This window comes from Marinomonas sp. PE14-40 (genome assembly GCF_051623805.1).
Taxonomy (GTDB): Bacteria; Pseudomonadota; Gammaproteobacteria; order Pseudomonadales; family Marinomonadaceae; genus Marinomonas.
This window is the reverse complement of record NZ_CP130700.1, coordinates 2965343-3023013: the sequence shown is the minus strand read 5'-3', so window position 1 is coordinate 3023013 and position 57671 is coordinate 2965343. Positions and strand designations below refer to the sequence as shown.

48 protein-coding genes (2 of these 48 running past the window's edge) are annotated in these 57671 nt (G+C 43.8%); 23 read left to right on the top strand and 25 right to left on the bottom strand.

The window, feature by feature from the left end; all coding sequences use genetic code 11:
• The 5 genes from iolD to Q0A08_RS14045 form a co-directional block, all read left to right on the top strand.
• Positions 1-1241 carry the 3' portion of a 3D-(3,5/4)-trihydroxycyclohexane-1,2-dione acylhydrolase (decyclizing) gene (gene iolD / locus Q0A08_RS14065; protein WP_438462151.1) on the top strand. Its footprint begins 616 nt before the window's first position, so the window shows 1241 of its 1857 coding nt (coding positions 617-1857); the start codon falls outside the window, past its left edge; it ends in the stop codon at positions 1239-1241.
• 12 nt (positions 1242-1253) lie between these two features.
• A complete protein-coding gene (locus Q0A08_RS14060) occupies positions 1254-2429 on the top strand; it encodes a Gfo/Idh/MocA family protein (RefSeq protein WP_438462150.1) in 1176 nt (391 codons plus the stop codon).
• Complete coding sequence (iolC, locus tag Q0A08_RS14055; protein WP_438462149.1) at positions 2426-3421, top strand: 5-dehydro-2-deoxygluconokinase; 996 nt, start codon at positions 2426-2428, stop codon at positions 3419-3421. The genes Q0A08_RS14060 and iolC overlap by 4 nt, the downstream gene beginning before the upstream one ends.
• Positions 3422-3498: 77 nt before the next feature.
• Positions 3499-4344, top strand: a complete 846-nt coding sequence (locus Q0A08_RS14050) for a 5-deoxy-glucuronate isomerase (protein ID WP_046015792.1) — start codon at positions 3499-3501, stop codon at positions 4342-4344.
• Positions 4345-4355: 11 nt separating this feature from the next.
• Positions 4356-5186 (top strand): class II fructose-bisphosphate aldolase, encoded by an 831-nt coding sequence (locus tag Q0A08_RS14045; RefSeq protein ID WP_438462148.1) that lies wholly within the window; start codon positions 4356-4358, stop codon positions 5184-5186.
• A gap of 150 nt (positions 5187-5336) precedes the next feature.
• Here the strand turns inward: Q0A08_RS14045 and Q0A08_RS14040 are convergent, their stop codons facing one another.
• On the bottom strand, positions 5337-5846 hold the full coding sequence (locus tag Q0A08_RS14040; protein ID WP_438462147.1) for an HPP family protein: 510 nt from the start codon (positions 5844-5846) through the stop codon (positions 5337-5339).
• Positions 5847-6011: 165 nt separating this feature from the next.
• Here Q0A08_RS14040 and Q0A08_RS14035 point away from each other — a divergent pair, with 165 nt between their 5' ends.
• Positions 6012-6602, top strand: coding sequence for a TetR/AcrR family transcriptional regulator (locus Q0A08_RS14035; RefSeq protein WP_438462146.1), 591 nt, complete (start codon positions 6012-6014; stop codon positions 6600-6602).
• Here Q0A08_RS14035 and Q0A08_RS14030 read toward each other — a convergent pair.
• Together Q0A08_RS14030 and Q0A08_RS14025 are read right to left on the bottom strand one after the other, a co-directional pair.
• A complete protein-coding gene (locus Q0A08_RS14030) occupies positions 6599-7507 on the bottom strand; it encodes an amidohydrolase family protein (RefSeq protein WP_438462145.1) in 909 nt (302 codons plus the stop codon). The genes Q0A08_RS14035 and Q0A08_RS14030 overlap by 4 nt on opposite strands.
• A gap of 145 nt (positions 7508-7652) precedes the next feature.
• Positions 7653-8543 (bottom strand): alpha/beta hydrolase, encoded by an 891-nt coding sequence (locus Q0A08_RS14025; RefSeq protein WP_009833984.1) that lies wholly within the window; start codon positions 8541-8543, stop codon positions 7653-7655.
• 221 nt (positions 8544-8764) lie between these two features.
• On the opposite strand from Q0A08_RS14025, the gene Q0A08_RS14020 reads away from it, so the two are divergent.
• The gene (locus tag Q0A08_RS14020) at positions 8765-9739 is read left to right on the top strand and encodes a GlxA family transcriptional regulator (RefSeq protein WP_438462144.1); all 975 of its coding nucleotides are present in this window, start codon (positions 8765-8767) and stop codon (positions 9737-9739) included.
• A gap of 158 nt (positions 9740-9897) precedes the next feature.
• Positions 9898-10734: an intradiol ring-cleavage dioxygenase gene (locus Q0A08_RS14015; RefSeq protein WP_438462143.1), complete on the top strand. Its 837-nt coding sequence runs from the start codon at positions 9898-9900 to the stop codon at positions 10732-10734.
• On the opposite strand, the gene ydiJ is transcribed toward Q0A08_RS14015, so the two are convergent.
• The 7 genes from ydiJ to Q0A08_RS13980 form a co-directional block, all read right to left on the bottom strand.
• Positions 10731-13907, bottom strand: coding sequence for a D-2-hydroxyglutarate dehydrogenase YdiJ (gene ydiJ / locus Q0A08_RS14010; protein ID WP_438462142.1), 3177 nt, complete (start codon positions 13905-13907; stop codon positions 10731-10733). The two genes, Q0A08_RS14015 and ydiJ, sit on opposite strands and share 4 nt — an antisense overlap.
• A 111-nt stretch (positions 13908-14018) precedes the next feature.
• Positions 14019-15386 carry an MmgE/PrpD family protein gene (locus Q0A08_RS14005; RefSeq protein ID WP_438462141.1) on the bottom strand — a complete coding sequence of 456 codons (1368 nt, stop codon included), beginning with the start codon at positions 15384-15386 and terminating at the stop codon, positions 14019-14021.
• A gap of 66 nt (positions 15387-15452) precedes the next feature.
• The gene (locus Q0A08_RS14000) at positions 15453-16256 is read right to left on the bottom strand and encodes a type 1 glutamine amidotransferase (RefSeq protein ID WP_438462140.1); all 804 of its coding nucleotides are present in this window, start codon (positions 16254-16256) and stop codon (positions 15453-15455) included.
• Positions 16257-16415: 159 nt separating this feature from the next.
• Entirely contained in the window at positions 16416-17303 is an 888-nt protein-coding gene (locus Q0A08_RS13995; protein WP_438462139.1) for a glycine betaine ABC transporter substrate-binding protein, read from the bottom strand.
• 127 nt (positions 17304-17430) lie between these two features.
• The gene (locus Q0A08_RS13990; protein WP_438462138.1) at positions 17431-18177 is read right to left on the bottom strand and encodes an ABC transporter permease; all 747 of its coding nucleotides are present in this window, start codon (positions 18175-18177) and stop codon (positions 17431-17433) included.
• Between the two features lie 12 nt (positions 18178-18189).
• Positions 18190-19371, bottom strand: a complete 1182-nt coding sequence (locus tag Q0A08_RS13985) for an ABC transporter ATP-binding protein (protein ID WP_438462137.1) — start codon at positions 19369-19371, stop codon at positions 18190-18192.
• Positions 19372-19405: 34 nt separating this feature from the next.
• Positions 19406-20059, bottom strand: coding sequence for an ABC transporter permease (locus Q0A08_RS13980; protein ID WP_438462136.1), 654 nt, complete (start codon positions 20057-20059; stop codon positions 19406-19408).
• A gap of 427 nt (positions 20060-20486) precedes the next feature.
• On the opposite strand from Q0A08_RS13980, the gene Q0A08_RS13975 reads away from it, so the two are divergent.
• The 3 genes from Q0A08_RS13975 to Q0A08_RS13965 all read left to right on the top strand — a co-directional run bounded on the left by Q0A08_RS13975 (position 20487) and on the right by Q0A08_RS13965 (position 22706).
• On the top strand, positions 20487-21242 hold the full coding sequence (locus tag Q0A08_RS13975) for a hypothetical protein (protein ID WP_438462135.1): 756 nt from the start codon (positions 20487-20489) through the stop codon (positions 21240-21242).
• A 301-nt stretch (positions 21243-21543) separates the two neighbouring features.
• Positions 21544-21999: a hypothetical protein gene (locus Q0A08_RS13970; protein ID WP_438462134.1), complete on the top strand. Its 456-nt coding sequence runs from the start codon at positions 21544-21546 to the stop codon at positions 21997-21999.
• A 281-nt stretch (positions 22000-22280) separates the two neighbouring features.
• Entirely contained in the window at positions 22281-22706 is a 426-nt protein-coding gene (locus Q0A08_RS13965) for a hypothetical protein (protein ID WP_438462133.1), read from the top strand.
• A 172-nt stretch (positions 22707-22878) separates the two neighbouring features.
• Here the strand turns inward: Q0A08_RS13965 and Q0A08_RS13960 are convergent, their stop codons facing one another.
• The 5 genes from Q0A08_RS13960 to Q0A08_RS13940 all read right to left on the bottom strand — a co-directional run bounded on the left by Q0A08_RS13960 (position 22879) and on the right by Q0A08_RS13940 (position 28025).
• A complete protein-coding gene (locus Q0A08_RS13960) occupies positions 22879-23634 on the bottom strand; it encodes a GntR family transcriptional regulator (RefSeq protein ID WP_009833970.1) in 756 nt (251 codons plus the stop codon).
• Between the two features lie 81 nt (positions 23635-23715).
• Positions 23716-24819: an ABC transporter ATP-binding protein gene (locus Q0A08_RS13955; RefSeq protein ID WP_438462132.1), complete on the bottom strand. Its 1104-nt coding sequence runs from the start codon at positions 24817-24819 to the stop codon at positions 23716-23718.
• 43 nt (positions 24820-24862) lie between these two features.
• Entirely contained in the window at positions 24863-25720 is an 858-nt protein-coding gene (locus Q0A08_RS13950; protein ID WP_438462131.1) for a carbohydrate ABC transporter permease, read from the bottom strand.
• Positions 25721-25730: 10 nt separating this feature from the next.
• Positions 25731-26684, bottom strand: a complete 954-nt coding sequence (locus Q0A08_RS13945; RefSeq protein ID WP_438462130.1) for a carbohydrate ABC transporter permease — start codon at positions 26682-26684, stop codon at positions 25731-25733.
• A gap of 69 nt (positions 26685-26753) precedes the next feature.
• Entirely contained in the window at positions 26754-28025 is a 1272-nt protein-coding gene (locus Q0A08_RS13940; protein WP_438462129.1) for an ABC transporter substrate-binding protein, read from the bottom strand.
• A gap of 192 nt (positions 28026-28217) precedes the next feature.
• Here Q0A08_RS13940 and nagB point away from each other — a divergent pair, with 192 nt between their 5' ends.
• From nagB to Q0A08_RS13920, 4 genes are all read left to right on the top strand, one after another.
• Positions 28218-29060, top strand: a complete 843-nt coding sequence (gene nagB, locus Q0A08_RS13935; protein WP_438462128.1) for a glucosamine-6-phosphate deaminase — start codon at positions 28218-28220, stop codon at positions 29058-29060.
• Entirely contained in the window at positions 29053-29937 is an 885-nt protein-coding gene (locus tag Q0A08_RS13930; RefSeq protein ID WP_438462127.1) for a BadF/BadG/BcrA/BcrD ATPase family protein, read from the top strand. The genes nagB and Q0A08_RS13930 overlap by 8 nt, the downstream gene beginning before the upstream one ends.
• Complete coding sequence (gene nagA / locus Q0A08_RS13925) at positions 29934-31082, top strand: N-acetylglucosamine-6-phosphate deacetylase (protein WP_438462126.1); 1149 nt, start codon at positions 29934-29936, stop codon at positions 31080-31082. Before Q0A08_RS13930 ends, nagA begins: the two co-directional genes overlap by 4 nt.
• Positions 31083-31241: 159 nt before the next feature.
• The gene (locus Q0A08_RS13920) at positions 31242-32459 is read left to right on the top strand and encodes an MFS transporter (protein WP_438462125.1); all 1218 of its coding nucleotides are present in this window, start codon (positions 31242-31244) and stop codon (positions 32457-32459) included.
• 82 nt (positions 32460-32541) lie between these two features.
• On the opposite strand, the gene Q0A08_RS13915 is transcribed toward Q0A08_RS13920, so the two are convergent.
• Positions 32542-33039 (bottom strand): Fur family transcriptional regulator, encoded by a 498-nt coding sequence (locus tag Q0A08_RS13915; protein WP_438462124.1) that lies wholly within the window; start codon positions 33037-33039, stop codon positions 32542-32544.
• Between the two features lie 124 nt (positions 33040-33163).
• Positions 33164-34114, bottom strand: a complete 951-nt coding sequence (gene folE2 / locus Q0A08_RS13910) for a GTP cyclohydrolase FolE2 (protein WP_438462123.1) — start codon at positions 34112-34114, stop codon at positions 33164-33166.
• Positions 34115-34456: 342 nt separating this feature from the next.
• Here folE2 and Q0A08_RS13905 point away from each other — a divergent pair, with 342 nt between their 5' ends.
• From Q0A08_RS13905 to Q0A08_RS13885, 5 genes are all read left to right on the top strand, one after another.
• Entirely contained in the window at positions 34457-35200 is a 744-nt protein-coding gene (locus Q0A08_RS13905) for a metal ABC transporter ATP-binding protein (RefSeq protein WP_438462122.1), read from the top strand.
• Positions 35193-36104 (top strand): metal ABC transporter permease, encoded by a 912-nt coding sequence (locus Q0A08_RS13900; protein ID WP_438462121.1) that lies wholly within the window; start codon positions 35193-35195, stop codon positions 36102-36104. The genes Q0A08_RS13905 and Q0A08_RS13900 overlap by 8 nt, the downstream gene beginning before the upstream one ends.
• A complete protein-coding gene (locus Q0A08_RS13895) occupies positions 36101-37237 on the top strand; it encodes a metal ABC transporter solute-binding protein, Zn/Mn family (protein WP_438462120.1) in 1137 nt (378 codons plus the stop codon). Before Q0A08_RS13900 ends, Q0A08_RS13895 begins: the two co-directional genes overlap by 4 nt.
• A 57-nt stretch (positions 37238-37294) precedes the next feature.
• A complete protein-coding gene (locus Q0A08_RS13890) occupies positions 37295-37930 on the top strand; it encodes a DUF1007 family protein (RefSeq protein ID WP_438462119.1) in 636 nt (211 codons plus the stop codon).
• A gap of 90 nt (positions 37931-38020) precedes the next feature.
• Positions 38021-38989 carry a nickel/cobalt transporter gene (locus tag Q0A08_RS13885; RefSeq protein WP_438462118.1) on the top strand — a complete coding sequence of 323 codons (969 nt, stop codon included), beginning with the start codon at positions 38021-38023 and terminating at the stop codon, positions 38987-38989.
• A gap of 178 nt (positions 38990-39167) precedes the next feature.
• Here Q0A08_RS13885 and hutG read toward each other — a convergent pair whose 3' ends face one another.
• The 5 genes from hutG to hutC form a co-directional block, all read right to left on the bottom strand.
• Positions 39168-39977: an N-formylglutamate deformylase gene (gene hutG / locus Q0A08_RS13880; RefSeq protein WP_438462117.1), complete on the bottom strand. Its 810-nt coding sequence runs from the start codon at positions 39975-39977 to the stop codon at positions 39168-39170.
• Entirely contained in the window at positions 39970-41193 is a 1224-nt protein-coding gene (gene hutI, locus Q0A08_RS13875; RefSeq protein ID WP_438462116.1) for an imidazolonepropionase, read from the bottom strand. Before hutI ends, hutG begins: the two co-directional genes overlap by 8 nt.
• Before the next feature lie 140 nt (positions 41194-41333).
• Positions 41334-42887 (bottom strand): histidine ammonia-lyase, encoded by a 1554-nt coding sequence (hutH, locus tag Q0A08_RS13870; protein ID WP_438462115.1) that lies wholly within the window; start codon positions 42885-42887, stop codon positions 41334-41336.
• Between the two features lie 24 nt (positions 42888-42911).
• Positions 42912-44606, bottom strand: a complete 1695-nt coding sequence (hutU, locus tag Q0A08_RS13865; protein ID WP_438462114.1) for a urocanate hydratase — start codon at positions 44604-44606, stop codon at positions 42912-42914.
• Between the two features lie 193 nt (positions 44607-44799).
• A complete protein-coding gene (gene hutC / locus Q0A08_RS13860) occupies positions 44800-45555 on the bottom strand; it encodes a histidine utilization repressor (RefSeq protein ID WP_438462113.1) in 756 nt (251 codons plus the stop codon).
• Positions 45556-45716: 161 nt separating this feature from the next.
• On the opposite strand from hutC, the gene Q0A08_RS13855 reads away from it, so the two are divergent.
• Together Q0A08_RS13855 and Q0A08_RS13850 are read left to right on the top strand one after the other, a co-directional pair.
• Positions 45717-47093 carry a formimidoylglutamate deiminase gene (locus Q0A08_RS13855; RefSeq protein ID WP_438462112.1) on the top strand — a complete coding sequence of 459 codons (1377 nt, stop codon included), beginning with the start codon at positions 45717-45719 and terminating at the stop codon, positions 47091-47093.
• A gap of 29 nt (positions 47094-47122) precedes the next feature.
• Positions 47123-47701, top strand: a complete 579-nt coding sequence (locus Q0A08_RS13850) for a HutD/Ves family protein (RefSeq protein ID WP_438462111.1) — start codon at positions 47123-47125, stop codon at positions 47699-47701.
• Positions 47702-47776: 75 nt separating this feature from the next.
• On the opposite strand, the gene Q0A08_RS13845 is transcribed toward Q0A08_RS13850, so the two are convergent.
• The 3 genes from Q0A08_RS13845 to Q0A08_RS13835 form a co-directional block, all read right to left on the bottom strand.
• A complete protein-coding gene (locus Q0A08_RS13845; protein WP_438462110.1) occupies positions 47777-50995 on the bottom strand; it encodes an EAL domain-containing protein in 3219 nt (1072 codons plus the stop codon).
• A gap of 436 nt (positions 50996-51431) precedes the next feature.
• Positions 51432-53387, bottom strand: a complete 1956-nt coding sequence (locus tag Q0A08_RS13840) for a methyl-accepting chemotaxis protein (RefSeq protein ID WP_438462109.1) — start codon at positions 53385-53387, stop codon at positions 51432-51434.
• Positions 53388-53752: 365 nt separating this feature from the next.
• Positions 53753-56266, bottom strand: coding sequence for a CoA transferase (locus tag Q0A08_RS13835; protein ID WP_438462108.1), 2514 nt, complete (start codon positions 56264-56266; stop codon positions 53753-53755).
• 559 nt (positions 56267-56825) lie between these two features.
• Here Q0A08_RS13835 and Q0A08_RS13830 point away from each other — a divergent pair.
• Positions 56826-57671, top strand: partial view of a BCCT family transporter gene (locus Q0A08_RS13830; protein ID WP_438462107.1) — the 5' portion only. It continues 738 nt past the right edge of the window; 846 of the gene's 1584 nt are visible here — the first part of the coding sequence; its start codon is at positions 56826-56828; its stop codon lies off the right edge, out of view.

Sequence of the window (57671 nt, the reverse complement as noted above, 5' to 3'; positions counted from 1 at the left end):
TGCATAGAATTCGTCGTCCTGAACCTGAAATGCGCGACCTAGAAGAGGCCGTTAAGTTAATTAGCCAAGCAGAGCGTCCTTTGATTATCAGTGGTGGCGGTGTGCATTACTCGCAAGCAACTGATGAGCTAGCGCAATTTGCTAAGAAACATAATGTGCCAGTCATAGAAACCATTGCTGGGCGCGCCACTATGTTGCAAGACAACCCATTAAACGGTGGTCCAATCGGGGTAACTGGCTCTAATTCTGCCAACTATCTAGCAGCTCATGCGGATGTGGTTGTGGCGATAGGAACTCGTTTACAGGACTTCACCACGGGTTCTTGGTCTGTGTTTAGAAACCCTGACCTTAAAATTATCAGCATCAATGTGGGTCGACATGATGCGATTAAACACTTATCCATGCCGATTATCGCCGATGCCAAGGTCACCATGACTAAAATCAGCCACTTGTTAGCGGATTGGCAAGGGTCGACTGATTGGTCTAGCCAAGCTACAAAGCAAGCGGATGATTGGAAAGCCCTTTGTAATGACAGAATGGCGGTAGCTGGGGATGAAATGGCCTCTTATGCACAGGTTATTGGTGCTGTGAACCGTTTATCTGAAGCAGGCGATACCGTATTGACTGCGGCAGGTGGATTACCCGCTGAGCTAAATATGAACTGGCAGAGCAAGCAGATTGGTAAGTTTGATATCGAGTTTGGCTTCTCTTGCATGGGGTATGAAATTGCAGGCGGCTGGGGCGCGAAAATCGCGAACCCAGACAATGATGTTGTGGTCATGGTGGGCGATGGTTCCTACATGATACTTAACTCAGACATCTACAGCTCGGTTTTATCAGGCCACAAGATGATCATTGTTGTCTGTGATAACGCGGGTTTTGCTGTGATCAACAAGCTGCAAAACAACACAGGTAATGAGTCCTTCAACAACCTATTAAAAGACTGTCGTCGTGAAAATCCAGAGACAGAATTTGCCCGAGTGGATTTTGCTAAACATGCAGAAGCCCAAGGCGCTATCAGTGAAAAAGTAGGCTCTATGCAAGACTTTGATGCGGCCTTTGCCCGTGCTAAAGCAGCCGATAGAACCTCTGTCATAGTGGTTGATATCGACTCCACCAAGTGGTCTAGCTGTGATTGCTGGTGGGAAGTGGGTTTACCAGAAGTGACTCGCGATGAAAGAACCGAAAAAGCCGTATCAGATTTTAGTGCAGGGCGTACACATCAACGTCCTGGCGTGTAAGAGGAAGTGACAATGTTTAGTGAAGAAATAAATAAAGCAGAAGCGTTACGTTGGGCCATGGTCGGTGGCGGTCGTGGATCACAAATCGGTTATGCCCACAGATCAGGTGCTAGCCGTGATGGTCACTTTAAATTGGTTGCGGGTGCTTTTGATATTGATGCGGATCGTTGCCGTGATTTCGGTATTAACTTGGGTCTGGATGCGGATCGTTGTTATGCAGATTATCAAGTCATGTTTGAGACAGAAGCCAAACGTGAAGATGGTATCCAAGCCGTGTCTATCGCAACGCCAAATGGCACTCACTACGCTATTTCTAAAGCGGCTTTATTAGCGGGCTTGCATGTGGTTTGTGAAAAACCCGTGACCTTTACCGTGGCAGAAGCGCAAGAACTTAAAGAGATTGCGAGCCAGCATAACCGCATCTTTGGCGTTATGTATGGCTACACGGGTTTCCAAATGATTCATCAGGCGAAAGAGATGATTCAACGTGGTGATCTAGGTGAGATTCGCGTTATCAACATGCAGTTCGCCCACGGTTTCCATGCTACCGAAGTGGAGAAAAATGACCCAGGTGCTAAATGGCGCATGAACCCAGAAGTTTCAGGCCCGACTTATGTTTTGGGTGATGTGGGTACACATGCTTTTTACCTAGCCCAATTAATGGCAGGTTTAACCGTCGATTCTTTGTGCTGTACTCGTCAGAGTTTTGTGAAATCCCGTGCGCCGTTAGAAGACAACGCCCATGTGATGATGCGCTTTACCAATGGTGCTGTCGGCACATTATGGGCAAGCGGTGTAAATGCGGGTTCTATGCACCAGCAGAAGATACGTGTGATAGGTGAAAAGGCCAGTATCGAATGGTGGGATGAAAGACCAAACCAACTCAGCTATGAAATTCAAGGTGAACCTGCACGCGTATTAGAGCGTGGTATGGGTTATCTACATAATGATGATCTAGGTGTGAGCAGCAACCGTATTGGTGGTGGCCATGCTGAAGGTTTCTTTGAATCTTGGGCCAATTTATATAGCCGTTTTGGTCTTGTGATGAAGGCCATGAATGCGGGCGATTTAGAAACAGTGAATAACACCTGGTACCCAGATATTGATGCGGGTATCGAAGGGGTTCAACTCTTAGAACGTTGTGTTGAATCAGCCGATGACAATGCTAAATGGGTTGATTTTGCATGATGGATTTTAACTTTCCAAAAGATAGGCCGATCGATGTGATCTGCCTTGGCCGTGCCGGCGTTGACCTTTACGCCAAGGAAGAGAATACCGACTTCCTTGATGTTTCTGGCTTCGACAAACATGTGGGTGGTTCTCCTGCCAATATCGCTGTGGCCTTGGCTCGCTTAGGGGCAAAACCCGGTTTGATTTCTTGTGTTTCTGACGATGGTTTAGGTCGATATGTATGCGATTACCTAAACCGCGAAGGGGTGGATACACGGGGTGTTGTGCTGGATGCCTCCGGCACACGTACCAGTTTGGCCATTACCGAAATGAAGGCAAAAGACTGTGAAGTGGTGATCTATCGTCATAATGCGGCGGACTTATCCCTCACGGCTGAGCAAGTAAACCAGTCTTATATTGCCAGTGCCAAAGTTTTGTTAGTCACAGGGACGGCTTTGTCATCTAGCCCTTCTCGGGAAGCCTGCTTAGTGGCAATTCAATACGCTAAAGCCGCTGGCACAAAAGTGGTTTTAGATGTGGATTACCGAGCTTACTCTTGGGCGTCGCCAGAAGATTCAGCGACCTACTATCAGCTAGTGGCATCCATGTCAGACATAGTCATAGGTAACCGTGAAGAATTTGATGTGATGGAGCACCTTGTCGACCAAGGCAATAAAGACGATGACAAGACAGCGAAACGCTTCCTTACAGGATCAACTCAAGTGGTCATTATTAAGGCCGGTGAATTTGGTTCCAAGGTATACACACGAGACGGCGAGTACTTCGCACAAGGCATCTTCCCGGTTGAAGTGAAAAAGCCTTTTGGTGCGGGTGATTCTTTTGCTGGAGCACTGCTGTATTCACTGCTTCAAGGGGACACCTTAGCCAATGGCGTGAAGCTGGGTTCGGCTGCCGCTGCTATCAATGTTTCTCGTAAAACCTGTACGGATGCCATGCCAACCAAACAAGAATTATTAGACTTTATCGAACAAAGAAATGTTGCAGCCTAGCTGGCTCTATTAACCACAGCTCGGCTTAAAAAAGACTATAAAAAATTATAAACGAATACTCTGGAAGGATAAGAATTATGGGAAAGCATATTGCTGCTTATAACAATGAGAACAAACCGATTATTGATGTGAATGACGACACCACACCACTGATTTATTTCAATCAGGTGTTCTTAGAACAAGGTGAAAGTCACACTTATCAGTTAGATGAATATGAGACAGCTGTCGTGCTTGCTGGCGGTACTTGTAGCATCAAGGTTAATGATGAGGTGTTTGATAACATCGGCAAACGTAAAAATGTCTGGGACGGTAACCCTGCGGCTGTTTATGCTCCTTTGGGTGCGACGGTTGTGATTACCTGTGTGTCTGAAAATGCTGACATCATGGTTGCTGGTGGTAAGTTTGAAGAAACCCTTGAGCCATTTGAAGTGAAACCAGAAGACAGCGACCAAGTGCAGTACGGCAGTGACGACACCAAAACACACCGTAAAATTAAGCACATCCTAGGGCAGAAAAATGCGGGTCAAAGAGGGCGTTTGCTAGTGAGCGAACTCTTTACCGTCGGCGCAGGGGGCTGGTCTGGTTTTCCTGCTCATAAACATGATACTGAGCGTCTACCAAAAGAAACTCGCTACGAAGAAGTGTATCAGTTCCGTTTTAATCCGGATCAAGGTTTTGGTGCCCAATTCTTATATGAGCACGAAGACGATATTGGCCCTGTTTACCATATTAAAAACCGCAGTGTGATTGCTATCGATAAGGGCTACCACCCTTGTGTTGCCGCGCCTGGTTATGAAATGTATTACTTCACTGTCATTGTGGGCGAACACTCTAAGTCTCTCATTCAACACTTTGATCCGCACCATGAATATCAGATACATACTATCCCTGGTATCAAGGACATGATCAGCAAATTCAAGTAATGGAGTAAAACATGCTAGTTAGCTTGAATGATATTTTGCCAGATGCTGCGAATGGGAGTTCTGCCATTCCTTGCTGCAATGTATTTGGATACGAAGAAGGCCGCGCCATTGTTGCTGCGGCCGAAACCTTAAAGCGCCCGGTTATTCTGGCGGCAAATAAGGACATGGTCGATTTTATGGGAGTGGAAGCACTGGCTAAAATGCTGCTTTCTCTTGCCCATAATAGCTCTGCCAAGGTGTGTGTGCATTTGGATCACACTTATGAAGAAGAGATAGTGTATCAGGCCATTCACCATGGTTTTTCTTCTGTCATGTTTGATGGCTCTCAGCTTCCGCTAGAAGAGAATATTCGCCGTACCAAGCAAGTTGTACAGGTTGCGCATGCCATGGGGGTGAGTGTCGAAGGTGAGATAGGGTCGGTTGCCTATAACGAAGGTCGTGACCATATTAAATCTATCAGCACAGTACCAGAAGAAGCAGCGGCCTATGCCAGTGAGAGTGGCTTAGATGCCATGGCGGTTGCTGTGGGTAATGTACACAGGCTAACTACGCCAGACTCAGTGATTGATTACCCTAGGCTTGAAGAAATTGCTGGTTTAGTGGGAGATATTCCACTGGTGATTCATGGCACCACAGGTATTAAAGAAGAAGACATCTTAAAGCTTAAGCAAACTAGGGTGTCTAAATTTAATATAGGGACATCACTTCGAATGGTGACGGGTGAGAACCTGAGACGCCTGATGAATGAAGAGCCTAACAAGTTCGACAAAATGTACTTTATGCAAAAGGTTATGCCTTTTATACAGGCCGAAGCTGAACGAATTATTCGTCTCTTAGCTTAGGACTCGTGATTGATTTCCTCTTTTCCGTTCCGCGTTAGTTTTCAATGATTGAAAACCTTATTCATCATACTGCTTATTTGGCACCAGATAGAAAGCAGATGAGACAGTATGATGAATAACTATTTTCGTTTTCAGTTTCCTAACCCTTAATTAGTCTTTACCTATCCAATAAAGCGGCCACTTGGCATCTGCTTTGACATTGTTGATCACAGCTGCCACACCTACCAAGATAATACTGCCTAATAAAACCGGTAATAATAGAAAATCAAAACCTGCACTGCCTGCCATTAAAATGACCAAAGGGTTTGCCCCAGCGGGTGGATGCACTGCTCGAAAAAATTGCATGGCCGCAATGGCGGTTGCCACCGCGAATGCCATCACAATAGGGCCTTGGCCAAAAAAGTAGAGAGCAACTAAGCCCACTAAAGCGCTGATAAAGTGACCCCCTATGACATTTCTGGGTTGTGCAAAAGGTGCTGCGGCTGCGGTAAATAGAATGACACAGGTCGCGCCAAAGGGTGCCATAAGCAGCGGGTAGCCAGACCAATTTGTAAGTAAGGCTAGGCTTAATATACCCACAAAACCACCGATAAAACCTGTCGCAATGACTTTCGCATCTGGCTTTGGAACTAGCTTGCCACCCCCTGAGAATCTACCCATCTTTGCACCTCACCGTGTGTGCTTTGAATAAGCACACTAACAATTATTTTTAAGACCTGTATGCTATGGTACAGATCTGTACTGTCTGTAACTGTACAGGTCTGTACCATTTTATCAAGACTTAAAAGAGTTAGCTGAAAACCTGAGCAAGCCCTAGGGAAAAACATGAGCACCAAACACGATATTTTAGATTGCGCCGAATCCTTATTTAATCAGCAGGGTTATACGGCGGTGGGTGTTGATCTGATTCGAGACACAGCGGGCGTTTCTAAAACTACGATTTACCGCCACTTTGGTGGTAAAGATGGCTTGATAGAAGCGGTACTAAAGAGGCGTCATCTACGCTTTGAAGAGGAATTATTTGCTAAAGTAAATGCGACTAATCAAGCCATGTTAGATAAAAAGTTAGATGCTAAAACGGCCAGCTTTCAACGCTTATCAGCCATTTTAGATTGGCATTATGCTTGGTTTATGTCGGATCATTTTCAGGGTTGTATGTTTATGCACGCCCTTTCTGAATTTAAACAAAATAACAGAAAAATCAGCCAGATAGCCTTAGATCATAAAGCTTGGTTAGGTCAGTTAATACAGGATGCTTTGGATAAAACACTGACAGACATAGAGGAAAAAGCAGAGATGCTACTCACCTTTATTGAAGGCCTGATTATACGAGCTGAATTCGCTCAAGATGAGATGACAAAACTAGTCGCAAAGCGCTCCCAACATGAGGCGCTTATCTTATCTCTATTGGCTTAATCAAACTGATAAAGGCGCTTTGGGTTATCCACTAAAATTTGATTGCGTAAGCTTTCATCAGGCACCCATTGAGTGAGTTCGTTTAACAAATCTGTGGTGTTTGGCATGGCTTTATCAAAGTGAGGATGAGGCCAATCTGAGCCCCAAACACATTGCTTGGCATTGGCATTAACCAGTGCTTGGGCAAAAGGAGTGACATCGCTAAAAGGGGTGCAGGCTTGGGTGCTGGTACGATAAGCCCCTGAGAGTTTTACCCAAACTCGGCCTTCTTCTAATAGGCTTAATAAGTCTTGAAAAGCAGGGTGATCTAACCCCAAACCTGTGTCCATATGCCCCATGTGATCTATCACCACAGGCACGGGGAGCTGGCGTATCTTGTCGGCGAAACCATCGAAATTCGCGATATCAATTAAGAATTGTAGATGCCAGTTGCGCTTGGCTAGGCGTTCGGCTAAATGGCACACATCGTCCCATTCTATTCCGCCTTTAAAGAGCAGGTTCATGCGCACACCCACATGGCCAGATAAGGCAAGTTCGTCTAACGCCTCACCACTGATATTGGCATCGACAACGGCAATGCCCTTGTAGTCTTTACCTAGCTTACGTAGGTAATTCAGTGTGTCGGTTTGCAGACTGTTATCTGTGCCATACACACTAGGTTGTACTAATACGCCATGGCTAATGGATAATTGCTTATGCATATGTAAGTAAGCACCTACTGGCGCATCAGGCGGTGTATAGCTTCTGCTTTCTGTGTAGTCGTATTTATCTAGAGGGCCAAAGACATGGGCATGACAATCAATAGAACCCAGAGGTAGGTCAAAATCTGGCTTGGTAATAAAAGGGTCAGGGGCATCACATAAAGGCGGTGTGAATGGAGTATTTTGATTGTCAGTCTCTTTCATTTTAACGATCACCTTGAAGGTTATGCTTAAGGCCATTTTAGGCTTAATGTGGCGGTAAGCATCTAATAAAAAAACAGGGCCTTTTTCTGAGAGCATTAAGCCAACAGAAAGAGACCCTTAAAAAGCAAGAGGATGTGATGAGCGTTTAGTGCTGCTCAGCAATCCAGTTAGCTATGTGAGTTGAGAACTCAATGAATCTTTCGTCTTCATCAAGCATCCACTCAGTGTGTCCGCCATTCGCTAGCAAGAACAAAGATTTAGGGCCTGGGTAAGCCGCATAAAGTGATTTTGCTTCTGTCACTGGATGCAGGTCGTTTTCAGCACCATGGGCGATCAATAATGGAATGTTTGAGAAACGCTCGTCTAGGTTAGCTTCTGGGTTAAAGCTAATCAGAGAGTCAGCGAAATCAAAATCAGATGTCACACCATAGCCAGGTGCTTTAACAAGTTCTGTGAACACGTATTCACGGCTTACTGGATCAAGCGGGTAAATTTCAAAAGGATCTATGCCTTTCTTCTCGCCGCCTTTCGCTAGGCGTAGACGTTCTTCGGCCATGAAGGCTTTGAATGCTTTCCAACCGTGCTCGCCACGTAGGGCTTTCTGTACACGTACTGAATTGAAAAAGCCGTTCATTGAAACTAGGCCGTCAATTTGACCTTCACAGATACGTAGTGCATCTAGAATTAGGCCGCCAGCCATGCCCCAACCTGCAACAAAAACCTTACGATTTTCAGCTTGGGCACGTTCAGAAACGATAGCAACGGCATTGGCAATATCACGAACTTGTTCTTCTAAAATAACGCGCTCACGTTCGCCTTGTGAATCGCCAAAACCACGATAATCAAAACCGAAAACAGTGAAGCCTTTTTTAGTCCAGGCACGGGCATAACGCTCTGGGTGGATATTTTTTTGGCCAGTAAAGCCAGAGCAAACGATAACAATTGGCAGTGCTGGATTGTTATTTGATTCGTCAGTAAAGAAGGCGCCATCTAGGACAAGACCATCGCTGTGAAAAGAAACTTTTTGTTCGATCATGAAGTAAAACTCCCAAGTTTTAAATAGTGTAAATAAGGACAGATAGAGCCTTCACTAACAGGTAAAAAGAAGCGAATGCAGCCAGACTGTGATTAGTATGATGGCGAAAAAAACTTGCAATAAATGAAAATAATGCGACATTATTGGTGATAAATACGACTTATTGTTTGTATTTTTACTTTGATTAAGTTTTTTTGAATTGATTATTCACGGGTGAATTTATGCTAGAGAAAAGCAGTAAAAGTATTGAGCATTTTGGCTTTTTTTTAGTGCCAGATTTTTCCATGATATCCCTCGCTGCTGTGGTCGATCCACTGCGTATGGCGAACCGAATTAGTGGACAAACACTCTATTCTTGGGACTTTTATTGCCATCAAAACGAAACGGTTTTTGCCAGTAATGGTTTACCCGTCGCACCCACACGACAGCAAGATGATGTGACAGACTTAGACACACTTTTTGTGGTCGCAGGCATAGGTGCACAAGAAGCAAATGATGCGGCTTTGTTTAGTTGGTTAAGAGGTTTAAAACGCCAAAAAGTGAATTTAGGCTCGACTTCAACAGGCAGTCTTTTGCTTGCTCAAGCAGGGATTCTTAAACAACAAAAATGCACCATACATTGGGAGAATAAAGAAAGCCTTTCTGAGCAGTTTCCTGACTTACAGGTAACAGGTGAACTTTATGAAATAGACCGAGATGTGATGACCTGTTCTGGCGGATTAGCTGGGCTAGATTTAATGCTACAGCTGATTGCTTTAAAGCATGGGGAAACACTGGCGAAAGATGTGGCAGAACAATGTATTCACCCAGCGATTCGACCCGCCTATGAAAAACAAAGGATGGATTTACAGTTACGCCACCATGCCCATCACCCAAGATTGTTAAAAGCCTTAGAGCTGATGCGCAGCAATATTGAAGAGGTGCTGACATGCCAAGAAATTGGCGATCTTGTAGGTTTGTCTGTGCGCCAGATGGAACGCTTATTTAAAACTTTTTTATCTAGTACGCCTGCCAATCATTATTTGCAATTACGTTTAGAGCGAGCACGTCATTTGGTGCTGCAATCCAATCTATCCATGTTACAAATCAGCACCGCCTGTGGTTTTAGCTCCACGTCTTACTTTTCACGCTGTTATCGCAAACAGTTCAATTGCACCCCAAGAGAAGAGCGGCTCAGTTTAAGCCAAGGAATGTAAGTCAGAGTATGTAGGCTAAGGCGTTAAGCCAAGGAACCTTCTAACAAGGCTTTTATCTTAAGGTTTGTCTCACTTTCAATGCTTGGCATGATTAATCCGCTCAGCGTTATTTATAATGTTTCTAATGAGACTATGATTAATAAAAGAGGGGAGATTAAATGCAAAACGATAAACGTCATACGATAAAGTTATTGGGTGCAGGTGTTTTTGTTTCAGCCTTTGGTGGCACTTTATCCGGCTGCTTATCCGGCAACTTAGGCGCCTCTCCTTCTCATTCTGCTCAATCCCTTAATGACCCCAAAATCATTAAAAGCAGAAATTGGCTATCGGGCAAAACGTCTTTAATCACGGCAAACTACCCTAGCGATAGTCTTTTCGAACAAGATGCTGCCTGTCAGATATCTTTGTTTCCACGTAATACCGAAGGGCCGTGCTATTTCTCTACCACCACAGGGGAAGATATCTCCACAGGTCTAAGCGGGTTACCTATGATGTTTTGCTTTCAAATCATAGACCAAGACTGCAATCCTTTATCTGGCTATGAGGTTGAAATATGGCATTGTGATAATCGAGGTGTTTATTCGGCTGATATTTCAAATAGCCTAGACAGCGGACGTTTCTCCGCTGGGTTTTGTAGCAACGGTGATGAGGCCGCGATGAAAAGCACCTGGTATCGAGGTGTGCTGACAACCAATGCTATGGGGCGAGTTAACTTTAAATCGACTTTCCCCGGTTGGTACCCAGGTCGCACGGCCCATGTTCATTTCAAGGTTAAAAAAGGGAATAAAACCTCTGTCACTTCACAGCTATGCTTTACGGATCAGCTATGCCAAGAGATATATAACCAAGAAGAGCACTATAAAAGCAGAGGTAGCCAAGATACGAGCATACGTACGGATGGCTTCTTTGCGGATGCAGAAACCTTCCGTTTTGGTATGAAACAAAATGCTGATGGCAGTTTATTAGCCTTTAAACAAATACAAATCTCTGCTTAATCCTGACGGCTATTTTTAAGGTGCTTGAGTACAGCTTGTAAAGGGTGAAGCAGGGCTTTTTGATCAAAGCGTTTCACCTGACTACGACAAGAATAGCCTGTTGCCACAATGCGATCTTGCAAGGTTTCATCATTTATCTTGTCTTTCCAAGACAGCTCATAAATATCTTTTGAGGTTTGCAGGTTTGCTGTTTCATGGCCATAGGTGCCTGCCATGCCACAACAGCCTACATTCTCAACTTTCAAGTCTAAACCCAACAAAGAGAAGACTTTAACCCAATCTTGAATAGAGGCTGCGGCATTGGTTTTTTCCGTACAGTGAGCCAACAAGTGATAGCTTTCATCTTCAAGCGCAAAAGATCCTTTTAGTTGAGAAGAGCTAAGATTAAGGGAAGAAAGGTGCTCACTTTGTTCTGCTAACCATTCTTGTAGCAAGTTCACGGTTGGAATTTCGCGTTTATCGCCAATGACTTTTGGATATTCTGAGCGAAAACTTAAGGTCATGGATGGATCAACCCCCACAAATGGAATCTTATAAGCCGCTAGCTCTTCTAACATGTCTAGGTTTTTATTCGCTGCTTTCTCAAACGCCTTGAAGAAACCGTGTACATGAAGAGGCTTACCGTTAGGTTTATAAGGTGCTAAGAAGGCCTGGAAGCCTAAACGTGTCAGTAGCTCCATGGTGTCCAATACCAGTAGGGTTTCAAAGTAACTTGTAAAAGCATCTTGCACTATGATGACGGCCTTTCCTTTCTCACCGGAGTGGCTTTTATCTAGGCCAATCGACTTGAGATTGTTAGGCGTTGCGAAGCGAATGCCACGCTTATTCATCTCTTTTTTGATATTGAGCTTAGAGAGTGTTGGACTATCTGTGATGCCTAAATAGTTAGCGCTCAAGCTGTTGATCCAAGCTTGTTCCATCATCCAGTTATAAGGGTGTGGGAACTTGGCTAAGGTCGGCATGATGTATTCCATCGAGCCCACCACATAATCTTTTACGGGGCGCAAATAGCGAGAGTAATAGATCTCTAGAAACTTGGCTCTAAACTCAGGCACGTCGACTTTAATTGGGCATTGGCCCACGCAAGATTTACAGGCAAGGCAGCCCATCATGGACTCATGAACTTCGTTGGAGAAATCATAGTCACCGCGACGCTTTTTCAAGGTGTTGTTCAGGCGTGGGAAGAAACTAGTGATGAAACTCACTAGATAACCAGAGTCTTTTAGCTTGTCACTGACAGCTTGAGTGTCGACTCCTTGTTCACTCATACCACGTAGCCATTCACGCATTAAAGACGCACGGCCTTTTGGTGAGTGAATACGTTCACGGGTGCCTTTGTAAGAAGGGCACATGGCATCGTTTGGATCAAAATTATAACAAGCGCCATTACCATTACAGTACATGCCGGCTTGGAATTGATCACGGTTTACCAGAGGGATCTGTCGATCAAACTGGCCCCTCATCGGCACTTGATCAATTTTAAGGAGCTCGGCTCCTTTTTCGGTGCCCTTTGCTTTAGCTAGCTCAAATGGAGTGGCGATTTTGCCTGGGTTTAACTGGTTATGTGGATCAAATGCGCCTTTTACCTGCTGAATCACAGGGTAAAGCTCACCAAAGAATTCGGTTGCGTATTCAGAGCGAACTCCTTTGCCGTGCTCACCCCATAAAAGACCGTCATATTTCTGGGTAAGAGCAACCACTTTATCTGTGATGTCACGAATCAAGCTTTCGTTCTTTTCATCTTTCATGTCGATAGCAGGGCGTACATGTAAAACCCCGGCATCCACATGGCCAAACATGCCATAGCTTAATTCATGGGCATCGAGTACGGCACGAAACTCCATAATGAAGTCCGCTAGGTTTTCGGGCGGTACTGCTGTATCTTCAACAAAGGGAATAGGGCGACCTTCACCTTTGGCATTACCTAAAAGACCAACCGACTTTTTACGCATGGCCCAGATTTTTTTCACATTCTCATGGCCTTGGGCCAAGGTGTAGCCCAGTATCTTGCTATTAGGTTTAGCAAGCGCCGCATCTAATAAATTCGTTAGCACCTTAATGCGGTTATCCACTTCTGATTGGTCGTTTCCTGTGTACTCAACCAGATTAACACCTTGTAATTCCTTGCCTTCATTGGAGCCTGTTTCATCAGGGAAGAAGTTAGCGACTGAGTGCCAAATGATGTCGTCTTTAGCAAGACCAAGTACGCGAGAGTCTACCGTTTCAATCGAAGTAGGTGCGGCGTTTAGCAGATCTTTAGCGTGACGTAACGAGCCCTCAAAACTGTCATAACGAATGTTGACTAAGGTGGCGAAGGTTGGGATTTTAAGTAGGTTAACTTTGGCTTCTACAATAAAACCTAAGGTGCCTTCTGAGCCACAAAGTACCGAGTTTAGGTTGAAGGCTTTATTCTCATCACGTATGTGAGCTAAATCATAACCCGTAAGGCAACGGTTTAATTCAGGGAAAATCTCATCGATTTTAGCTTGGTTGTGGTTAAAGGCATCATCAACCACACGGTGAATATGGCCCGCATAATCGTCACGCTGTTTTTCTTCAGCAAGCTTCTCATCAGAAATAGGACCAGAATTAAGACGCGTGCCATCAAGTAATACGGTATCAAGAGAAAGGACGTGATCACGGGTTTTACCGTACATGACAGAGCCTTGACCACTGGCATCGGTATTTATCATACCTCCTATGGTCGCACGGTTACTGGTGGAGAGTTCTGGTGCAAAGAAAAGCCCGTGTTCTTTTACCGCCGCATTTAACTGATCTTTTACGACACCGGTTTGGACTCTAGCCCAGCCTTCTTCAGCATTAATTTCGAGCACTTTATTCATGTGTTTAGAGAGATCGACAATCAAACCGTCCGTCAGAGACTGGCCGTTAGTGCCGGTACCACCGCCTCTTGGGCTTAGTACAATGGACTGAAACGCTTCAAGTTGGGCAAGGCGAGTCAGTAATTGAATGTCAGCTATAGACTTGGGGTAAATAACCCCTTGAGGGAGTACTTGATAAATAGAGTTGTCCGTAGATAGCACCACACGGTTGGCATAGTCAGGGTTAGTATCACCACGAAAGCCATCAGCCCTAAGGCGTTCTATAAACTTAAGGTAAAGAGACTGGGTAGGACTAAAAAATGATGATTGCTCTGACAACTTAGGAATCATGTTGGGCTCGACATTAAAGAGAAAAAATTATGGCGTGATCAAGCATCTCACTCTTCTGCGATGGTTAAAGCAAAAGAGTGAGGCCTTATGTAAATTGGCTTTATCTGACTTTTAGCCCGCTTTTAGCAAGTCCATAAACTGGCGTAGTTCTTGTGAGTCAAGGGCGGCCATATTGTCACACATGCTAAAGATAAGAGATTGTTGATCAGAACTAAGGCGAGTACTTGAAAGCCTGAAGAACTTCTCTTTTATCTCTTGCTCAGTAAGCGGATTTTCTGGATTACCTTTGGCAATTGAGCCCGGGGACGTTAGCCTTGTTCCATTTTTTAAAGTGATGATGGCATGGGCCCAACGCTCTGCGGGGAACACAGTGTTATAGTCATCACTCTCACTGATTTGTACCTTTTCACTCAAGGCAATACGTTCTGGGTTAAAGAGACCAAGGTAAGTTTCGCTAATGGATTCTGGGCTAACCTCGTTATCCATAATGGCTGAAGCAACCGAGAAGGGCAGGCTGTATTGTGCTTGCTCTGTGGTGCTTGGGTTAGTCACATGCAGGCGTTTGGCCTGATGAAAAGAGACTATCTCTATGCTTTCAACTTGGGTGTGATCTAAAGGGTTTTCTGCTTGTATCGCACGTATTGCTTCTACCGCAGGCTGTGCCCAACGACACACAGGATAAGCCTTGAAATATTGCTCTTCTATGTACCAGCGACGGCCAAGGTCTTGCCATATTTCGGTCACTGCGTGTGCTTGTTCTGGTGAGTTAGACAAGGTATCTGCATCTAAGGTGATTGCCGGTGCGCCAGTGAAGTTTGCCTTGGCTAAGAGGCTACTTGTTACCCCAGCTAATGCGCCCCAACCAGACCCATCTTTGACCATGGTTGGATAATCAATACAGCGCATCATTTGGCTTCTTGGCCCATGAAACTCCGCAATCCCTAAGGCTTCACGGGTTTGGTTATCATCCAGCTTTAGTAATCTGGCGCTGACTGCCGCGACCCCAATACTGTTCCAAGCTCCTGAGGTGTGATAATCCAGCGCAGTGGCATGCAGGGCGATACCCGCACGGGTTGCCACTTCATAGCCTATTACCAAACAGGTGATCAGCTCTTTGCCATCAAGGTGTTGGCCTTTTTCGATCGAGTCAGCAATGAGCGCCAGCAAAGGCGGCAAGATAGCCACACCCACATGACCCTTGGTTAAGACTTGGCCGTCATGGGCATCGATACTGTCAATTAAGCTTGCGCCAAATAGGCTAGCGCCACTGACGCTGGCACTTTTATCAGAAAACAGCAGGGGCACGGAGCCTGCCATTTGATCACTGACAAAGGCTTCCATGATTTTGGCAAGCTTGGTGTCATGGCCTGCTGCAGCAACTCCAAGTAAATCAATCAAACAATCACTGGCTTGTTTAATAAGAGGCTGACTTAGGTCTTCGAATCTTAAGGTATGGATGAACTGATTTATCTGTTCCATAGGAATACACTTTTAAATCTTTCAGTTTGATTGAGTTTTTGGACTAGGTCTTTTTGTCTATGCTTTTTAGCGACGGGGCTGGATCATCTTGAGCCAGTTATCTATTTCTCGCATACGCATCTTAGGCGCAAGATCTGAAGACTTGATTCCCAAAGCAGCGACTGATTCGCTTCCACTGTCTTGTGCCACCTTGTTTAGGTGCTCAGCAAGCTCTGGATCGGTATTAAACAAACCTTCTCCTGCGACGAGTTCAGCAATGCGCTCTGGGCTTAACTCTGGGTGATATTGCATGCCCCAAAATTGAATACCGTCATTTTCATAGACAAAGGCTTGCACGGGAGAGTGTTTATTTCCCGCTGTGAGTATGGCGCCAGGTGGCAATTTAGAGACTTCATCTCTATGGACACAGCTACAGGCATAGTCATCTTCGCGGCCTTGATGAATCGGGTGTTTGGCCCCCGCATCAGTCAGCTTAATATTTTTCGCCATGCCTAATTCTCTGCCGTTAGGAGAGCTCGCTACTTCGCCACCTAGTACCACAGCCGCAAGCTGCATGCCGTTGCAAGAACCTAAGGTAGGAATGCCATTGGCAAAGACTTTTTCCATGGTCTCTCTTAAGGGCGCGGCTTCGGGTTCATCTACAGACCAGTTAACGCTAGAGCCGGTAAAAACCACCCCATCATATTGAACAAGAGAAAGTTTGGTGAGATCTGAATCCCCATGATAAGGCTGGAAAAAATCTATGCTCAAGTCTGGTTGGCAAGCTTGTAACGCGGCTGAGTAAGATTGTGAATCACTCAGTTGGCCTGCTTGCGCCATTTTCTCTAATAACTCAGGGCTATTGCCTTCGATGATAAGAAGATGTGTCATAAAAAGAACTCCGTTTTCGCGCTTATCTTATTAAACGCGAGCTTTGGCAGAGTGTGGTTAAACCTCTGCATTAGCCTTTTAGAATGTGGCTAATGCAGAGCTCTTTTTCTTTCTTTTTTAGCGTTTCGCTTTAGCTTTCTTTAGCTCTGATAAAAGCGCTTATTGAATGCCAACACCTGCTAAGAACTCTTTCGCAGTTTGCTCGATTGGCATACGTAGCACATCAACACGCGCGTTTAGGTCACGCATAATGTTGTCGTCAATCATGCCAGAAAGCTGGTTCAAAAGGCCTTCTAGTGTTGGGTTAGCCGCTAGCGTATCCGCACGAATAACTGGTGTTAGGGCATAGTTAGGGAAGTAGTTTTTATCATCCGCTAAGGTGACAAAGTTAAAAGCTTGGATACGACCATCTGTAGCAAATACCAAGGCAATATCGACCTGCTCTTCTTTTAGCGCCGTGTAGGTAAGGCCAGAGTCCATGCGTTTGATATCTTTACGTTTCATCTTAAAACCATAGGCTTTTTGCAGAGGTTTAAAACCGTCATCACGGGCATAGAATTCAGCGTTTACCGCAATCTGTAAATCCGCATCACTGTTTACCGCATCAGCAAGGTCGCTCAAGCTTTGAATACCTGCTTTGTCAGCATCGGTTTTACGCATGGCTAGGGCATAAGTATTGTTAGCGGAAGAAGCGTTTAACCAAACCAGACCTTTTTTCGCGTCTAGTTCTTTTACCTTTTGATAAACCTCATTAGGGTTCAACTTGCCTTTGAACTTGTTGTAGTTCAACAAAGAGGTGCCAGTGTATTCCCAGTAAAGATCCACTTGACCATTTTCCTGTGCTTTACGCAGCACAGTACTGCCCATGCCGGCACGCTTTTCCACATCAAATCCTTTGATTTCTAGGTATTGGGTGGTGATCTCTGTGAGAAGTTGTTGCTCGGTAAAGTTTTTACCACCAATGACAATCTCAGATGCGTTAATCGAGCTTGCAGCCAAAACAGGCAGCGCTAGGGTTAGGGCAAGTTTTTTTACGATTTTCAACATGGACTCTATCCTCGTTTGTTTTATTGTTGTTTTACTTTTCTTAATTGATAAGTGTGAGGCGGCTATTTAATAGAGAAAGCTAATAGAAATGCTTGATAGCAATGCTCTAATGGCAGCCGCCTAGTGACTAACGTCTTAAGGGATTCACTCCTCTTGGTACGAGCAAAAAGGCGATGGCTGCAACCAGCACATCGACAAGTACTGCCAGCATGGCAACCGGAATGGCACCTGCTAACATCATGAAGGGTTCATCTAGGTCGATACCGGTAAAGATAAGCTCACCTAGGCCACCACCGCCGATCAAGAAAGCCAATGGCGCTGTACCCACATTGATTGCCAAGGCGGTACGAATACCGGCAAAGATGACAAACAAGGCATTGGGTATCTCAACCTTGATTAGCATTTGCCCAGCTGTCATACCTATGCCAGCAGCGGCTTCTTTGAGGTGTGCAGGGACTTCGTTTAAACCGATATAAGTGTTGCGCACTATGGGCAATAAAGAGGCGATACACAGACCAAAAATGGCTGGCAGTGTGCCTATGCCTAAAAAGCTCATGGCCAAGGCAAGAATCGCCAATGTTGGAATGGTGGTACCAATATTGAGCAATTGCATGGCAGATTCTGCCACCTTGGCAAACCTCGGGCGGCTTAAAATAATGCCGATTGGAATCGCCAAGGCAATCGCAATCACTCCAGAGATCAAGACCATTTCGATATGCTGACCGATAAGGTAAACCACATCTTCTTGATACTCCCAAAGCGCTTCGAAAATCGCATTGGCTTCAAATACCGAGCCAAGCCAAAAGGCGATCAAGATGCCAAAGAAGTAGCCATATCTTTTAATAGATAGCTGTTTCATAGCTGTCTGTTTCATCTGAGGCACCTCTTAGGCTTTGATCGCAGTGGCAAGGTCATCACCCAGAGGGGCTTGGTCTGCGCTGGCTTGGTAACCATCACGACGATAAGTCGCCCCTAGATAGTGAGTAATGCCTCTTTGGGTAATCTGCCCGACCATGCGGCCTTCTTTGTCGACACAAGGCATCCAAGTGATGTCATGGGTAAACATTTTTGATGCAACTTTTCTCAAGTCATCATCAACGCTGATAATGGATTTAAGGCCAAGGTAGTGCTCGCCACATTGTCCTTGCCTTGTTTGAGTTGCTTCTTTGCTGACAAAACCAATAGGTTGTTTCGCCTTATTCACCAGCGTGATGGCATGGTAATAACCACAGGCTTCCATCTTGTTAAAAGCATCACTCAAACTGTCTGCTTGTGACACATAAATAGGCGGCTCCATCACTTGCTCAACATTAACTAGACGTAAGCGTTTTAGAGCTCTGTCATCACCCACAAAGTTCTTCACAAAGTCGTCTTTCGGGTGAGCCAAAATATCATCAGGGGTATCGTATTGGATCAACTCACCGTCTTTGAAAATAGCGATACGGTTCGACATTTTCACCGCTTCATCTATGTCGTGGCTCACAAACATGATGGTTTTCTTCAAGACTTTTTGCATCTTCAAAAATTCGTCTTGAATCACTTCTCGGTTAATCGGGTCGATAGCGCCAAAGGGCTCATCCATTAGCATAACTGGCGGATCAGCGGCCAAAGCGCGGGCCACACCAATACGTTGTTGTTGGCCACCAGACAGCTCTTTTGGATAACGTTTTAGGAAAACGGACGGGTCCAGTGCCACCATGTCTAAAAGCTCAGCGGCACGCTTTTTATAGCGGCTGGCTTCCCAACCTAATAGCTTAGGGACGATTGCGATGTTCTCTTCGATCGTCATATTAGGGAAGAGACCAATTTGTTGGATGACATAACCTATGTTGCGACGCAGGCTCACAGTGTCTAGGCCAGTCGTGTCTTCACCATTGATGTAAACCTTGCCTGATGTGGGCGGCACGATACGGTTGATCATCTTAAGTGTGGTGGTTTTACCGCAGCCAGAAGGGCCAAGCAGGACACAAATTTCCCCTTCAGGGACTTCCATTTGAATGTTGTTCGCGGCGGTTACTGGGCCGTTGGGTGTGTCAAATATCTTGGTTAAATTATCTATTTTTATCATTTTATTTAATCTCAATAAGCGATGAAGTCAGGGATTAGGCTTGGGCACTCTCTCTTGGTGTCAGCTTCTTCTGTAAAAACATGAGGGAGTAATCAGCGATAATCGCCAACACACTAACGGCGATAGCACCGGCAATAAGCTGTCTTGGATCACTCTGTGATATGCCTCGGCTAATCAATACGCCCAGACCGCCAGCACCGATATAAGAGGCAATGGCCATAACGCCTATGTTCATCACCACAGCGATACGAATACCCGCCATAATGACAGGCGTCGCTAAGGGGATTTCGACCATTCTTAAACGCTGCATAGGGTTCATGCCGATACCGCGAGCGGCTTCTCTCAAGGCAGGATCAACATTGTTTATCGCCGTATAGGTATTGCGAATAATAGGTAGTTGCGAATAAAGCAGAACCGCAATCACAGCAGGCAGATAGCCTATCCCTTGGCCGATAACGGACAATATTGGGATCATCAAACCGAACAAGGCAATAGATGGAATCGTGATTATGATGGAAGCAATATAGAGGACTATATTGGCCATTTTTTCATTTTGAGTGATGGCTATACCGATAGGTACACCCGTGACAGTAGCCAGTCCCACTGCGACAGCGACCAATGAAATATGCTCAATCGTTAACTTAAGCAGCAGTTCATGGTTTTGAAATAGAAAATTAATAATTTCCATGCTCTTCCTCAGAATAACTAGCGATCGTTATATAAGACTGAAGCCCGTTCAGTCATAACCAGATTAGGGGAATTAACCGCCATTTTTTAAAACTAATGCGACATTTTTGATGAAAAAAGCGACATCAGTTTTACGAGGCGCACATAATACCTAAGTTAAGCTTAGTTGCTAGTTTTTCACTTGAGAGGGAAGAGTAAGAGCGGGTGGTTGGGGGGGGAGTGGCCCAAGAGATAACTAATAAAGCCGAAACTGTGAATTGTATTTGTATATGGATATTCTTCTAATTTATCAAAATACTAAGGTATGAAAAGACTGAAATACTCTGTTATTGTGCCAGCTTTAAAACTAAGTAGAATCAATTGGTTATCATTATTGTGCGAAAGTAACCGTGCAGTTAATCGTAAATAGGGATCGTAATAGGTAAGTTATGCAGCAAGGGTTTATCACTGATATTGGTTGGAAAAAACTGAAAACTGAGGATAAAAAGTCTCTTGAGTTAATCCGTCTACATTTTAAAAGTGCTAATTATTTATCTGAAGGTGTCAACTCACAGGAATTAGTTGATAAATCATTCGAAGCTATGGGGAAAAGATTTCGCACAAGAATAAATCGAGAAATCGCATCTTATGGAAGGTATAAAAATGATAAACACGATGGGGTCTTTTTAATTATTCAAGGCGCTATAAGAGATTATGATGCGGCAAATCAGTTCTTTCCACCCAAAGCATCAGATGCAAAAAGAATGTATCAACAATTTCAAAATGAAAGGGGGACGTTTGGTAGAAGTACCACTAAATCAATAAAAAACTTATCAGTTGCTATTGAATGGCTCAAAGAACGGACTCCATTGAAATTTGAAGAGGAGCAGCTAAATGAAGCAGAAGAGGCTTTGAATAAAATATCTGAAATCCTTGAGTTACAATTAAAAAGTAAAGGTTTAGTAAAATGTCCAAACTCTAGCGCGGAAAATTTTGTGAAAGATGTTTGTGGTTTTTTAATGTGGTACGCGAATATTAAACCGACTAAGGCAATCACAGATACAGGCGATAAAACACCTTTATTAAGGTTCTTAGAAGTTTATTACCCTTTTGAAGCAGAGGTTGCTTTATCTAGTTTATATGAGAAAGAAAAAAGAGCCGCTCCTCATGATAAAATTGGTAGTAGCTTTATGCCTGTAGTATAGGGTGCAAAGTAGACTAATTATCGGACTGATTTTACACCCTATTAGTTGAATTCGTAAAAGTTAAAATATATGTAATTCACAGGTATGAGGTACATATGAACGAATTTATAGAGCTATTGTTGGCTTCAGCTGCATTAATAACTGCAGTTGCAAGCTTAATTAAAGCAATCAAATAAGGTAGCAATATAATAATGTAATTACTTATTTAAGCACCCAATTACTATGGCTTAACTTTTTCAGAATGGCTGTTTTTAAAATCACTCTTAACTATTAGATAAAAATTTGGATTATGCGAGAATTATTGAAGACAGAAATTTTACTTTCGTTTTTATTGGGTTCAATGCCAATAGTTTTAGCTAGAAATCAACAAGATTTTTCTGCGGTTAAAATATTAGCAAGTTTGAATCCTGGAGATTTCATCGTTAAGTACTTTGTATATTTACTATGCATTCATTTGGTTGTTTGGTTTGTAAATCAGCGGGTTTTAAAAACTAATCAAACCCTGTCTCTTTTTTTTCAAAAACTGCATGAATTCACGTATAAGCTTGGTTTTGCTATTCATGGTATATACCGAGCACTAGCTGGAGCTGTTCCAGTAGCAATGGTATTTGAAATAGAAAAATATGGCTTCGCTCAAGGATGGAAGGTGATAACAGTATACAGCGTAGTTCTGTCTATCATTTGTTTATGTGCGAGTTTGGCTTTGTCTAGGGCTGCAGTTTATACGGCTCCGAGAAAGTCATTGTTTTATAGATGAGTTAGATAAGAAAAGCTTTAATTCGTTCCCACACAGAATATGGAAACGAGGATTGAAAATAAATAAAAATGTAGAAGGTACTATTAATTTAACGGATAAAATTTATTAGAACCTTACTTCTATTTTTTAGCTTAAGCAGGGTGGGACTTAAAATTGAGAAAACTAATAACTCTTTTAGTTAGCTGTTATTAAAATGCATAATAAATTCTTTAAGTATAAGAATAAAAGTCGACGAAAAATTTTAGTTCAGCCAACCTATATTGTCCGTTCAAGGAGGAATTGTGGAAGAAGCAAGCATAAATTATATAGCGTGGTGGGGGGCTGGGTTGTCTACCTTACTTGCGATAATAAAGCTTTGGGAGCTTTGGCAAAGTCGTTTTCGTATCGATATAGGATATGGGCTTACAAGTGATGAATATCGGGGTAACAATATTTACATCAGAAACTTATCTGGTAAGCCAATGATTCTTAGTTACTGGGAACTATTTTATAGGCATAACTTTTGGCCTTTTTTAAAAGACTCTTATATCTTGTCACCTGAAGAAGACGCTTTTGATTCAAAGATAGAATCATACTCAAGTAAAACATTGAATTTTAGAGGGCCTGATCATTTCAGTTGGGGTAGAGAGTCATTAAAGAGACGTAAGATCTATATTCGTTTATATGTTGCTGGACGTAAGCCAATAGTTAAAAAGATATATAAGTAATTGGTATAACCAGCAAGGTGATTTTACTCGTTCCCATGGCAAACATGGAAACGAGGATATTTAGAGGGTTTTCAGAGGGTTTTCAGAGGGTTTTCAGAGGTTTTTATAAGGGGTTAGACGCAAGTAGGCGTCTAAAAACCACCTACCTAAACCAATCTGGGTTTAATAAAAACTAAACCGTGGCGTGAATTTCTGCGACGAAGTCATAACAATCACCCGGGAACCAAGAGCGGGTAAATTCAACCGGTGTGCCTTCGGCGTTAACCCCGGTTCGTTCGATATAAAGGGCGGCATCATGTGGGTTGATTTCGAGTAGCTGAGCACGCTGTTCATCTATGCTGATGGCGCGTAAGCGTTGGAATGCGCGGGTTGGTCGGCAGTTTTGCTGTTGTAGCAAGTCGTATAAAGAGCCTTCCATCGCAAATGGGTTAAGTATGTAGCGGCTTGGAATGGTGGCTAGCTCTAATCCCATAGGTTTACCGTCGGCGATACGAAGGCGGTAAAAGCGCACCACTTCTTCATTATCATCGAGTTTTAGAGCTTGGCATTCTTCTGGCTGAGGCATACCAAGGGATCTATCAATCCATTTGGTCGAAATGCTTTTACCTCGATCTTTCATAATTTCGGTAAAGCTACGCAGATGATTTAACGGCTGTTCGACGCGATCGCTAACAAAGGTGCCTGCCCCTTGTCTTTGAGTGAGCACATCTTCTTTGACTAGCTCATCTATGGCGCGTCTTACCGTTACACGTGAAACATCTAGGTATTTTGCTAGGTCCCGTTCAGGAGGGAGCGCATCACCTGGGTGTACTCTGGCTTCTTGAATCGATGATTGAATCACCTTCTTCAATTGCATATACAGGGGGACACCTGTCTTTTTTAAGTCATCTCCAAGGCCGAAAAGTAAATTTACGCGATGTTGACTCATACTCTGACTTCCTAAACGGGTTACTAACAGTGGTTTGCCCTTAACACTTTGCTAAGGGATGACCATTTTTCTTTTTAACGCTTATGCTTTGTTAAGCCTTGGCAAGGCCATACCTGCTTTATCAAATAAGTAGGTATCTGCTGCGGCGACGGCAAAACGAATACTGTCTCCAGCTTGATATTGGCAATCGCCATCTAGCTTAATGACAATATCTGATTCAGCATTTTGGCCTGTATTCACATAGACATAAGCAAGCTCACCTAAGTTTTCGACCAGTGAGACTCTACCTTGGAATTGATTTTCTTCATCTGTGGCTAATACAAAATGTTCTGGTCGCACGCCTAATTCCACCTTGTCGGCGGGTTTCAGCGTTTGGCCGTCGATAGCGGCACGAATTGACGGGCCGGATTCTAACATAAGTTGTACAGAATCTGATTCAATTGATGTGACCTGAGCCGAGATAAAGTTCATCTTAGGGGAGCCAATAAAGCCTGCGACAAACTGAGTTTTAGGATGATGATAGAGCGAAAGTGGTGTGCCAGCTTGCTCTATACGTCCTTGATTCATCACGACTATTTTATCGCCCAAGGTCATGGCTTCGACCTGATCATGGGTGACATAGACGATAGTGGCGTTAAGTTCTTGATGCAGTTTACCCAGCTCAACTCGGGTTTTAACCCTTAATGAGGCATCGAGGTTAGACAGGGGTTCATCAAATAAAAACACCTTAGGATCACGCACTATGGCACGGCCAATGGCAACCCTTTGTCTTTGTCCGCCGGATAGCTCCCTTGGGAGGCGTTCTAGTAGGTGATCTATTTTTAGTTTCTTGGCGGCTTCTTCTACCTTTAGTTTTACGGCTTGTTTGTCTTGTCCGGCAATCTTGAGACCAAAGGCCATGTTTTTATACACACTCATATGCGGATAAAGCGCATAAGACTGGAATACCATGGCGATGCCACGCTGGGCTGGGGATTGATGATTCACCCTTTGCCCATCTATATGCAGGTCGCCTTCTGTGATTTCTTCCAAGCCAGAAAGTAGGCGTAATAGGGTGGATTTACCACAGCCTGATTCGCCTATGAGTACCACGAATTCGCCGTCTTTAATGTCTAGATCTATGCCGTGCAGTACTTGCACATCACCAAATCGTTTTTGAATATTATCGAGTTTTACACTTGCCATGAGTTAGTCTCCAACGGTCAAAGTTAAAATGAAAAAGCGTGCGTTATTTGACCGCTCCGCTGGTTAAGCCGCGGATTAGCTGTCGAGAAAAAATGGTATAGAGCACGAGCACAGGCACTATGGCCATGGTGAGTGCAGATAATACTGAGTTCCAATCTGTCACGTATTGGCCTACAAACTGCTGTACCCCTAGGGTTATGGTGCGTGTCTCTTCCCCTGGTGCCAGAATGAGTGGGAACCAAAGGTCGTTCCAAATGGGAATCATGGTAAACACGGCCACAGTTGCCATGGCAGGTTTTAGCAAAGGCAAGATGATGCAGAAGAAGATCTTGTATTCACTCACCGCATCGCAACGGGCGGCTTCTTTTAGCTCTTTGGGTATGGTGCGAATAAATTCAGACAGAATATAAACCGCTAAGGGCAAACCTTGGGCGATATAGACGAGCACCAGTGCGGTGAGCGTATTGACCAAATTCAAATCCACCATAAGGCGTAAAATACTCACGGTACCTAATCGAATCGGGATCATAATGCCCATGGCAAACAAGAAGGTAATCAAGAGGTTAGTGCGAAACTTATATTCGGTTAACGCCCAAGCTGCCATAGCGCCTAGTAAAAGCACTAGACCAACCGCAAGCAGGGTAACCACTAGGCTATTCCATGAATAAAGGCCAAAGTCTGAACGCAGTAATACTTGTTCAAAGCCCACTAAGGTGAAGCTGTCCATAGTCGGTAAAGCCAATGGATCACGGAAGATGGCACGACGTTCCTTAAAGGCGTTAATTATCACCACTAAGATAGGGAACAAGGCAATCACAGTGTAGGCCATTAAGACCCCATGAATGGCGACACTCTTAGGGACTGAACGCCCCAAATTAAAGTTTTTAAATGCTGAAATCATCATGGTCACCTTAAAATTGGAAGCGCTGAATGCGACGTTGAACAAAGAAAAGGAAGAGCATGATGCCAACCAAAATAATGAGGAACATCAAGGTCGCTACTGCGGCACCCATGGTGGCGCTGCCTTCTTGTAATTGGAAACCAAAGAAGGTGCGATAGAAGAAGGTCCCCATCAAATCTGTCGAGAAGTTAGGGCCTGCTAATGCGCCTTTTACTGCATAAATGAGCTCAAATGCGTTGAAGTTGGCGACAAATGTCAAAATGGACACCATAGCGATAGTCGGCAAAATCAATGGCAGTTTGATGTACCAGAAGGTCTGCATTGGGTTAGCCCCATCCACCACACTGGCATCCACTATGTCATCTGGAATGTTTAATAAAGTGGCATAAATAAGCATCATAGGTATGCCGACAAATTGCCAAACAGAGATGAAACTTAAGGTGATAAGGGCAGAGCTTTCTTTACCTAACCAAGCATCAAAATAATGGTCTAAGCCTAGGTGATAGAGGAAATTCTCAGAAATCCCCCAAATTGGGCTTAATAATAGCTGCCAAACAAAGCCGATGATGACCACAGATAACATGGTTGGCATAAAGATAAAGGTGCGATAACTGCCTGAAAACCTTAACTTAGGCGAGCTTAATAAAACCGCTAATAACAGACCAATCGGGTTCTGTACCAACATATGTATGATAAAGAACTTGAAGTTGTTAGCGAGGGCATTCCAAAACGCGGATGACCAATTATCGTCACTGATAAGCGTGATAAAGTTTTGCAATCCAACAAAACTACTTTGCCCTTTTTGTTCGTCATAAAGACTCAAAACAAGGGTGTCTAGTAGGGGATATACGCTAAAAGTTAGGTATATCAGTAGGGCAGGCCCTAGAAAAAAAACAATATGCCAAGGGATAGGTTTTTTTTCGATGGCCGACTCTGGGGTAGATTTTGATTTCGGTAAGGTCATACGCCTGTCTCATATTGACGGAAAACCTTAGCGGTTTTCCGTCATTGTTATTGTATTACTGAGTCGATCTTATTGCTGTGGTGCGTACCATGCTTGCAAGCCATCCTGAGCTTTTTTCGCTGCCGCTTCTGGGCTCATGGTGCCATTAAGTACCTGAGCGCTGACATTCCATAGGGCATTTTCAAGGTTTGGTGTACCACGAGATAGGATCTGGTAAGAGTTACGTATCGTCGAGTTACACTGGTCTCTCCAGCTGACAAACTCTTGGGCAACCGGATCATTAATCGTGACCTTGTGGTTAGATAACGGGAAGAAGCCAGGTACTGCATTAGCAAATAAGTTGGCAAACTCAGCTGACGCCATCCAGCTTAATAGCGCTTTTGCTGCTTCTTTATTATCTGAATTGGCATTGATACCAATACCAATATCCGTATGGTCACTGATGTAACAAGCATCGCCTGCTTTTGGAACAGGTGGTGGGAAAGCACCAAATTCGAATTCAGCCTGATCGTTAAAGGTTTGGATATCCCAAGAACCGGCTGGGTAGATAGCAGCACGCTCTAGGGTAAAGAGGTTTTGAGAGTCAGAATACTTTTGTGCCTGATAACCACGGCCTAGGTAATCTTTCCATTTCGCCAGTTCTTGCCAAGTTTCAAGATACGCCTTATCCGTTAACTTGCCTTTACCTGTGATTAGCGCTTTACGACCATCTTCCCCTTTCCAGAAGTTAGGGCCAACATTTTGAAAGCCCATGGTTGCTGCTTCCCATTGGTCTGCTGTTCCCATAGAAAGTGGGATATAGCGGCTTTCAGATTTAATGGTATCTAGCACCTTATAAAACTCATCTTGAGTCGCGGGCACTTTTAAGTCGAGCTCTTTAAAGATGGCTTTGTTATAGATAAAACCGTGAATAACAGAGGCAAGTGGTAAGCAGAATTGCTCTTTACCATCATCCGTTACCCAAGCACTTTTTGATACATCAGAGAACTCATTTAAACCATCCAGACCTGCTAGGTTTTCGAGATGACCATTTTGATAAAGGCTTAATGAGGTATCGAATGGACGACAGGTAATCAAGTCACCCGCTGTACCTGCTTGCAGTTTGGCTTGTAGTGCTGAGTTGTACTCTGCTGGTGGTGTTGGTGCAAAGTGAACCTTGATATCTGGGTGTGATTGGTTAAAAGCCGGAAGGATCACATCGCTCCAAATATTGGCATCATCACTACGCCAACTTTCAATCGACAAACTGCCGCTTGCCTGTACGCTCGTGATAGTGGCTGCAACCAAAGTTAGGCTTATGGCGCTCTGTTTTAGTAGGGTAACGGGTCTAGCTTTTAACATGGCTAACGCTCCAATTTTTAGGTTTAAACCTGAGTTTTTTGTTTTTATTGGTATATATTTGGTATCTAACTTCGGGTAAAAATTAGCACCAATTGTGCTTGTTGGCAAATAAATAACCGATAAAAATGAAAAAAATTTGGCCTTTTGTTCGAAATGGACTTATATTGGTATCTAAATTAATTGGAGATAGGTATGCGAATTATTATTTTGCCTAATGCCAAAAAAGTAGCCCAGTATGCTGCTGATCGTCTGGCTCAACAGATATCAATAAAGGCAAATAGTGTGTTGGGTTTGGCGACAGGGTCGACACCTTTGGCCTTATATAAAGAGTTAATAAGCCGTTACCAAAATGCTGAGTTAAGTTTTAAGCAGGTTAAAAGCTTTAATCTTGATGAGTACATAGGCATCAGTGCTGAGCATAATCAGAGCTATCGTTATTTTATGAACCACCATTTGTTTGAGCAACTTGATATACAGCCAGACAATACTCAGGTGCCAGCCGCTAATCTGACGACCAAGTCTGAGCTAGTGAAAAGTGCGGCTGACTATGAAGCACAGATTGCAGCAGCAGGGGGGATTGATCTGCAAATATTAGGGATTGGTATCAATGGTCATATTGGTTTTAATGAACCTAGCTCCAGCCTTGCCTCTCGTACTCGAGTAAAAACCTTGTCGCAATCAACAGTCGAGGCGAATAAACGCTTTTTCGATGAGGGTGAGTTTCAGCCTTATCTTGCTTTGACGATGGGAATCGGCACGATTCTAGAAGCGAAAGACATACTCTTATTAGCAACGGGTGAGAATAAGGCCAATGCGATAAAGGCAATGGTAGAAGGTCCTCTCTCTGCCATGGTGCCGGCGAGTGCTTTGCAGCAGCATACCAATGTGACTGTCATTATTGATGAGGCGGCAGCGGCTGAGTTAAGTCTGAAAGAATATTATCAATGGAGCGAGAAGCAGCAAGACCTGTTAGCAAAGAGTGCTTTAACGAAAGACAGGCTAGCACAATCTGAATTGGGAAAAACACATGAATAGCAGTTTGTATTTAGGCGTTGATGGGGGCGGCACCCATTGTCGCGCGCGCTTGGTAAATAGTGATGGCTGCTTTCTTGGGGAAGGGGTGTCGGGTTCTGCTAATCCAAGAATTGGGATTCAGGCTGCGTGGCAAAATATTATGGATGCTTGCCAACAAGCCTGTGACCAAGCGGATTTAAAAGAATCTGATTATTCAAGAGTGCATCTGGGCTTAGGCTTAGCGGGAGCGAATCAAGCATTAGAGCAGGATATTGTTTTGTCTCAGGTTCATCCTTTTGCCGCGGTTTACTTGTTAAGTGATGCCCATACTGCTTGTTTAGGCGCATTCTCAGGAAAGAATGGCGCCTTGTTGATTTTTGGCACGGGGAGCTGCGGGCTTAATTATCATGATGGTGAATTTGATGTCATAGGCGGCTGGGGCTTTCCTGTGTCTGATCAGGGCAGTGGCGCACGTATTGGTTTGTCGGCATTGGAAGCCTCGTTAGCGGCCTTGGATGGCATTGGTAGAGAGTCTTCATTGACGCAAGAAATTAACCAAATGTTTGCAGATGATGCCTCTCAATATGTTTTGTTCCTTAATCGCCAACCCTTACCCAGAGAGTACGGGGTGTATGCGCCATTAGTGTTTAAACATGCGGCCAATGGCGATGAGGTTGCCTTAGCCATAGTACAAGAGCATAGCCTTTGGGCCAGTCGTTATCTTGATTGTTTGTTGGCGAAAGGCGCTGAAAAAGTTGTGTTAACAGGCGGTGTGTCTGACGCTTTAAAAGCCTATTTACCTAAGACGTACCTGAATAATTTGGTTGAAGCGGAAGGTGATGCAATGGATGGCGCCATTTATATGGCTAGGCACAAAATAGGAAGGAGCGCAGTATGACACGATTCTTAGTAAATACGCTGTTTGATGGCGAGCGCTGGTTAAAGCATCAAGTGGTCGAAATTGAAGGGCAGAGAATTAAAAGCGTTTCTCCAAGAGCAGATCATGATAATGGCATTGAAGTTGATAAGCTGGTGCCGGGTTTTATTGATGTGCATGTTAACGGTGGTGGTGGTGCCTTGTTTAATCATGAGCCTAGTTTGGCTTCTTTAAATACTATGATTCAGGTGCATGCCCAATATGGCACAGTGGCCATGATGCCGACTTTAATTTCAGATGATTTTAGTATCATGTCTGCTGCTCATAAGGTGATTAATCGCGCAATAGAAGGCGATATGCCGGGTATTCTGGGCATACATTACGAAGGCCCTTATTTGAATCCTGTACGAAAAGGCGTGCATGACGAAGGTAAGCTGCGCTCGCCTACAGAAGACAAGGTTGCGTCATTATTGAGTTTGCCTGAATCGGGTAAGTTAATGGTGACCTTAGCGCCCGAGCAAGTGCCTGCTGATTTTGTGAGCTGGCTGGTGGCCCAAGATGCCATTGTTTGTATTGGTCATTCGGCGGCTACCTATGAAGAAGCTATGGCAGCGGTCAATAGCGGTGCCCGTGGCTTTACCCATTTATTCAATGCTATGAGTGGGCTGACTTCACGTGAGCCAGGTGTTGTAGGTGCTGCCTTGCAAACAGGGCATGATACCTGGTGTGGTTTAATTGCCGATGGCCACCATGTGCATCCTGCGGTGATGAAAGTCGCGCTTGCGGCTAAAGGGAGTGAGAGAGTCATGCTGGTCACGGATGCGATTCAAAGCGTGGGTTCTGATGCCAGTGAAATGGCGTTATTAGGTAAAAAGGTGATTCGACATCAGGGTAAAGTAACGACAGAAGACGGCACCTTAGCAGGGTCTGATCTCGATATGGCTAGTGCAGTACGTAATGCGGTAAAACTGATTGGTCTTGATGAAGCCAGTGCCTTGCAAATGGCATCCCTAAGGCCAGCTGAATTCTTAGGTTTAGATAAAGAATTTGGCCGCATTCAAGCGGGATATCGTGCTAGTCTTGTGGCGCTAGATGATGACCTTTTTGTACAGCAAACTTGGATTGATGGGGAGATAGCTTACCAAGCAGAAACCGTTCAAGTTTGACGACTTTTATCCTCAAGTTTATCTGTGCCTTTTAGCCATGCGATTAGAAAAAAGAAGCATTAGAAAGTAGAGTCATTAGAAACTGAACTCTAAAAGATAAGCCAGATATTTGCCCTTAAGCAATAACTGGCATAGGTATAGATAAACTCAGGATTAGTTATGTCGACCCCAGTAAAACTCATTAGCTTTGCCATTGCATTTGCTTGCATCTTATTAGCGCTTAACTTTGGTTTGCGTTCTTCCATGGGCTTTTTTATGGCCCCGATTTCTACCGAATTTCAATATGGCCGAGAAGTATTTGCCTTCTCTCTTGCCTTGCAAAACCTGTGTTGGGGGCTGTTTCAGCCAATTGCAGGCGCCTTTGCGGATAAATATGGCACGGTAAAAGCCGTGGTGATTGGAGCCCTTGTTTATGCTTTTGGTTTGTATGTTACCGCCAATGCCGATGGGGTATTCGGGCTTAATTTAGGTGCTGGTCTCTTGATGGGGATGGGTATCGCAGCCACAGGCTTTGGTGTGGTATTACCGGCTATGGCGCGAATGGTGAGCCCTGAAAAACGTGCTTTCGCCTTAGGTTTAGGGAGTGCGGCTGGATCTGCTGGACAATTGTTGGTGATTCCCGTGGCGCAAGGCTTTATCGAAGCTTACGGCTGGAGCACAGCGCTTTTGTTAATGGCAGCTTCGGCGCTGATGATGGTGCTTTTGGCTTTTACCTTTAAAGGCATTAAAACATCAGCGCAAAGTACGGATGATCAAGACAAGCAAACCATGTCTGAAGCGCTAAAAGAGGCGAGCCAACATGCCCATTATTGGTGGTTAGTGATTGGCTTTTTTGTCTGCGGCTTTCAGCTCGCTTTTATCACGGTACATATGCCTGCCTTTTTAACCGACCAAGGGTTTGACGAAAGCATTGCCGTGGCAAGTTTGGCCTTGATTGGCTTATTTAATATCTTTGGCTGTTTGTTATCGGGCTCTTGGTCGGGCAAATATTCTAAGAAAATGTTGCTGACCTATATTTATGCTTTGCGTGCTATCTCCATTGCCGCCTTCATGTTGCTGCCTATGACGGCTATGAATGTGTATGCCTTCTCTATTATCACTGGGCTTTTGTGGTTGGCGACGGTACCGCCGACTTCTGGCTTGGTGGCTCAGATGTTTGGTCTTAAGTACATGGGATTACTCTATGGTATTGTCTTCTTAAGCCATCAGTTAGGTTCATTCAGTGGTGTTTGGCTGGGTGGCTATCTTTATGATGCGACCGGCTCTTACGATGTGGTTTGGTGGATGGCAGCGGGCATCGCCTTATTAACGGCTGTGATTCATGTTCTGATTGATGAAAGGCCTGTGGCGCGAGTGCGGGCTATGCTGGCGAGCTAGTAGAGAGAACCTGATAGGGCTAAATAACTCAAGAGAAGTAAGAAAGTGTTGGGTGCTATTCGCTTTCAGCACTCTCTCTTTTTTATTCTTTTAGGTCTTCTTCCTTCAGCCTTTCTTCCTTCAGACAAGTACTACAAATACAGTCTAATTCAAGTTGAGGACTAAGAAGTTTGTAGTCGGCTTCTTTGACTTGCTCATTAAGTTCTTTCACGAGAGCTTGAGCAATATTGACTTCCTTAACGCTGTGACATTTACGGCAAATAAGGAATTGAGAAACTTGATGGTCGCAGTCTTGTCGAATATGAGAGCAGGCAATAAATTTATTTTGTGAGCCAAGTCTATGAATAAGCTGCTGTTGTTCTAGAAACTCAAGAATGCGATATACCGACATGGGGGGCATGGATTCTTGAGTTTGCTCTTTATAAAGGTCTAGTACTTCGTAAGCAGATAAAGGTATTTTGCTGGCAAGTAGGACTTTTAAAATCTCTTCCCTTTTAACGGTTAGGCGTCCGCCTGAATCTTTGCAGCGGTTGGCTGCACTTGCCACTATGTCCTTATAGTCTGAATGTGTCACGCTCACGTTAACTCTTCCTCTTTTAGACTGCTTTTTTTAAACGGTCTTTGTTAAATGACCTCTACTAAAAATTGGGCCCATTGTACCTGAGCCCTGACAGCTTTTTTAGGTATTGTTTAGAGATGCCCTCTTATTTTGGACCCTGTTTAAATTGCGGTCTCAAATCTGCTCGGCCAGTGTCAGGTAAAACCTGAGCAAAAGCATTGTGAGCATGCAGACTTTCTAAGTGTCTTACTTGAATCTCTACCGCTTCATGTTTTTCTCTTAGTGCCTTGCCAAGTTTACGACTGATATCTTCAACAAAGATTAGGTTACTACCATTGAGTTCGGCAAAAGCTAATTCATCCGCGCGTTTTACACTGGTTTGTACTGGTGTGGCGATGATGGTTTCAACTTCTTCGACCAAGGCAACGAGGTTGAAAGTGCTTGCACTTTCATTAAGCGGCAAGGTGATGAGCGCTAAGCTGCGTTGGCTGTGTGGCGTCGCTAAGGTGCCATTTTGCTTAAGCCATTGGGCCACTTCTTGGGTCGGGATAGATTCTTGATCCGCAAAGTTTTGACTAAACTGGTTGGACAAAGTTTCTCTAACAAGGGCCGCAGAACAAGGGCAAGTTGACGAGTATTGGAACTCAGCTTGCAGTGATAGACTGAAGCCAGAGTCTTTGCTCAGCTGCGCACTTAATACCATAGGGTAAGCACGCCATCCGGCAGGACTACCACTAACCAATGCTGGACGCTGCCATAAAAGATCAAAAGCAAGTTCAATCCTAACCACACTTGAATCTAAATCACTGTGGCTTGCCAATACTTGTTCTAGGCAATGTTTCAAGGTTTCAGGCTTGAGTGGTTGCTGGGCTAGTTCATTTAGTAAGAAATAGAGACGTGACATATGAATGCCTTTGGCTGCATTTTCTCCGCCCGGTAAGTCAACTGCTATGCTGGCACATGCTTGGCTGTGTATTTGCTTTCCAGCTTCTTCTAAGCCAATAGGCAGATAAATGTCGTCCATGCCAACCCAGTTTATTTTGGGCTGTTGACTCGTAATTTGGGTATGCGCAACATCAGGCAGTTGATCGATCAAGGTATCTCCTAATTATTCTATCTATTCACTTTGAGCCCTTTGCATGACTGCTGCGCTCGCTAATAGGGTGTTAAAAATAGACTCGAAACGCTCATTCATTATTCATAAGCTCTGCTTCTTCGCCTATTTTTGCCTCTTCATAGCTTTGCTCGCGACTTACTGCAAAGGCATCACTTTAATTGTTTACTTTATAAAACTTTAAATGATATGTTATATCATAACGCTAATTATTAGAATGATTAAATTATGCCTTTTTACTCTCTTAGCTTTATTGCGCGCTTTGTGCCGCTCGCTTTATTGAGCTTAATTCTCACCCTCTTAAATTATGGGTTGTTATAAATTATGTCTGCCATGATCACATTGGAGAGCTTGAGCATTGGTTATCAAGCTCAAAACCCGCTAGCCACAGATATTAATGTACAAGTACAGCAGTCAGATGTGCTGGCGTTGGTTGGCTTAAATGGTTCGGGTAAATCTACCCTGCTAAAAACCATTATGGGCTTAGTTAAACCTCTGAGTGGCAGTGTTAATTTAGGTGTGGTGCGCTCCCATGATGTTGCTTATTTACCGCAACAGGCACGTATCGAGAAAGGTTTCCCCATTGAGCTAAAAGAGTTTGTGAGCACTGGTCTTTGGTCTCAAACCGGCTGGTGGCGCTCTATGCGTAACTATGACAAAGAGGTGCAAGAGGCGATAGAAAGAGTGGGCTTAAACGATATGGCTAAAGTACATCTTAGCGAACTTTCGGGTGGCCAAATGCAAAGGGCTTTGTTTGCTCGTATGTTGTTACAACCCAGTAAATTGTTATTACTTGATGAGCCTTTTAATGGCGTGGATGAAGCCACAATTTCTGTCTTGCTAGAACAACTTAAATATTGCCAAGAACAAGGGGTAACCATAGTGGCTGCCATTCATGATCTTGAATTGGTGAAACAGCATTTTGATCAGTGTTTGTTATTCCATCCGAGTGGTCTATTGCAGGGTAATAGTAAGTCCCTGTTAGACGCATCGAATGACAATGCGATAGAGCAAGTACCATTAGAAGTGACGACAGATTCGAGGTTGGACCTTTTAGATCATGCTTGACCTGTTTCCATTCAACCTGAATACATTGTTAGTTGCACCTTTTACAGATTATCAATTTATGGCTAGAGCGTTATTAGGATGTGTGACCTTATCTATTGGGTCCGCGCCTATTGGCGTGTTTTTGATGTTACGTCGCTTGAGTTTGACCGGTGATGCCATGGCGCACGCCATATTGCCAGGCGCCGCAATAGCTTATTTGCTGTGTGGTTTGTCCGTGATCGCCATGACACTGGGTGGTCTTATGGCGGGACTTTTGGTGGCTATGTTATCCAGTGCAACAGCGCTTAAAACAAACTCAAGCGAAGACAGCACGTTAGCCGCCTTCTATCTAGGATCATTGGCATTGGGTGTGATTTTAATCTCGGCCAAGGGCAGTAATATTGACCTTTTACACGTGTTATTTGGCACCGCATTAGCGCTTGATAACGTGGCTTTGATTTTATTGCAAATTACCTGTGTGGTTAGCCTAGTGGTATTGGCGATTATTTATCGCCCTTTAGTGCTTGGCTCGTTAGACCCAGATTATCTGGCCAGTTTTGGTAAAAGCGGCAATGTTGCACATCTTGCTTTTATGTTTTTAGTGGTGGCCAATTTAGTCGCTGGCTTTCATGCCTTGGGCACCTTAATGGCAGTGGGGTTAATGATACTTCCCGCTTGTATCGCCCGTTTTTGGGCTCGCCGTTTGGAGCCGATTATCTTACTTTCCATCCTCATGAGTGCACTCTCATGTTGGGCGGGTTTATTGCTTTCGTTCCATTTTGGTTTACCAACCAGCCCAAGCATAGTGGTTGTTTTGGTGGTTTGTTACCTGTTTTCAATTCTATTTAGTCCATTAAATGGCTTGTTTCGCTCCGTGTTAGCAAGACAAGCCCAACCCTCTATTAATAAGGATCTGTACTCATGAAATCCAGATATCTGGTAAATGTTTTCGCGTCTGCTCTCTTGTCTATCCCGACATTAGGTTTGGCCGCTGAACTGAAAGTTGTGACCAGCTTTAGTGTCTTAAATGACCTAGTGCAAGAAGTCGGTGGTGAGCATATTAGTCTCACTAACTTGGTTGAAGCTAATGGTGATGCCCATGTTTATCAACCTTCGCCAATGGATGCTCAAGCTGTGGCTGAAGCGGATTTATTGGTTGTAAATGGCCTAGGATTTGAAGGCTGGATGGAACGACTAGAGCAATCAGCTGGTTTTAAAGGTGTCAAAATTGCTGCGACTGACGGAGTAAACCTGATTCACCTTGGTGAAGAAGATGAGCACCACGAAGAAGAAGGCCATCACGACGAAGACGAGCATCATGATGAAGAAGGTCATCACGATGAAGAAGGTCATCACGATGAAGACGAGCACCATGATGAAAAAGGTCATCATGACGAAGATGGTCACCATGATGAAAAAGGTCATCATGACGAAGATGGTCACCATGATGAAGATGGTCACCATGATGAAGAAGAACATCATGACGATGAAGAAGCGCACCACGCAGATGAGCACCATCATCACCATGGGGAATTCGATCCACATGCTTGGCACAGTGTGACTAACGTACTTGTGTATGTTGAGAATATTCGCGCAGCACTGGTTAAGCTGGCACCTGAGCATGCGGCTGAATTCAACCAAAATGCTAAGGACTATGTGAAGGAGCTTAAAGCCCTTGAGAAAGACCTAACTCAAAAAATGAGCCAAGTGCCTGAGAATAAGCGCAATGTGATTACCTCACACGATGCTTTTGGTTATCTGGCCCGTGAGTATGGTTTTAACTTTACTGCCCCTCAAGGTATGAGCACAGAAGCAGAAGCCTCAGCAGCTGACGTGGTGAAAATCATCAAGCAAATTCGCAAGGATGACATTCAAGCGGTATTTGTTGAGAAAGTTTCTAACTCTCGCCTAATTGAGCAGATTGCCCGTGAAACGGGTGCCAAGATTGGCGGTGAGCTTTATGCGGATGCTTTGTCTAGCCCTAACCAAGCTGCAGGAACTTATATTAAAATGATGGAACATAATATAAGTACCCTAGTTAAAGCGCTTAGCAATTAATGCTGAAGCTATAACAAGGGAAAGAAATAATTCAGCGTAAAACAAAAGGGTAGGCGTATGTCATCAGTAATTAAGTTAGTTTTTTTACCTCTGGTATTTGGCTTAATGTCCTTATATGCACACGCCCACCCTCACGCTTGGATAGATGTTCAAACCTATGTTGATGGCGAAGATAAAAAGGTCTACGGCATCAATATGGTTTGGCGCTTTGATCCCATGACATCGGTTTATCTTTTAGAAGGTAAAAACTTAGAAAAGCAGGAACAGGTCACCAGCCTTGAGCAGGTCGCCAAAGGGCTGATTGATAATTTAAAGCGTGATTCTTTCTTTACCCAAGTGAGTTGGAATAAAGAAGTTTTAGCTAATTTAGATGCCAGTTTAGAGCGAGTCACCCTAGATGGCATAGATGTCGTGTTTAGTTTTTATCTGGGTTTTGACGAACCTTTGTTGCTAGATCAAGGCGAATTGGGGATTCAGGTGTTTGATCCAAGTTATTTCATTGAGATGTCTTGGCCTAGCGCTAATGACCTACAGCTTAGTGATGCTCTAAGCAGTGTGTGTAAAAGGCAGGTAGTGGAATCTGAGCCCAGTATGGAGCAAATCAGTCAAGCTTGGTCTATGCCGGTAGATGCGAGCCCTGACTTGACGTTGGGGGCGGTATTTGCGCAGCAAAGCCAAATAGCATGCCAATAAACTCATGATGAAGATAAGCGTTAAAACGAGAAGGATGAATAAGATGTTTATCGACAAGGCCGTGTATAACCTGCCAAAAGGGATAGTGAGATGACTCGCCTTTATCCCTATGGTCTGGCTTGTATAGGTCTACTTTTAGCGAGTGGTTTTTATCTCTATGTTTGGCCTGTGTTGCCTTATGTTTTTATCGAGCTACAAGCTTTGCAAAGAGAGTTAACCCGAAGTATTAGTCAGCTGCTTAGTTTGGCTCATGAATACCCATTAAAAGCCTTGTTTTACGTGTCTGCTGCCAGTATCAGTTATGGCTTTTTACATGCTATAGGCCCTGGGCATGGCAAGGTCATCATGGTGAGTTATTTAAGTACTCATCCAACAAAAGTGAAAACCAGTTTAATATTGTCTATTAGTGCTGCCTTGTTACAAGCGCTAGTGGCGATCGTTTTAGTGAGCGCATTGTTGTTTGTGTTAGAGACAAGTATGCGAGAGGTAAATGCTAAGGCTAGTTATCTGATAGATGCCAGCTTTGTGGCCATGATTTTATTGGGTTTACATCTGGCTTGGAAAAGTATTCGAGATTTTCTCAAACAAAAAGCGGACGCCAAATCGCATAGCCACGATCACAGTCATGACCATAGTCACGATCACGGCCATAAAAATGTTCATGAGCATGCCTGTGGTTGCGGCCATAAGCATCATGCCAGTCCTGCTGATATTGAGCAGGCTAAAAACCTAAAAGACTATATAGGCATTGTCTTTAGCATAGGGGTTCGCCCTTGTAGTGGTGCTTTATTAGTGCTGATTTTTGCTAAGTCGTTGGGGCTTTATTGGTTAGGTATGGTAGGTGCCATTGCTATGGGCGTAGGGACGGGTGCGGCTATCTCTTTATTGGCTTTTGTGTCTATCAAAGGTGCTGCTTGGTTGCGTCGTTTTATCAAGCCATCGAGCCAAGGTTCTCAATGGCGAGAGCTTTTTCTAAGGCTTGGTGCGGCAAGTTTTATCTGTGTGATGGGAGTCATCATGATGCAGGGGACAAGTCTCTTATTCTCCCCAGTGTTGTAAGGCTTGGTTAGTTTTATAGGTTTAATCTCGCTTTGATGGAGGTTAAGCCTGTTTAAAAGTTTTAGCACGACCTGCTAATGAGAGCGTTCCCTTTTTATTGGGGTGGCCTTCAAGAAAAAGTTCAAAAGCCTGAGCTCTTTTGAATCCCTCTCTTGAAAGGTTTCCAATATTCTTTGCTCTAGGGTTGGCCCACAGCAATTAAGGCTTCTATGAGGCGTTTAAGTTGTGGGCTGACTTTCTTTTTTTTCTCTTCATCAAGTTGGTAAATCCCTTCTTTGAAAAGCCTGTCATCCAAGTATGTGGCTTGAGATAATTCCAATTGAATCGCGTGAATACCTTGTTCTGGCTGGCCAAAGGAGCGAGTAATATAACCCCCTTTAAAGCGACCATTAGCGACATGGCTGTAATCCGTTCCAGCGATAATCTCATCTAAACTCTTTACTAGTTTTGGATCACAGGCTGCGCCATCGTTATTGCCAAAATTAAAATCAGGTAAAGTGCCTTCAAATAACATAGGGACTTGTGCCGCAATACTGTGTGCATCAAATAAAATAGCATAACCAAACTTGGCTTTTATGCGTTCAAGCTCTTTAGCAATTTTACCGTGATAGGCTTGCCAAATATCTTCTTTGATTTGCGCCTTTAAACTATCTGAGTGGTGTTTACCTTGTAAAAAGACAGGCTCATCAGCAAACAAAATATCAGGAAAAAGGCCTGTTGTTTTAGTGCTGTATAAAGGTTTGTCATCCACTGGGCGATTTAGGTCTATCACATAGCGTGAGTAGTTTGCGCTGATCACTGTGACATCTAATTCTGCTAGAAAGTCGTACAGCTCAGGGATGTACCAATCAGTATCAGGTAAAGGTTTGGCCGCTTCGCTTAAGGTCGCTTGCATATGATCTAACAGGGCAAGACCAGAATGAGGCATGCTCACCAAGACAGGGCTTTCGCCTTGATGAAAGTTAAAAGGGTTAGCAATCTTAGACATTAGCAAGGGCTCCAGATTTAATGCGAGATTTCATCAGATTACCACCTAACCAATAACTTAGCTCCCCCGGACTTTCTACATCCCAGCAAACAAAGTCAGCCAATTTGCCGACAGCAAGTTCACCATGGCTTTCTGCCAAACCAAGGGCCTTAGCGGCATGGATGGTTGTGCCTGCTAAAGCTTCTTCTGGGGTGAGACCAAACAAGGTGCAGGCCATATTCATCATAAGGCGCAAAGATAGGGCTGGTGAGGTGCCCGGGTTTGCATCTGTGGCGATTGCCATAGGGACTTTGTAACGGCGTAGTAAATCGATAGGGGGCTTTTGTGTTTCTTTCAGGATGAAATAAGCGCCGGGTAAAATCACAGCGACTGTGCCTGACTCTGCCATGGCGGCCACATCATCTTCGGTAATAAATTCTAGGTGATCCGCAGACAAGGCCTGATAGCGCGCCGCCAATGTGGTGCCACCTAGGGAAGAGAGCTGCTCTGCATGGAGTTTTACTGGCAAGCCTAACGCTTGAGCAACTTTGAAGTACTTCTCAACCTGAGCTGGGCTAAAACCTATGCCTTCACAAAAAGCATCAACCGCATCGGCTATGCCTAATTTAGCGATTTTAGGCAGAACTTCTGAGCATAAATGCTCTATGTAGTCATCACTACGGCCTTTATATTCTGGTGGTAACGCATGGGCCGCTAGACAGGTGGTTTTGATATCAACTGGGAAGGCCTCTGCAAGTTCTTTAGCGACTTCCAGCATCTTCACTTCATGTTCTAGGGAAAGGCCATAACCTGATTTGATCTCTAGGCTAGTGACTCCATCTTTTAATAGCGAAATAAGGCGACGTTTGCCACTTTCAAATAATTCTTGATGGCTTTCTTCACGGGTCGACTTTACCGAAGAGGCGATACCGCCACCTTGGGCAGCGATTTCTTGGTAGCTGACACCGTTGAGTCTTTGCTCGAATTCATTGGCGCGATTACCACCAAAGACGAGATGAGTATGGCAATCTATTAAGCCGGGTGTGACCCAACCACCACCGAGATCATGACTCTCATCACTGCTGTAATCTGTGAGATCTGCATGCTTTCCTATCCAAGCTATGTGTTCACCGACGACGCCAATCGCAGCGTCTTCTATGTTGTGATACTGGCCTTGATGCATGGTGGTAAGGTGAAAACCATGCCAAAGAGAATCGAATTTGAATGCCTGAGTCATGACAACCCCTTGTTGTTATTGTTAGGCCTAATGTTGAGACCTGTTATAAAAAGATAGGCCAGTACTTTAAAAGTCTGGCCTATTTTTTTGCTAGCTGGGCTGGGTATTACTTCGCCCTAATGACACTTTCTATGCATAGTCTAGGCATTTGCAGGTGTCGGGCCACAGCTTGGTAGTAGACCTGCTGGCATCAAGCTATTGTGTACTGCTTCTGCTAGTAGGTCATTGGCTTTTTCAATGTCAGCCGCAAAGTATCTGTCCTTATCATAAAAAGGCACGCGGGCTCTTAGCTCGGCTTTCGCCTGCTCAAGTAATTCAGTGGACTTAAGCGGTGCACGGAAGTCTAGGCCTTGTGCTGCAGACAGGATTTCGACGGCCAAGATACCACGGGTATTTTCTGACATATCTTTTAGGCGACGTGCCGCAAAGGTTGCCATAGAGACATGGTCTTCTTGGTTAGCGGATGTTGGCAAGCTATCTACAGAACCAGGGTGTGCAAAGGTTTTGTTTTCACTGGCTAGGGCTGCTGCGGTTACTTGGGCAATCATAAAGCCAGAGTTAACACCGCCATTATCAACAAGGAAAGGGGGTAGCTTACTCAAGCTGCTGTCGATCAGAAGTGCCATACGGCGCTCTGACAAACTGCCGATTTCAGCAATCGCTAGGGCTAGATTATCCGCTGCAAATGCCACAGGTTCTGCGTGGAAGTTACCACCAGAAATGATGTCCCCTTCGGCTGCAAAGACTAATGGGTTATCGGATACCGAGTTAGCTTCAACCAAAAGTGTGTTCGCTGAATTACGGATCTGGTCTAGGCAGGCTCCCATCACTTGTGGCTGGCAACGAAGTGAATAAGGATCTTGGACTTTCTCACAGCCAACATGAGACTCGCCCAAATCACTGCGATCAGTTAATAGATGTCGATAAGCTGCAGCGGCATCAATTTGTGTCTGGTGGCCACGTACTTGATGGATTCTATCATCGAATGGACGACGGCTACCCAGAGCGGCTTCCACAGAAAGGGAACCACAAACAATGGCAGACGCGTATAGGTCTTCTGCATGGAACAAACCTTCTAATGCAAAGGCTGTTGATGCTTGAGTACCATTAAGCAATGCTAGACCTTCTTTTGGTGCTAAGGTAATTGGCTCTAGACCTGCAATCGCAAGGGCGGCTTGGCCTGACAACACTTCACCTTTATAGCGAGCTTGGCCTTCACCCAATAATACCGCGCTCATATGAGCCAAAGGCGCTAAGTCACCAGATGCGCCCACAGAACCTTTCTGTGGAATGCATGGGTAAACTTCTTTGTTGATGAGCGTGATGAGCGCTTCAATCACAGATAAACGAATACCTGAAAAACCACGCGCTAGGCTATTAACTTTAAGTGCCATAATCATTTTGACCGTCGCATCGTTCATTAGCTCGCCAATGCCAGCAGCATGAGATAGGACAATGCTGCGTTGTAGTTCTTCTAAGTCTTCTGCGGCAATACGGGTATTGGCCAATAGACCAAACCCAGTGTTGATACCATAAACGGTGCGGTCTTCAGCGATGACATCATTCACAACCTGGGTGCTGGCGTGAATGTCTGCAACAGCGCTTTGATCAAGGGTAATCTTGACGTGGCGACGGCTGATCTGGCGTAGGTCTGCCAGGGTGGTCTTTCCTGGAATTAGGGTAAATTCAAACATGAATTTGCTTCTCCGCAAGGTTTATTATTTTGTTTTATTTGTTTGTGTTGCTTCAACCATAGGTAGGTTCAAGCCTTGTTCTTTGGCGCAGTTGATAGCGATATCGTAGCCTGCATCTGCGTGGCGCATAACACCAGTACCCGGATCATTGGTGAGTACACGAGCAATACGTTCTGCTGCATCATCACTACCATCAGCCACGATTACCATGCCAGAGTGTTGCGAGAAGCCCATGCCAACGCCACCGCCATGGTGTAAAGAAACCCAAGTTGCGCCTGATGCTGTGTTTAATAGGGCATTCAATAGTGGCCAATCAGATACGGCATCTGAACCATCTTGCATGGCTTCGGTTTCACGGTTAGGGCTGGCAACTGAACCAGAATCTAGGTGGTCACGACCGATAACAACCGGTGCTGATAATTCACCAGAGCGTACCATTTCATTAAAGGCTAGCCCGAGTTTTGCTCTTTGACCAAGACCTACCCAACAAATACGTGCTGGCAAACCTTGGAACTGAATCCGTTCGCGGGCCATGTCTAACCAGTTGTGAAGATGAGCATCATCAGCAATTAATTCTTTCACCTTAGCATCTGTCTTATAAATGTCTTCTGGGTTACCAGAGAGTGCAGCCCAACGGAAAGGGCCAACACCACGACAGAAAAGAGGGCGAATATAAGCCGGTACGAAACCTGGGAAATCAAAGGCATTATCTACCCCTTCTTCCAAAGCCATTTGACGAATGTTGTTACCATAGTCAAAAGTAGGGATGCCCATTTCTTGGAAAGCAAGCATGGCTTTAACGTGTTCTGCCATAGATACTTTCGCTGCTTTTACCGTTGCTTCTGGTGCATTTACAGCTTGTTCGCGGTAAGTTTCCCAGCTCATGTTTTGTGGTAGGTAACCATTTAATGGGTCATGGGCTGAGGTTTGGTCTGTCACCATATCAGGGCGAACACCTCGGCGAACAAGTTCAGGCAATACATCAGCCGCATTGGCACATAAACCAATAGAGCGGGCTTCTCCTAAATCTGTGTATTTCTTGATGCGAGCTAGCGCGTCGTCTAGGTCGGTTGCTTGCTCGTCTAGGTAACGAGTGTTTAAACGAAAGTCGATACGGCTTTGTTGGCATTCAATGTTAAGAGAGCTAGCGCCTGCTAGAGTTGCTGCTAATGGCTGAGCGCCACCCATGCCGCCAAGACCTGCGGTTAGAACCCAACGGCCTGCAAGTTCGCCATTGTAGTGTTGGCGACCCGCTTCTACGAAGGTTTCGTATGTGCCTTGCACTATGCCTTGGCTACCAATGTAGATCCAAGAGCCTGCTGTCATTTGGCCATACATAGCCAAGCCTTTGGCATCTAGTTCGTTGAAATGTTCCCAGTTAGCCCAGTGTGGTACTAGGTTTGAGTTTGCAATTAGCACTCTAGGAGCATTTTTGTGTGTTTGGAAAACACCGACAGGCTTACCTGACTGTACAAGTAAGGTTTGATCTTCTTCTAGATCGGTGAGTGACTCAACAATCTTGTCATAGCACTCCCAGTTACGAGCTGCACGGCCAATACCGCCATAAACGACCAGTTCTTCTGGGTTTTCAGCGACCTCAGGATCTAGGTTATTCATTAGCATGCGCATAGGCGCTTCAGTTAGCCAAGATTTAGCGGTTAAGTCTGTTCCTGTTGCTGCTTTAACAGTGCCAGCACGAAAGCGATTTTGTTCAGTCATTGTTATCTCACCTACATACATGTCTATACAAGTTGTTATAAACAATAAGAGCAAAGCCTAAAGAGCGCAATACCCTCTCTTAAAAAAAGCGAAAAAAAAAGTAAAGCCAAGCAGCTATACTCTTCTTTTTCGCTTTAATTTAAAGGTTTTAACTATCTGATTAGTAAGTGAAATTTAACTGTTGAAAGTAAGTTTAGCGGCCAAAATGCCCGAATAATTGAAAACGAGAACCAGGGGATAACAGTCTGGCAGTGGTGACAAGTTTGTCTTTTGACCAGGTGCGGCGCTTGATTTGCAAGCAAGGCTCACTGGCATTGATACCTAATAATTCACATTCGTAAGGGCTTGCAATAACAGCTTCAACTAGGTGCTCACCTTCTGTCATTGGCGCCACTTTCATCAAGTAGTCGTAGGCTGTATTCAGTTGAAAGTCTTGTTTATCATAGTCTGGCGCCAAACTGGCATTAACGACTCTTTCTTCTATCTGAATAGGGAGCTCATTTTCAAAGTGCAAAATAGTGGCGCGAAAAATACTGTGATTAGTACGCACCCCTAGGTTCATTGCCTCTTCCATATTGGCTTTAGCGCGTGTTATTTCAATGAGTTGCGCTTTATGGGTATGACCGCGGGCGGCGATTTCATCGGCAATGTTATGTACTTCGAACAGGGCCGAATGAGCCTTTTTCTGGGCTACAAAGGTACCGACACCTTGCTGTCTTACCAGTATGCCTTCGTCTGTTAATTCACGCAGAGCACGGTTAACTGTCATGCGGCTAACACTCAGTGCTTTTACCATTTCTGATTCAGAGGGAACCCTTTGGTCAGCCTGCCATTCTCCGCTATTAATTTTTTGGCAGATAGCCTGCTTAACTCTGGCATAAATAGGCGCGGGCGAATCTTCGATTGACTTAGATAAGCTGTCCATCATGCTGGTGGCGGTATCGACCATGTTTAAACCTTAGTAATTGCGTAAAAGCTGTGCGAATGAATATGTTAGCTTGAATTATACCCAGATATTTAAAAACTGGTATAGGATAAAATTATACTTGTATAGACAAGTTTGTTTCCGCTACACTGAAAACGACTCATAAATTAATGCCGGAGACCCTGATGACACGCCAAGTCTACTTTGCCGAACAGGCTTTATTTCCCCAAGGTTGGAAGACAAATGTCCGAATTGAAGTGGAACATGGCCTTATTCAGAGCCTGAGTAGCGATGCGAGCTCAGAAGGCGCGACACGCTTGTCTGGCCCTACTTTACCTAGCCTAGCCAACCTTCATTCACATGCTTTTCAACGTGCTATGGCTGGCATGGCGGAAGTGAGCTTGAATCCCAATGATAGTTTTTGGAGTTGGCGTGATCTTATGTATAAGATGGTACATAAGTTAACCCCGGATGATGTACGTATTATTGCGACTCAGCTTTATATAGATATGTTGAAGGCGGGTTACACCCAAGTGGCAGAGTTTAATTATCTTCACCATGACCCAAAAGGGCAGACCTATAGCCAATTAAATGAAATGGGGTTGCAGCTTGCTCAGGCAGCCGATCAAGCAGGGCTTGGTATAACGCTGTTCCCCGTACTATATAGCCATTCTGGTTTTGGTGGCCAAGCTCCGAATGAAGGCCAAGCCCGTTTTATTAATAGTACAGAGCAGTATTTGGCTTTGCACCAAGCAAGCCAAGCCTCTTTGGCAGGTCATAAGCTGCATAAGGTGGGTGTTTGCTTTCACTCTCTTCGAGCCGTGACTCAAGGGCAAATTCAAGATGTCATGGGGGCATTAGATAAGACACCTAATAAGGTAATGCCTATTCATATCCATATTGCTGAGCAGCAAAAAGAAGTGCGAGACAGTGTTGCTTTTAGTGGTCAGCGACCTGTGCAGTGGCTTGCTAATGAGATAGGTTTGGATGAGCGTTGGTGTTTAGTACATGCCACTCATCTTGATCAAAATGAAGTCACAGCCATTGCAAAGTCGGGTGCTGTGGCAGGTTTATGCCCAACAACAGAAGCGAATCTAGGTGATGGTATTTTCCCTGGGGTGGATTTTATTGCTGAAGGTGGACGTTGGGGCATAGGTTCAGATAGTCATGTTAGCCTCTCTTTAGTGGAAGAGTTGAGAACATTGGAATATAGCCAGCGCTTTAGGGACGAGCAACGTAATCGCCTTTATACAGAAGGCGAGCATCATGTGGGTGATTATCTATTTCAGGCGGCTAGACAAGGTGGCAACCAAGCTTGTCAGGTGAGTTTAGGGCTAGAAGTGGGTAATAGAGCGGACTTTATAGTGTTGGATAATCGCCATCCTTTTATCGCAGCAAGTAAGAATGAAGATTTACTTAACCGTTGGTTATTCGCTACCAATGAGAACCTGATTAGCCATGTGTATGTGGCAGGTAATCAGGTTATCAACGACTTTAAACATCAGACTGAAGCTCAATTTAATCTTGAATTTACCGCCTTGTTAAAACGACTTTTTAACTAAATGAATAGGAGTTAAATAGGAACTCGCTTATGTCACAAGAAACATTGATTACTCAGGCGCAATTTCGTCGTATGCCTTGGAAAAATGGGAAGGGTGAAACCTTAGAGCTGCTTAAGCTTGAGGATGAGAAAGGCGTTAAATTTCGTATCAGTCAGGCGGCAGTCTCTGAGTCAGGTGTATTTTCGGACTTCTCAGGGTTAGAGCGTCATCTAGTCTTGATAGCGGGTAAAGGAATGCGTTTAGAGCATCAATCAGAGCAAGGGCATGTGACCCATGATGACTTATTGCATGAGTTGGATATAGCGACTTTTTATGGTGGTGATATGACTACCTCAGAGCTGCTCAATGGGCCTATTGAAGACTTAAACATCATGGTGCGACGAGCTGATACCAAAGCGTTAGTGCAAGCACTTTATGCACCCTGTGATGCTTTGAGTAAACCTGGTCAGCAAGCCTACTTTTATGCGAATCAAGTATCGAATATCTCAGTCGATCAAGGGGCTAAAGACCTTATTATGCCTAAGGATAGCTTTTTGATTATGGATAAAGAAAGTCGCTATCACTTGCGTAAAGGAACGGGTGTATTGATTGAAATTAGTGAGCATTAATGCTCATTGAGATTGAGGGAAATACCACTAGAAAGCCTTGTTAAGTGCTTTCTAGTTAGAGAGAAAATTTCAGTATTAGTAAGAATAATCTAGGTTTTCAGAAACTGCTTGAATGGCTTTTTCTTGCAACCAGCTTGGGTGGTTAATAAAGGCGGCTAATGCTTCTTCGGTAAGTGGCTTACTAAATAAGTAGCCTTGGCACAGGTCACAGCCCATATTTTTAAGTACTTGCGCTTGTTCTGCCGTTTCTACCCCTTCGGCCACAGATCTTACATTGAGTACTTTGGACATTTGTAGAATCAGGCGAGCAATTTCCACATCATTGTTATTCTCTGGCATATCTTGCACAAAGGATTTATCAATTTTTAAGGTACTGACAGGTAAGGTTTTCAGGGATGAAAGCGACGATTGGCCAGTACCGAAGTCATCGATAGAAATAGACACACCGAACTCTTTTAATTGAGTCAGTTGCTTCAGCCCATCTTTTGATAGGTTCATAATGGCGCTCTCAGTTACCTCAATTTCTATCCATTGGGGTTTGCACTGAGTTTGCTGCAAGATGTCTTTAACTGTTTCGAACATGTTTTGTCTAGCAATCTGAATGCGTGACACATTGACCGCAATTCTTTGAATCTGACAACTTCTTTGTTGCCATTGCACCATGGTGCGACAGGCCGTTTCTAATACCCAGTTACCTATGTTAAGAATGCCACCTGTTTCTTCGGCAATAGGAATAAACTTGTCTGGTGGTACCTGACCCAGTTTAGGGGTATGCCAACGAAGCAAGGCTTCTACTTTTACAAACTTCTGTTGTTTAAAGTCATAAATTGGCTGGTAAGCCAAGGTCATTTCTTTATATTCAAGGGCTTTAGCTAGGTGGCTCTCAATTGTTAGCCTTTCTTGTGCTTGTATCGTCAGGGCACTGGCATAAAACTTATGCATGGCTCGGCCCGCTTCCTTGGCACTGTAAAGGGCGGTATCTGCATGTTGGAATAACAGCTCTGAACTGGTGCCATCTTGAGGGTAAAGACTGACGCCAATACTGGCACAGGTCATAATCTCTTTGCCATCTAGGTAAACCATCTCTTGGATCTTTTGATTGAGAAGGTCCAAACGTGTCGCAAGTGCTTCTAAACCATCACTTGGGTCTAGGATGAGGATAAATTCATCGCCACCAATTCGGGCAACTACTTCATTTTCATTAAGCTGGTTATACATGCGTCTGGCAATGACCCTAAGTAGTTTGTCGCCAAACATATGGCCTAAGGTGTCGTTGATATTCTTGAATCTATCTAGATCTAAAAAGGCGACAGCAAGCTGCTTATCGTTCTTTCTCGCTTGGCTGATCATGCCGGAAAGTTTTTGGGTTAAGAAAGTTCTATTCGGTAGGCCAGTTAAAGAGTCGTGGTGAGCCAAATGTTGTAGCTTATTCTGCGAACGTTTCAGTTTGCTGATATCAGAGAAAGAGGCAACAAAATGACTGATCTGACCCATTTCATCCAATACACTGGTTGCTATCACCCAGCCAGGTTGAGGCTGTTGGGTTAAGGTGATGTATTCCATTTCTCCCTGCCACTTGCCGACACTTTTCAGATCGATACTCATGTTGCGATAGGCTTTATAGGAGGAGTTGGCGAGTACTTTGCGAAAGCTGCTACCAATGAGCTGCTCTGCACTAAAGCCCGTCATGCTAATTAGAGCAGGGTTGACCGTTAAAATACGACCACGTTTGCTGACAATTACCATGCCTTCTGAAGACTGTTTAAAGAAGGTGGCTAGTAGCCTGTTTTCTTCTTGCTGCTTATAGGATTGGGAGATATCACGAGCAATACTGATAATGCCTGATAAAACCCCTTTATTATTATAAAAAGGGGTTTTGATAATATCTAAAATCGCACTGTCACCTTGCTCTAAAGCAATGTACTCGGTACAGCGCACTTCTTTACCTGTCTGTACTACCTTGCTGTCCATTGGGTGGAACAAGGAGATGATTTTGTTTTCAAACAGGTCGTGATCTGTATGACCTATAAGTTTGCTTTTTGATAGTTGGACGAAGTTTTCAAAAGCGGAGTTTGAAACCTGATAGCAGTAGTCTTTATCTTTATAAACAATATGATCCGGAATGGTATTAATAATACCGGCTAGTAGGGCTTTTTCTTGTAGTAAGTCGGCTTCAGCTTGGGTCCGTCGACGCACCTGTAAGGTAAGGTAGGTAACAGCAACAATGAGACAAATCACAATAATGCTGATGAGTAAAATAATGACCCAAAGATTATTAAGTAAAGACTTGGTTGGGTTAATAAAACTGGTGTCGGCAGGTAATTGAGACAAATCAATTTGATGCTTCTCTAGCTGATTTAAATCAAACTCGTTGCTATTCGGGCTAGTATAAATAATAGGAAGCAAGGATAAACTGTTGCCTTTTAAAATGGCTTTAGCATAGTCGGCAGCGGCTTGGGCATGTTTGGCTGGGTTTATCATATGACCGCCTAAAATTCCTTTACCTAGTCCATGTGACCAAAAGGTGATTATGGGAGAATCACTGTTATCAATAATGCTATTTAGCCCCTGGAAATAGCTTTTTCTTTCGCCATTTTTATCAACAAATACTGAGACTAAAACTATGGGTTCATTTTTAGGTAATAAGGCGAGGCTTTGCTCGAACTGTTTCCAGTTTAAATCTTCAAGAGAGATTAGGTTTAAATGCTTATTAAGGTTAAGAGAGCTAGCAGCCCTGATTAGCTGTTTAGTATTGGCTCGGCTACTGGTTGAAGCATCATTAATAAGGTGGATTGTGTTGCTATCGGGGAAGAGGCCCTGAGCATAAAGTAGATTTTCTTTAAAAGAGGGGGCTTCGTAAAAACCAGTGAAATATTTCTGGCCTTTGGCCCAATTCAGTTTATTAACATCATTTACTCCCATAAAAACAACGGGAATATTTTGATACATATTCGTGTGATTCTTCCTGACAAAATCCAGTGCATTGTCATCGACACTAATGATTAGGTCTATTTTCTCATTAGAGAGTGCTTGTTTTTTAGACAAGAAGTCCTGCATCAAATTTTGATAATCATTCGACCAATTATTTTTACTATTTAAATAAACATAACTGAGATTGTGTTGGCTTAATGATTGGCTAAAAGCTTTGGTAATACTGGGGTATGAAGGGAAGTCTGTAGAGTAAGATAAAACAATGAGAATGTTTTTAGCTTGAGTATTGGCATTAGTTGGAAAGCTGAGGAGTAATATTAGGCAAACCGTAAAATATTTAAAATATCTACTTATTAGATGCAAAATGAAACTCTCTTAATTAGTGTGTGCTAAGTACTAGGAGGAGTGAATTATTTACCTACCTAAACATAAGTTGAAATGCTTTGAATTAGTGGCCTTGAGCCTTCGTATAACCATCAACAATACTGTATTTTGTGTATTTAGGCAAAATACATATACATTCATTTACTGTAAATTAACTTAAAGTTACATAGTGTGTGACTTATGTCGGATTTCTCTAAAAAGTGATGAAAGTTAGTGAGAAACTGTTCACGTTACGTTACAAATGTGTGAAGCCTTATGAGGGCTAGAATTGAGCGCTATTTAGTAGATTTAAAGAGGGGCTTAAACGAATTGATTATTAGATTTACTGAGCTTTATTCAACTTTATTTAAAAAAAAGCCCACTAGAAAAGGTTTCTAATGGGCTCAAGTTTGATATTAACTGTTTTAGTTAACTTTTAGTGATTTGATTTAAATTCACTGACAAGTTTTTCTAAATCAGTTGCCAACCCAGTTAGTTGTTCTGCTGTTTCTTCAACATTTTCAGATAGGCCTTTGGCATTGGTTGCACCGTCGTGGATATCAATGATATTACGGTTAATTTCTTCACCCACTAGGTGTTGCTCTTCTGCAGATGCTGCAATCTGAGTTGTCATATCGCGTATGGTCACAACAGACTCCATGATGGCTTCAAATACAGTGTTAGTTTTTTGAGTCGACTCAACAGTTTGTGATGCATGATTAATGCTGGCAGAAAGTTTGCCTGCTACATTTTCTGTCTGGCCTCGAAGACGACTTAATAAGCGATCAATCTCTTCGGTTGATTCTGCTGTACGACCCGCTAAGGTTCTTACTTCATCGGCTACTACCGCAAAACCACGACCTTGTTCTCCGGCACGTGCTGCCTCAATGGCTGCGTTAAGTGCTAGTAGATTGGTTTGTTCGGCAATACCACGAATGGTATCTAATATAGTGGTGATGTTTTGCGACTCTTCCGAAAGCACCGTCATAGCCGAATTAGATTCATTCAAAGCCGTTTCTAAGTGGCCAACTGAATCAACGGTTTTTTGAATAAGTTGATTACCTTCTTGCACATGCTTTTGGCTGGTATCGGCTGCCGATGCCGCTTGAGTACAGTTGGTTGCGACTTCGTTTGCTGTTGCTACCATCTCGTTAAAGGCGGTAGAAACCATGTCTGTCGCACTCACTTGGTGAGTTACCACGTCATGTAATTGGGTTGAAAGGTCTCGTGACTGTTGAGCAATATCCTTAACCCCTTGGCTTGAGTTCTTGATCTTGCCTACCAAGATACTGATCGACTCAACAAAGCGGTTGAAGGCATTCGCCATATGGCCTGATTCATCCTGGGACTCAATATCAAGACGGCGGGTAAGATCCCCTTCACCAGAAGCAATGTCTTCTAAACCACTGGTAATGATGGCCATAGGTTTAGCAACAACGGCAACAATGGCATAACCAATTAAGGTAAAGATAATCGCCATCACAATGGCAATCATAACAATATACTGAGTTAAGCTATTGGCACTTGCATACACTTCGCTTGCTGGTACTAAACCAATAAACTTCCAACCTAAAGCTGGTGATTCATATTTATTAGCAAACCAAGTCTCACCTTCAAACTCAACACGAGAAAGGCCATAAGCATTGTCAGCAAGGGCTTTATGAGAGGTGCTAACTTCTGTCAGTTCTTTAAAGTTGTTTTCTGGATTAGAAGGGTCAGCAAGTACTTTGCCTGTATCTTCAATCAGCATCACATAGCCTTCTTGGCCAAATTTAACTGATTTAACCATATCGGTTAGTTTGCCAAGCGTTACGTCTACACCTATGGCACCAAACGCGCCATTCTTACCTTCAAATCTAACTAGATAGTCTTGTAGTGGTGTGTTTGTTTGAAGATCTGCATAGGCAGGTACACGAACGGGAGTGGTGGAATTAACAGAAACTTGATACCAAGGGCGTACTCTTGGGTCATAGTCTTCACCGCTAGTGCCAATTGGCCATTGAATATAACCACCATGGCCCATGCCTAGATAAACATAAGCAAGGTCAGGGTGAGCCTCACCAAACTCTTTCATCATTTGATAAGCCGCTTGCTCAACGTCAGAGTTTTGATCTGGGGTCATCATGCCAGAAGGTTTACCCATATAGGTCGCCACACTGGTATCAAGATTACGTATGGTTTCGCTTTGAGCTAGGTAGCTGGCGTCTTCCGCTAGGCCATTAAGATAGAGGCTAAATGCTTTATCTATATGAGCGATTTCTGCTTGGCTATTGTTTTGAAAGCTTTCGAGTGCATTATCTCTAACATTATTAATTACAAGCGCAGAAATAATGGTAACAGGTAATAAAACACTGGCAATGAGGGCAATTAAAAATCGCGTTTTAATAGTCATTGAATCTCCAGGGACTGATAAAAATGTAATTGTTTTTTAATAAATAATTTCAAAGTGACTATATTAGTTAACCATTCCAAAACAAATCTTAATTAGGTAACTAATTGTTTTTTAGTTGCACGTTTTAGTAACTAAAAAACAGGTCTTTAGCTTTGTTATTGATTGATTTCATTAGCTTAGTGCAGGATTCAGTTTCTTGCCTAAAAAGCGCACCAAAATGTAACAATATTCTCCCTGATATGTAGAATAATAGTCTAATACGGCTTATGTTATTCTTCAGCTTGTAAGCTAATGTATTTTTTAGAATACAAAAAAAAGGCTAGGTCTAATTAAAGAACCTAACCTTTTATACTCACCAAATTAGTTTAGCTTGGTAAAAACTCTTTACCCCAGCCTAATCCCGCAATTTTTCGCTCCAATAACGATTCAACTTGATCTGTGTTATAGCCTAAATCCGCTAGCACTTCTCTGGTTGAATGCCCAAAGGCTTCTGTCGGTGTTGCAGCCATGATTTTTGACTCAGTTGGACGAATTGAGTATTGATCAATTTGTGTAATACAGTGGCCACTTGGATGATCTGGGTAGATAGAGAAAGCAAAACTTCCCTTATCAGTACCTACTTTGTTGTCTGCTACACGGCTGTTATCTTCTCTCAGATTCTCGATCGCCATAGGTTCAGCAGCGGCAATGTCAGCTTTCACAAAGACGTCTACCCAGTATGAGGTGGGTGCTTTTAATAGACTTTGTTTGATGAAGTCAGCTTTATCTTGGCTTTGGATAATGCCTTCTAAACCTTCAATTTGATTTAGCTGTTCGATTTCACCTTGGTTTGAATCAAGGAAAATCCAACCATCACTGGTTTGATAGAAGTGGGATAGGGCGTTGTTACCTAATACTTCACGACCTGATGGCTCATTAAATTCATCACGACCTTCATAATCAAAGGCGAACGGGATTTGTGCTAGGTTAGTCACAGCGGAAAGTGAGGTTCTAGAACGACTCACTTTACCCGTCTTTTGTTTATGATAAAGGGACACCGCCATGCCTAAGGCTGCAGCAAAACCACAGTTAACATCTAGTGTGCCTAGGTGAGCATGTTCCTCTGGTGTTTCTGGGCGACCGAAACGGCTCATAATGCCACTGTTCGCCTGAATAATGTCATCATAACCAATGTAGTTCTTTTTGCTGCCATTACGTGGTGCGCCAAAGCAATCCAAACGACAGAAAAGTACTTCAGGATTGATTGATAATAGTGTTTCTCCATCTAATCCAAGCGGTATCATTTGACGTTCTGGGGCGTTAATTACCACCATATCAACATTTTTTACTAGTTGCTCAAAGATGTTTCTACCTTCATCTGTGGTGATATCAACTAAGGCACTTTGTTTACCAACTCCTGTTTGGAAGGTGAAAAGTGTCCCGATCAATGGGTCGTACAAAGGTGTAACAGGGTCAAGTTTAGTGATAGTTGCACCAAAGCGCGCTAAGAATGCGGTTGAATGAGGGCCTGCAATTACGTTAGTTAGATCAAGAATGCGAAGATCTTTAAGCCAGCCTTCACCTGTTGCTGCTTGAATGTCTTGGCCTTGAGGGCGTGTTGATACATGTTCTTGTGCACACTTAGTGAGCTCCGCTAATGCATCAGCATATGGGACGTCTTTTCTAGGTCTTGGGGTTAGCATGGCTTCGGCTTCATTTTCTAACCAAGCGATAGGACCAGGTTGTTTCATGGTGCCAAACTCTGGGTCATTTACTTCAACAATAAGGCCAGATTCATTTGAGTATTCGCTATTCACCCACTCTTTTGTGGTGCGATGTGGCGCACCAGGAATTTGACCTTCGCCAAAGATGACACCCCATTCATCAGACGTTTTTTGCAAAAAGGCTTTTTTCATTTTCTCTGAAATGATGTCTGCCCATTTTTTAGGAAGTGGGTAAACACCAATAGAGGTTTCACCTTCCCATTCTGCGGTTGGCATATGCAGGTCTTTTACGTCTGGCAGGCCTTCTGCCATCAGTTCTTCATAAATACCTAGCGCTTGAAGTGCTCGTTTAGCGTGATTGCGGTGAGATGGGCAAACACAATAGAACATACGGCCATCAGCACACACATAAGTACGATAGAAAGGGTCTAAATATTCTTGTAGATCTTCATAGCTAAGATCCATTTCGATATTGTTTTCTTTACGGTGTTCGATCTCTAACTCACGCATTGTTTTATAGCGTTCTGGTAGCTGATCAATGACATAAGAGTTGTAAGATAAGCCTTCCATAAGTGCAGCAGCAACGGGTACTTCGATTTGATCTCCACGGCCAGTTTTCTCACGTTCAAAAAGAGCGAGTACGACAGAACTTGCTGCTAAGGACGTTGCGTAAGAAGAGCCTAATGGTAGCGGCGAGAAGCTTGGGTTAACCCCCATAAGGACACGGTTGAACCCCATGTCTGTGTAGGCGCCTGAGGTCGCTGCGATCACGGCTTCAGTGGCTTTCCAGTCACGACGTAGCTCGTCATTGCTCGCAAAACCAGGGATAGAAAGGGTAATTAGGTCTGGTCTTTGCTCTCGTAATGCGGCGAAATCTACTCCCAATTTTTTCATCACATCAGGACGGAAACTTTCAATCACAACATCCACGTTAGCAATCAATTCTAGAGCTTGTTCAAGGCCTTCTTCAGTTTTGAGATCGAGGCGTAGGCAAGACTTATTACGATTTAAAATGGCGTTAGCTGGGTGTTGCCAGCTAGGTCCTTGTGGTGGATCGATACGAACAACAGTCGCACCTAAATCCGCTAATACCATGGCGACAGCAGGCCCAGCAATTTGTTGTCCGAAGTCAGCAACTCGAACACCCGCCAAAGGCAATTGATTATTTTTGTTCATATCAACTTTTCCTAATTAACCTAGTTTCAGCACAGCCAAATTTATGTGTAGGGGCTGAAATCATTTGTTTTTGTTATACCGGTGATGCCGGTCGTATTTAGGTTTTACGATGCCAATTACAGCGATGGGCGTGCCCAGAGCATCGTTGAAAGGCATGTTAGGAGTGAATTAATTAGCGAACCAGCAAAAAAAAAATGACCTGAGATATCATTTTTTTTATGGCTTGATGAATTTTTCTACTAATAGAAGGCGTAAGTGATTGATTAAAAAATGAGTCATAAATTTTTTAGGGTCTTAGCATGTTTTTTTATTGCTTCTCAGTTTCGTGAGGATTCATAACAATGACTTTCGAATCAATTTACAGCATGACTTCATCGTCTAAATAACCTGTTTGGCCTTAGGTGGAGTTGTCTTAAAAGATCACAATAAGAACAAGAAGTGAGAATTGAATTATGAATAATAAAAGTAAAACCAATCTCATCCTGTCCCAGTCATATCGGGAGTTGATGGATACTAGGTTAACGCAGGGACTCGCTCGCAAAAATGGGGGTCAAACCCTATGAATACCAAATCATATGTACTGCCTAAAGCCGGATTGTTTGCGGGTGCTCACCCAATAATAGCCGTTGGCTCAGCCATCCTTGTCATGGTATTTGTACTTGTCACCGTGATAGACCCTGAATATGCCAGCTCAATTTACACAGCAGCAAAAGGATTTATCGCTTCTGAGCTTGCTTGGTATTATATCGGCCTGATCAGCTTCTTCTTATTCTTTGCTGTATGGCTGACTTTTAGCCGCTACGGGGATATTCGCTTAGGTAAGGATACGGACAGACCAGAATTTACTAACTTTGCTTGGTTCTCCATGTTATTTGGCGCGGGTATCGGCATTGGTATTCTATTTTGGAGTATTGCTGAACCTATCTACCACTTCCAAAGCAACCCACTGATTAATGAAGCACAGCAACAAACCGTTGAAGCGGCACAAGTGGCAATGCGTATCTCTATATTCCATTGGGGATTACATGGTTGGGGTTTATTTGCAGTTATCGGTTTGATCTTAGCTTACTTCTCTTATCGTAAAGGTTTACCGCTTTCCATTCGTTCAAGTTTATACCCTATCTTTGGTGATCGTATTTATGGACCTATTGGTCACGCGGCTGATCTTCTTGCTGTATTTGGTACTGTGTTTGGTATCGCTACGTCTTTAGGTTTAGGTGCGCAGCAGATGAATGCGGGACTGTCTTATTTGGTGGGTATCGATATCTCGACAACGAATCAAATCATCTTGATTGCCGTACTTTCTGTTATTGCTACCGCCTCTGTATTAACGGGCCTAAATAAAGGGATTCGTATTCTAAGTGAATTGAATATGCACCTTACCATCTTGGTACTAGTGTTATTC

What these genes read in the sequence shown, in the direction of transcription:
- Q0A08_RS13990 (WP_438462138.1), bottom strand. Translation starts at nt 18,177, where the DNA reads ATGAAACAGACAGCTATGAAACAGCTATCTATTAAAAGATATGGCTAC.
- Q0A08_RS13940 (WP_438462129.1), bottom strand. Translation starts at nt 28,025, where the DNA reads ATGTTAAAAGCTAGACCCGTTACCCTACTAAAACAGAGCGCCATAAGC.
- Q0A08_RS14025 (WP_009833984.1), bottom strand. Translation starts at nt 8,543, where the DNA reads ATGATCGAACAAAAAGTTTCTTTTCACAGCGATGGTCTTGTCCTAGAT.
- Q0A08_RS14020 (WP_438462144.1), top strand. Translation starts at nt 8,765, where the DNA reads ATGCTAGAGAAAAGCAGTAAAAGTATTGAGCATTTTGGCTTTTTTTTA.
- Q0A08_RS13995 (WP_438462139.1), bottom strand. Translation starts at nt 17,303, where the DNA reads ATGTTGAAAATCGTAAAAAAACTTGCCCTAACCCTAGCGCTGCCTGTT.
- Q0A08_RS13950 (WP_438462131.1), bottom strand. Translation starts at nt 25,720, where the DNA reads ATGATTTCAGCATTTAAAAACTTTAATTTGGGGCGTTCAGTCCCTAAG.
- Q0A08_RS13920 (WP_438462125.1), top strand. Translation starts at nt 31,242, where the DNA reads ATGTCGACCCCAGTAAAACTCATTAGCTTTGCCATTGCATTTGCTTGC.
- Q0A08_RS14060 (WP_438462150.1), top strand. Translation starts at nt 1,254, where the DNA reads ATGTTTAGTGAAGAAATAAATAAAGCAGAAGCGTTACGTTGGGCCATG.
- Q0A08_RS14005 (WP_438462141.1), bottom strand. Translation starts at nt 15,386, where the DNA reads ATGGAACAGATAAATCAGTTCATCCATACCTTAAGATTCGAAGACCTA.
- Q0A08_RS14035 (WP_438462146.1), top strand. Translation starts at nt 6,012, where the DNA reads ATGAGCACCAAACACGATATTTTAGATTGCGCCGAATCCTTATTTAAT.
- Q0A08_RS13930 (WP_438462127.1), top strand. Translation starts at nt 29,053, where the DNA reads ATGAATAGCAGTTTGTATTTAGGCGTTGATGGGGGCGGCACCCATTGT.
- hutU (WP_438462114.1), bottom strand. Translation starts at nt 44,606, where the DNA reads ATGACTGAACAAAATCGCTTTCGTGCTGGCACTGTTAAAGCAGCAACA.
- Q0A08_RS14015 (WP_438462143.1), top strand. Translation starts at nt 9,898, where the DNA reads ATGCAAAACGATAAACGTCATACGATAAAGTTATTGGGTGCAGGTGTT.
- Q0A08_RS14000 (WP_438462140.1), bottom strand. Translation starts at nt 16,256, where the DNA reads ATGACACATCTTCTTATCATCGAAGGCAATAGCCCTGAGTTATTAGAG.
- Q0A08_RS13850 (WP_438462111.1), top strand. Translation starts at nt 47,123, where the DNA reads ATGTCACAAGAAACATTGATTACTCAGGCGCAATTTCGTCGTATGCCT.
- Q0A08_RS13885 (WP_438462118.1), top strand. Translation starts at nt 38,021, where the DNA reads ATGACTCGCCTTTATCCCTATGGTCTGGCTTGTATAGGTCTACTTTTA.
- hutH (WP_438462115.1), bottom strand. Translation starts at nt 42,887, where the DNA reads ATGTTTGAATTTACCCTAATTCCAGGAAAGACCACCCTGGCAGACCTA.
- ydiJ (WP_438462142.1), bottom strand. Translation starts at nt 13,907, where the DNA reads ATGATTCCTAAGTTGTCAGAGCAATCATCATTTTTTAGTCCTACCCAG.
- Q0A08_RS13955 (WP_438462132.1), bottom strand. Translation starts at nt 24,819, where the DNA reads ATGGCAAGTGTAAAACTCGATAATATTCAAAAACGATTTGGTGATGTG.
- Q0A08_RS13985 (WP_438462137.1), bottom strand. Translation starts at nt 19,371, where the DNA reads ATGATAAAAATAGATAATTTAACCAAGATATTTGACACACCCAACGGC.
- Q0A08_RS13980 (WP_438462136.1), bottom strand. Translation starts at nt 20,059, where the DNA reads ATGGAAATTATTAATTTTCTATTTCAAAACCATGAACTGCTGCTTAAG.
- Q0A08_RS13835 (WP_438462108.1), bottom strand. Translation starts at nt 56,266, where the DNA reads ATGAACAAAAATAATCAATTGCCTTTGGCGGGTGTTCGAGTTGCTGAC.
- Q0A08_RS14050 (WP_046015792.1), top strand. Translation starts at nt 3,499, where the DNA reads ATGGGAAAGCATATTGCTGCTTATAACAATGAGAACAAACCGATTATT.
- Q0A08_RS13905 (WP_438462122.1), top strand. Translation starts at nt 34,457, where the DNA reads ATGTCTGCCATGATCACATTGGAGAGCTTGAGCATTGGTTATCAAGCT.
- Q0A08_RS14040 (WP_438462147.1), bottom strand. Translation starts at nt 5,846, where the DNA reads ATGGGTAGATTCTCAGGGGGTGGCAAGCTAGTTCCAAAGCCAGATGCG.
- Q0A08_RS13890 (WP_438462119.1), top strand. Translation starts at nt 37,295, where the DNA reads ATGTCATCAGTAATTAAGTTAGTTTTTTTACCTCTGGTATTTGGCTTA.
- Q0A08_RS14045 (WP_438462148.1), top strand. Translation starts at nt 4,356, where the DNA reads ATGCTAGTTAGCTTGAATGATATTTTGCCAGATGCTGCGAATGGGAGT.
- Q0A08_RS13840 (WP_438462109.1), bottom strand. Translation starts at nt 53,387, where the DNA reads ATGACTATTAAAACGCGATTTTTAATTGCCCTCATTGCCAGTGTTTTA.
- Q0A08_RS13895 (WP_438462120.1), top strand. Translation starts at nt 36,101, where the DNA reads ATGAAATCCAGATATCTGGTAAATGTTTTCGCGTCTGCTCTCTTGTCT.
- nagA (WP_438462126.1), top strand. Translation starts at nt 29,934, where the DNA reads ATGACACGATTCTTAGTAAATACGCTGTTTGATGGCGAGCGCTGGTTA.
- hutG (WP_438462117.1), bottom strand. Translation starts at nt 39,977, where the DNA reads ATGTCTAAGATTGCTAACCCTTTTAACTTTCATCAAGGCGAAAGCCCT.
- Q0A08_RS13855 (WP_438462112.1), top strand. Translation starts at nt 45,717, where the DNA reads ATGACACGCCAAGTCTACTTTGCCGAACAGGCTTTATTTCCCCAAGGT.
- Q0A08_RS13960 (WP_009833970.1), bottom strand. Translation starts at nt 23,634, where the DNA reads ATGAGTCAACATCGCGTAAATTTACTTTTCGGCCTTGGAGATGACTTA.
- nagB (WP_438462128.1), top strand. Translation starts at nt 28,218, where the DNA reads ATGCGAATTATTATTTTGCCTAATGCCAAAAAAGTAGCCCAGTATGCT.
- iolC (WP_438462149.1), top strand. Translation starts at nt 2,426, where the DNA reads ATGATGGATTTTAACTTTCCAAAAGATAGGCCGATCGATGTGATCTGC.
- Q0A08_RS13975 (WP_438462135.1), top strand. Translation starts at nt 20,487, where the DNA reads ATGCAGCAAGGGTTTATCACTGATATTGGTTGGAAAAAACTGAAAACT.
- hutI (WP_438462116.1), bottom strand. Translation starts at nt 41,193, where the DNA reads ATGACTCAGGCATTCAAATTCGATTCTCTTTGGCATGGTTTTCACCTT.
- hutC (WP_438462113.1), bottom strand. Translation starts at nt 45,555, where the DNA reads ATGGTCGATACCGCCACCAGCATGATGGACAGCTTATCTAAGTCAATC.
- Q0A08_RS13900 (WP_438462121.1), top strand. Translation starts at nt 35,193, where the DNA reads ATGCTTGACCTGTTTCCATTCAACCTGAATACATTGTTAGTTGCACCT.
- Q0A08_RS13945 (WP_438462130.1), bottom strand. Translation starts at nt 26,684, where the DNA reads ATGACCTTACCGAAATCAAAATCTACCCCAGAGTCGGCCATCGAAAAA.
- Q0A08_RS14030 (WP_438462145.1), bottom strand. Translation starts at nt 7,507, where the DNA reads ATGAAAGAGACTGACAATCAAAATACTCCATTCACACCGCCTTTATGT.